Genomic DNA, 57,671 nt, shown 5'->3' with positions numbered 1-57,671 from the left:
GCCGTACCCGCCGGACGCTTCGCTGGAGGAGCTGTGGCGAGCGGTCCGCGCCCGCCTCGACGGCCCGGCCAAGGAACACCTCACGGAGCGACTCCGCGCCGGCTTCCCGCTGATGAGCCGGGTGATCCCGCACCTCGGCAGCCTCAACGACCACGAGTTCGGCTGCTACGTCAACAGGTTCCGCTCCGTCTTCCGGGCCGGGCGGGGCCACCGGCCCGAAGGAACCATCACCACGCCCCTCGACCTGCTGACGGCGACCGGATCACGCACCTACGACCCCCGCTGGGCCGCCCGCACCTCGGCGGCCTTCCGGCGCCTGCCGGTGGACGGCGACCACTTCTCCGTCCTCGACCGCCGCTCGGCCCCGGCGACCGCCCGAGCGATCCTCGCCCCGGACACCCGGAGCGCCCCGCCGGCCCGCCCGTCGGCCGGCGGGCAGACAGAAGGGGTGGGGCCGTGAGCGGCCCGGACGGGGCGGCCGGCGACCGGAGTGAGCGGACCGTGTCCACGACCGTCGCCCAGGGCACCGCGGGCCTCGCGGCGACCGTGCGCGACCTCGAAGAACTGGCCCAGGAACTCCGCGCCCCACGCGCACGCCGCGTCCCGCCGGCGATCAGCGCCGCTTCCGACGCGCTCACCTGCGCGGCCCTCCTGCTCCGCGCCCAGCAGGACACCCCCGGAACCGACGTCACCCGCGCGGATCTGCTGCACGACGCGCTGGCCCTGGCCCGCAGCACCGTCGAGACCGTGAAGATCGCGTGCCGCGAGCACCGGGGGACGAGCACGGAAGGAGCGGGGGCACGAGCCGGCGTACGGGGGTGACGGCCGCGGCACGCATTCCCGCCCACGCCGGCATCCCGGGCCCACGGCACCCCGGCCCACGTCACCCCGGCACCGGGCCGGGCCGCCGTCGAACGGCAACGGATTCGCGGACCCGGGCCGCCCCACTCCCGCCTAGTGTTGCTCCGCATGAGCGACTCCGAGACCGTCATCATCACCCCGGAACTCGTCCACGCCTTGCTGCGGGAGCAGCACCCCGACCTCGCCGGGGCGCCCGTCCGCGAGGTGCCGGGCGGCTGGGGCAACCAGATGTGGCGCCTCGGGGACGGACTGGCCGTGCGCGTGCCCCGGCTGGCACAGGCCGCCAAGGCCCAGCTCAAGGAGCGCGCATGGCTGCCGCTCCTCGCCCCGCGGCTTGCCGCTCCCGGTGCCCGTCCCCGTACGCGACGGCGCGCCCTCCGCCCGCTTCCCGCGGCTGTGGACCGTCATGACCTGGGTGCCGGGCGAGCCGCTGGACCGTCACCCGCTCACCCGCGGCGACCACGCGGCCGACACCCTGGCGGACTTCCTCCGCGCCCTGCACGTGGAGGCACCCGCCGCCGCGCCCGACAGCACGGACCGCGGCGGCCACCCCAAGGAGTGCGCGGACGGCTTCGACCACTTCCTCCGGGCGGTCGCCCCCGGCGCCGGCCTCGCCGACGGCATCAGGGCCGTCTGGGACGACGCCGTCGCGGCCCCGGGGTGGGAGGGACCGCGGCTGTGGGTCCACGGTGACCTGCACCCCGCGAACGTCGTCGGCACGGACGGGACGCTCAGCGGAGTGGTCGACTTCGACTCCCTGTTCGCCGGCGACCCGGCCTGGGATCTCGCCGCCGCGTGGGTGGTCCTGCCCCAGGGCACCGCCGCACGCTTCTTCGACGCGTACGGGAAGGCGGACGGGGCGACGGTCCGCCGCGCCCGCGGACTGGCCGTCCTGAAGAGCCTCTTCCTCATGCTCATGGGCCAGAACGGCGACCGCGGCCTCCCCGGCGGCAAACCTGCGTGGGGCCCGGCGGGCCGGGCGGCGCTCGACCGGATCCTCGCGGAAGCCTGAGCCGCCACGGCCCGGCCGTCCCGACGGGAAGGGCCCGTCAGGACCCGTCCCCGCCCCGGCGCGGCGCGGGGGCGGCCGTGCGCAGCAGGCCGAGCGTCGTGTCGAGCGCCGCCTCCAGGTGGGCGATGCTCCCGGTGGACATCAGGATCGTCACCCCGCCCTGCACGGCGGCGAGGAGCGCGGCGGCCGTCCGGTCGGCGTCCAGCTCCGCGTCCAGTTCGCCGCCGTCCTGCATCCGCCGGACGCCGGTGCGCAGGGCCGCCTGCCACTGCTCGATCAACCGGCCCGTGAGCGCCTGCGAGGCCGGAGTGGCCTGGCCCAGCTCGGTCATCAGCACGCCCAGCGGACAGTTGACGCCCTGCCGCTCGTACCGCCGCACGACCGCGTCGCGCCACTCCTGCCACGCCGACCAGGTGCCCAGGTCACTGAGGTGCGGCTCCTGGTCCTCCAGGACCCGGTCCGCCTCGCGGGCGGCGACCGCCAGCAGCAGTTCCTCCTTGCCCCCGGGGAAGTAGTGGAAGATCTGGCTCTTGCTGGTTCCGGTACGGGCACGGACGTCGTCGAGTGTCGTCCCCGCGGCGCCCTGCTCGCGGATCTGCTCGGCGGCCCCCTCCACGATGCGGCGCCGGGTGGCCAGGCCCTTGGGGGTCAGACGCGGCGTGGTCGTTCCTCCGGCGGTCACAGGCCCTCCTCGCCGAGCTGCGGGTGTGCGGAGCCGTACGGACTCACCGGTCCACATTACGCGGTCGATCGCATGCAACCCGCCGACCCGGCGGACCTCCGCCGACCCCGCCCCACCGGACCCCGCGCCTCCGCCAACTCGTCTCTGTGTCCGCGGTGTTGCCGCGACGCTGCCACCGCGACGCGGTCTTCCCAAGATCGTCCGGCCCGGCATAGATTCCCGTCGGCCCGTACCTCATCGAAGTCGAGGGAATCCTGTGAGACACCACTCGCCCCGAAGACGGCACCGCCTGTTCGTGACGGCGGCCGTCCTCCTGGTCACGGCGGCGACCCCGCACGTGACCGCCGTCGCGGACACCTCGCCGTTCCGTGCCCCGGCGGACACCGGCACTGCCCCTTCTGACAACGTTGCCGAAGCCGACCGCGCCGCCGGCTCCGTCGTCACCCTCGTCACCGGCGACAAGGTGACCGTCGCCCCGGGCGCCGGCGACGGCCCCGGCACCATCACCGTGCAGGGACCCGACGGCGAACCCGTCGGAGCCCGCGTACGGACCGTGGGCGGCGACACCTACGTCTACCCCGACTCCGCCCGCTCCTACCTGGCCTCCGGCGCGCTGGACGACCGCCTCTTCAACGTCACCCGCCTCATCGCCGACGGCTACGACGACGCGCACACCGAACAGCTCCCGCTCATCGTCACCTACGGCGGCAAGGACGCCGCCGCCTCCACCCTGCGGGGGCGCGCCGTCGCCCTGCCGGGCGAGGTGACCGGCGTACGCCCGCTCACCAGCGTCAACGGAGTGGCCCTGGCCACCGACCGGACCGCCACCGGCGCCTTCTGGAACGCCCTGACCGGCACGGGAACGGGCACGGGCACGGAGGCGGACACCGGGACGGTCACCGACGCCGCGTTCGAGGGCGGCGTGGCCGAGGTGTGGCTCGACGGCAGGGCCGAGGCCGCCCTCAGCGACTCCGTCGCCCAGATCGGCGCCCCCGAGGCATGGTCGGGCGGCAACACCGGCAGCGGCGTCGACGTCGCGGTCCTCGACACCGGCTACGACCCCGGCCACCCCGACCTGAAGGACACCGTCGAGGACAGCGCCAGCTTCGTACCCGGCCAGGAGATCACCGACCGCAACGGCCACGGCACCCACGTCGCCTCCACCATCGCGGGCAGCGGCGCCGCCTCCGACGGCAAGGAGAAGGGCGTCGCCCCCGGCGCCCACCTCCACGTCGGCAAGGTCCTCTCCGACGAGGGCGTCGGCTACGACTCCTGGATCCTGGCCGGCATGGAGTGGGCCGCCCGGGACGAGCACGCCCGGGTGATCAGCATGAGCCTCGGCAGCAGCACGTACGCGGACGGCGAGACCGTACTCGCCCGTGCCGTCGACGAACTCAGCGCGGAGACAGGCGCGCTGTTCACCATCGCCGCCGGCAACGACGGCCCCGGCCCGGCGACCGTCCGCTCGCCCGGCACAGCCGACGCCGCGCTCACCGTCGGCGCCGTCGACTCCTCGGACAACCTCGCCGACTTCTCCAGCCGCGGCCCCCGCTACGGCGACGACGCCCTCAAGCCGGAGATCACCGCGCCCGGCGTCGACATCCTGGCCGCGCGCTCGCAGTACCTCAGCGGCGGCTCCGGGTACTACACCACCGCCAGCGGCACCTCCATGGCCACCCCGCACGTCGCGGGCGCCGCCGCCCTGGTCGCCGCCGCGCACCCCGACTGGACCGGCGAGCAGATCAAGGACGCCCTGATCACCACCGCCGATCGGACCCCCGCCATCGGCGCCGACGACGGCGGCAACGGACGCGTGGACGCGGCCGCCGCGGCCACCGCGACGCTCACGGCGACCGGCAAGATCGACGCCGGCATCCACTCGCCCGGCACGGACACCGGCACCGTACGGTCCGAGGCCACCTGGACCAACACCGGCGACCGGCCCGTCACCGTGGACCTCGCGGTGACCGCGCCCGACGCGCCCGACGGCGTCTTCACCGTCTCACCCGCCCGGATCGAGGTCCCCGCGGGGGGCACCGCGAGCGCCACCGTCACCACCGACCTCGACAAGGCCGGCACCGCGCAGCGCCGCACCGGACAGCTGACGGCCACCGCCGACGGCGCCGTGGCCACCCGCACCCTGCTCGGCGTCAGCACCCGCCAACAGCTCTTCCACGTCCGCACCGAGGTCACCGGCCGCTCCGGCGAGGCCACCGACGGCACCCTCACCTTCTACCGCGACGGCGACGAGTACGCGGGCACCTACCTCTACGGCGACGGCAGCTCCGACCTGCTGCTCCCGCCCGGCCGCTACACCGTCTACGCCGACTTCCGCGTCGAGGGCACCCACGGCGCGGCCTCGGCCGGCTACGCCCGCATGGTGGTCCCGCAGGTCGAGGTGACCGGCGACACCGACCTCGCGCTCGACGGCCGGAAACTCAAGGAGGTACGGGCCGTCACCCCGCGCAGGACGGAGACCTCCGCCCGGCGCCTGGACTACTACCGAGCCTTCGACAGCGGCGCCTCCGTCCTGGACAGCGCACTGATCGGCGACGGCTTCGACAGCATGTGGACGGCGGCCACGGCCGCGCCCCGCGACGGCGAGCAGTACCTCACCGCCCGCTGGCGCGACCAGGAACCGCTGCTCTCCGTCACCTCCGCCGGGCAGACGTTCGACGACCTGTGGATCATGCCCGGCTCGGCCAAACTCCCCGAGGACGACTACGACTTCGACGTCGTCCACCCGGGCGACGGCTTCGCTGAGGACTACGAGGACACCGACGCCGCCGGCAAGGCCGCCGTGGTGCGCTGGGACTCCGACGACGAGGACACCGCCGACGACCAGATCAGGGCCGCGCAGGCCGCGGGCGTCGAACTGCTGCTGTTCGTCAACGACCTCGACGGACGGCTGCGCGAGCCGATCATCAGGTCCACCATCGAGGTCGTGGGCCTCTCCCGTACCGACGGCGAACGGCTGATCGCCGCCGTCGACGCGGCGGCCGACGGCAGTGTTCTCCTGAAGGCCGCGTCGCGGCCCGACACCGACTATCTGTACGACCTGGTCCGCACCTGGAAGGGCCGCATACCCACCGACCCCGTCTACGCGCCCCGGACCTCGCAACTGGCCCGCGTGGAGACGTCGTTCAGCAACCCCACGGGCCGTGAGGTGTACGAGAACCGCTACGACGTCCACCCCTGGACCACCTACCAGGTGGGCACCGACCGGCTGAGCACGGCCGGCGCCCACCGTACCGACTACGTCACCACCGACACCGCCTTCTCCTGGACGGAGCAGGCGGAACTGCAAGGACTGGCCGACAGCTCCTCCGGGTCGGTCACCTACCCGGCGGGCCGGACGACGGACGCGGACTGGTTCGGCCCCGTGGTCCGGCCGCGCATCAACGACAGCGTCCGGCTGCCGGTCCGCACCGGTGACGAGTTCGACATCACCGTCCCCGCCTTCGGCGACTCCGGCGGCACCCACACCAACCACGTGCCGTTCGGCTCCGACACCTCCCAGGAGATGTCGCTGTACCGGGGCCGGACACTCGTCGCCGAGGGCGGCAACAGTCTCGCCGCGACGGTACCCGCCCGGAGCAGCGCCTACCGCCTGGTGCACACGGCGTCCCGCACCGCCACGGAGGCGTTCCCCTACTCGACCGACACCCGCACCGAGTGGACCTTCACCTCCGCGGCACCCCGCGGGACGGGCACCAGCGCCCGGCTGCCGCTGATCCAGGTCGACTACACGCTGCCCGTGTCCGAGACCGGCGAGGCGGACGCCGACGCCACGCTGATCGTCACCCCCCGGCACCTGAAGGGCGGTCCGGCCGCGGCACCGCGCACCGGCAAGGTGGAGCTGTCCTACGACGACGGCGCCACCTGGACCACGGCCCGCACGAGTGGCCGGGGCGACGGCGAGGTCCGCGTGACCCTGCGCGCCCCCGCCTCGGCCGAGTACCTCACCCTTCGGGTACACGCCGAGGACAGCCGCGGCAACACGGTGACGCAGACCGTGGTGCGGGCGGCGGGCCTCACCCACTGAGCACCCCCTGTCCACAGCCTGCCCGGCGGTCGAACCGACCGCCGGGCAGGCTCGTGTCGGCCGGACCGTCAGCGGCCCATCAGCGCGAAGACCCCCCAGCCGAGGTACTCGCGCTGGTACCGCGTGTAGCGGACGGGCTCGGTGGTGAGCTCGGCCCGCACCTCGGCGGCCAGCTCGTCCTCCGGGTTCCCGTCCAGCCAGCGGCGTAGGTTCAGCCACTGCGCCGCCCGGTACCGGTCCCAGCTGTCCTGATCGGCCAGGACCATCTCCACGACGTCGTACCCGAGCGTGCCGAACCGCTCGACCAGCTCCGGCAGCGGCAGGAAGTCCGCTTTGGCGCCGGCGTGGCAGGCGACGGCGGTCTCCTCGTCCGGGGCCTCCCGACGCCAGTACGGCTCACCGACCAGCATCAGGCCGCCCGGCCTGAGACTGCGGCCGAGCAGTTCGACGGTGCCGGCCAGGCCGTCCCCGATCCAGGTGGCGCCGACACACGCGGCGAGGTCGACCGGCTCGTCGGCGACGTGGCCGGCGGCGTCGCCGTGCACGAAGGAGACCCGGTCGGCGACACCGAGTTCCACGGCGCGGGCCCGCGCCTGCTCGGTGAAGACCGTGCTGATGTCGACCCCGGTCCCGGTGACGCCGTGGTCCCGGGCCCAGGTGCACAGCATCTCGCCCGACCCGCTGGCGAGGTCGAGGACCCGCGTGCCGGGCTCCAGGCGCAGCGCCCTGCCGAGGGCCGCGAGCTTGCCCGGGGTGAACGGGTTGTGGATGCGGTGGCTACTTTCGCGAACGGTGAAGATGCGTGGAAGATCCACGAGAGGTGTTCCTTCGGTTCGATGAGGTCAGGGCATTCCAAGGGGACAGCCGGCCGGAACCGGCCGTCGTCGCGCGGACCGTCATCAAGCACACCTCGTTCGTCGTACAGGGACGTCAGGGACGTCGATCTCGGCCAACGTAAGCGCTCCCGGAGCGCACTTCCACCGAATTACCGTCCCCGCAGCAGCTCCGCACCGTCACCGTCGAGATCGTCGCAGCAGGCCCCGCGACCGGTCATGGCCATCACCAGCGCCATGGTGGGACCGGACACCCGCGCACCGGAACCGGTCCGGAACGGGCCGTCGTCCGCGACGAGCTCCAGCCCGCCGATACGCCCCTTGGCGACGACCACGAGGTCGGTCCCGCTGTAGTACTCGGCCACACGTGTGACGACCTCGACCGGGTACGCGCGGCGGATGCCCAGCGGACGCCGGACGTCCTCCGCGTGCACGACCGTCTCGCCCAGCATGGCGACGGCGGGCAGGGGGGGCTTCGTCCGGCTCGGGACGGCCCGCCGGAACCGTTCCAGGGTCTCGCCCGCGTCGGCGCCGAGCTGCTCGGCCAGCCGCACGGCCACCTGCCGGTCGAAGTCGAACCGGCAGCGGATCACCCCGGCCAGCCAGCGCGCGGGGTTCAGGTTCGCGCCGGCGGTGAGGTGTGCCACCACCTCGCGCACCGTCAGCTCGTCGCACAGCGACGGCGTCGCCCACTCCTCGTCCGTCAGGCCCGCGAGATCGGCCGCCAGCGCCGCCCGCTCGGCGTGGATCAGCGGCCAGATCCCGGCCCCGCGCCGACGGTCCGCTCCCGGTTCCGGATCAGTCATGTGGGTCTGTCTCCCGTCCGCCGCCGTGTCGCACGGCGGCTTGTCCAAGGGCGTGTCCGGGAGTGAGACTCCCGGACCGGCGTGAAGTCATCGCTGCCGGGCGGCCTTCCTGCCGCGTGCCAGCGCCCGCACCGCTCCCGGCACGGGCGGGCCGGCCGCGCCGCTCAGCAGCCCGGTGCCGCGCCGGCGGGCCGCGTCCGCCGTGAGCAGCTCGATGTCGATGAGCGCACGCACCAGCGGCCGGCCGGCCGGGGCGGCGAGGGAGACCAGGCCCCGGCTCTCCAGCAGCGTGGCACGGGCCAGACCGGTCTGTTCGTCCACCAGCCGCCGCAGCCCCTCGGACGGGCGCCCCGCGGCCAGGTCGTCGGCCGGGACCGAGAACCGTTCGAGTGTCGCCGCCGGAATGCCCGTCCGCCCCTCGCGCAGGTCCTCGGCGAGGTCGTTGACGAAGTCGAGCCGCTGACTGCCGTCGATGAACGTCCGGCACGCCGCCCGGTAGGATCCGTCGTCGTCCTCCGGTTCCAGCAACGCGGCGACCAGCATGAAGCCCGGCAGCGAGTACGCGTCCACGTAGTCCTGGTAGTCGGCCTCGGTGGCGAACCCGTCGAACTCCAACTCGGCGACGGCCGTACGCAGATAGTCCTCCACGGTCCGCCGCAGCCGCGGGTACGCGCCCACGGTGTGCAGCAGCGCCCGGATCAGGGGTTCGTCGCTCGCACCGGACTCCAGCCCGGCACGTACCCGCCGCTGCCAGGACGCCCACGCCGCCTCGCGCCGCGGCCTCGGCCCGGTGTCCAGGAGGTTGTCACCGTGGTGCATCACGGCGGTCATCACCACCACGTGCGGCACCACCTCGGACGGCAGCAGCAGCCGTACCGCCAGATAGGCGGTACGGCGGAACCGCGCCACCGTCCGCCGCTGCGCACCGTAGTCCCGGCGCAGCTCCGGATCGGTGATCCCCGCCGCGGCCAGGCTTCTGTTCCACGCGCTCATCCGGTGATCGTAGACGGGCCCCGCGCGAGGAGCCGCGCCGCCACGGGTCGCGACGTGCCGCCGCCGCCCGTCAACCGCCCTTCTCCGGGCCGGTGATGAGCCGTACGAACCGCGCGGGTGTGGAGTTGCGGTAGAACTGCCGCACCGACGCCGACGGCAGCCGGGCCTCGCGCATCTCCTCCAGCGCGCGCACCACCAGGAGCGAGTTGCCCCCCAGCTCGAAGAAGTTGTCGTCCGGACGCACCTCGGTGCCGAGCAGCCGGCTCCAGACGCGCAGGACGGTGCCGGTGACGTCGTCCGCCGGAGAGGACCCGCCGTCGGCCGGGGAGGACCCGTCGTCGGCCGCGGGCCGCGGCGGGGCGGGGAGCCGGGCGACGTCCACCTTGCCGTTGGCGGTCAGCGGGATCGAGGCCAGTGCCGTCAGGGTCGCCGGGACCATGTGGCCGGGCAGGAACCGCCCGGCGCCCGCGAGGACCCGGCCGGGATCGGCGGACGCGTCGAGCACCCCGTACGCGTCGATCCTGCCGCTCTCCGGCGCACCGGGACCGCCGCCGCGCACCACCACCGCCGCCTCGTGGACGGCGGGGTCCGCCAGCAGCACCGCGCGGATCTCCTCCGGTTCGACGCGGTGGCCCCTGAGCTGCACCTGCTCGTCGAGCCGTCCCAGGTGGTCCAGTTGCCCGTCGGGACGCAGCCGCCCCAGGTCCCCGCTGCGGTAGACCCGTTCACCGGTGAGCGGGTCCACGGCGAACCGTTCGGCCGTGAGGTCCGGGCGCCGCAGATAGCCGTCGGCCAGCCCCGCCCCGCCCACCCACACCTCGCCCGCCGGGCCCGGCGGGAGGAGCCGCCCCGACGGGTCACGGACCGACACGGACCAGCCGGGCAGCGCGCGCCCCACGGAACGGGAGCCCTCCGCGGCATCGCGCGGCGTCACCGTCCGCGCCGTCACGTGCACCGTGGTCTCGGTGATGCCGAACATGTTGACCACCCGGCACCGGCCCGGTGACCGGCGGGCGAACCAGGGCGCCAGCGCGGCCGTGGAGAGGGGTTCGCCGCCCAGCACCACGAGCCGCAGGGCCAGCCGGCCGGCGGAGCGGGCGTCGGCGCGGACCAGCGGCGCGAACGCCGACGGTGTCTGGCTCACCACGGTGACCTGCCGCGCGGCCAGCAGGGCACGGAACTCCTCGGGGTCCCGGGTGACCCAGTACGGCACGACCACCAGCGTGCCGCCGGTGAGCAGACAGCCCCAGATCTCCCACACGGAGAAGTCGAAGGCGCTGGAGTGGAAGAGCGTCCACACGTCGTCGGGGCAGAGCCCGAGGCCGGGGGCCGTCGCCCGCACCAGGGCGCCGACCGCGCGGTGCGGCACCACGGCACCCTTGGGCCGTCCGGTCGACCCCGACGTGTAGACGACATAGGCCGCCGCGTCCGCGTCCGCCGCCCCGGGCTCGGGCGGCGCACCGGCGGCCCCGCCGGCGGCGGACAGTTCCTCCGGGCTCACGGTCGTCACGCCGTCCACCGGCGGGAACGCCCCGGCGGAAGCGATGACGGCCGTCAGCCCCGCGTCCTCGGCGGTGCGGCGCAGGCGCTCCGGCGGATGGCGCACGTCCATCGGCACGTACGCGCACCCCGCCTTCAGCACCGCGAGGAGGGACGGCACGAGCGCGGCGCCGCGCTCCAGGCACACACCGACCCGGGTCCCGGGGGCGGCCCCGAGGGCGCGCAGGCCCGCGGCCAGCCGCCCGGCCCACGCGTCCAGCGCGCCGTACGACACCTCCCGTCCGTCGGCCACGAGTGCCGTGGCGTCCGGGCGGCGGCGGGCGACGTCCTCGAAGAGGCTCTCGATCCGCCCGGCCGGCCCGGGTGGTACGGGAATCCCGGCACCCCCCAGGCGCAGGACGTCCCGTGCCTCGCCGGGCGTCATGAGCTCCACACCCGCCAGGGGTTCCGCGAGGGACATCGTGGCGAACCGCGTCGCGGCGTGCGCGATGTGCGCGCAGAACCGCTCGGCGACCGCCGGGGCCACCGTCCCCTCGTCGAAGTGGCACTCGCCGACGACCGTGCCGTCGTCCGCCCCGGGCCACACGTGGAGAGTGAGCGGGAAGACCGGCGCCAGACAGGGGAGATAACGGGCCCCGCCGGTCGCGCGGCGCCCGGTGACGACGCCGACGACGGGTGTCTCCCGCGTCGGCACGGGAGGCGCCCCGAATGCCGTGAGGTGCACGGCCGTCGCGCGTTCCTCCTCGACCACGCCCCGGTGCGCCGACCGCCGGTCCCCGTCCCCGAGCCGGCCGACGGACACCGTGCCCCGGTGCCCGTAGCGGGACAGCACCAGGGCGACGGCGCCGACGAGCAGCCGGTCGTCCGTCCCCGCCGCGCGCGGCAGCGTGAACCGGACGCAGCCGGTCGTGCCGGCGCGTCCGGGAACACCCAGTCCCCACTCCACACCGGGCGGCCCGTCGGGAACCGCCGCCGTACCGGACACCGACACCTCCGGCGCCCCTCCCTCCGGCGCCGCCTCTTTTTCTGACCATGCTTCCTCCGACCAGGCTTCCCCCGGCCACGCCGCCTGCGGCCCGTCCAGCAGCAGTTCGGCCAGGCCGTGCAGGGCCGCGTACGGCACCACCGACCGGACGGCGACCAGCACCAGGTCGGCCACTCCGTCGGCGTACGACACCACGACGGCCCGCAGCGGAAGACGGCCGGGGGCGACGGGGCGCAGCGCCTCCGCCCGTACCCGGCCCCGGGACAGCGCGTCCGCGTGGCCCGCCGGGACGGCGCAGTGCCACAGGCGCAGCCCCGCGAGGCCGGCCCGGTGGACGGCACCCTCCGCGAGGTGACGGTCCATCCGTGCCGGGTCGAGCGGGCCGCGTACCCGCGTGACCAGGCTGTGGCAGGCCGCCGCCGGTCCGTCGGTGCCGGTGACGGTCGTCGTGTCGGGCATGGGCACCTCCCGGTGCGTGCGCGGGCCGGCGGTCAGCGGGCGGTGTAACCGCCGTCCACGGTGAGGACGCTGCCCGTGACGTGCCGCGAGTCGTCACCGGCCAGCCATACGGCGGCCCCGGCGACCGCGGCGGGCTCGACCAGCGCGTTGTCCGGCTGTCCCTGGAGGAAGACGTCGGTGTGTTCCTCCGGCGCGACACCGAGGGAGCGGGCGATCTCGGCGAGCATGCGGCCCTCGCCGACGGGGTCGTCGCGGACGGACCCCGGGCACAGCGCGTTGACCCGTACCCGGAACGGCGCGTAGTCCAGGGCCGCGGCCCTGGTGAGTCCGATCAGGCCGTGCTTGGCGGTGACGTAGGCGGCGAAGTGGCGGTAGCCGACCAGGCCCGCGGTCGACGACACGTTGATGACGCTGCCCCGCCGCCGTCGCACCATCGACGGCGCCACCGCACGGATCATGCGCCAGGCCCCGCTCAGGTCGATGTCCAGCATCAGCGCCCACTCCGCCTCCTCGACCTCGTGCACCGGCCGGCCCGAGGGCGCGGCGATGCCCGCGTTGTTGAGGAGCACGTCCACCGTGCCGAACCGGTCGAGTGCCCCGTCCACCACGGCCCGGATCCGTGCGGTGTCCCGCACGTCGACGGCCTCGCTCACGACGGCGGCCCCGCCGGCCCGGCACAGGTCGGCTGTGTGCTCCAGCTGGGCGCCGGAACCGAGCGGGTACGGAACCCCCGCCACGTCCCCGGCGACGTCGAGGAGCACCAGGTCGGCGCCCTCCTCGGCGAACCGGACGGCGCACGCCCGCCCCAGCCCCCGGGCCGCGCCCGTCACCAGGACCGTCCTGCCCTTGAGACTCATGCCGTGCTCCCCTCCCGGCACGCGTCGGCGACGCCGCGCAGCACCGGCACGGGCGAGTCGGCCAGGTACATGTGACCACCGGGCAACTCGGTGTACCCGAAGGGACCCGTGGTGGCCGCCCGCCAGGCCCGAGCCTCCTCCCGGCCCACGAGCGTGTCGCGGTCCCCGCGCAGCGAGGTGACCGGCACCGTCAACGGCACCTCGCGGGACGGCCGGTACCCCTCGTGCATCGCGACATCGGCGCGCAACTGCGGCAGGAGCAGCTCACGCAGCTCCGGATCGTCGAACGCCTCGTGCCGGTACCCGGCGAACCCCTCCACCCGGCGCAGGAACGCGTCGTCGCCGAGCCCGGTGATCCGCTCCCGGCGGGCGACCCACGGCGGCGGCGAGCCGCTGACGAAGAGATGACACAGCCCGGAGTGGCCCTCCTCCTCCAGCCGCCCCGCCACCTCGTAGGCCAGCACCGCGCCGAGACTGTGGCCGAACAGCGCGATCCGCCCCCCGGACCGGGCGGCCCCGGCGGCCCGGGGGACGAGCGCGCGCACGGCGTCGGCGGCGTCGGTGAACGGGTCGAGGTGGAACTGCTCCTCACGGCCGGGCAGTTGCAGCGCGACGACCTCGACGGCGGGCGACGGCGCGGTCCGCCAGGCACGGAAGAAGCCGGCGCCGCCCCCGGCGAAGGGCAGACAGACGAGGGAGACCGGGTCGGGAGACATACGTCCTCACACTCCACGGTGGTGGTCGGCAGGGGATCAGCGCAGGACACCGCAGAGCATCGCGGCGTCCGTGACCAGATGGGCGACCCGCGCGCCGCTGGTGTCGCAGAAGAGGTGCCCGCCGGGCACGGCGGCCGAGGTGAAGGCACCGGTGGTGAACCGGTTCCAGGACTCCATGCCGGCCGCGTCGGCCTTCGGGTCCCCGGTGCCGTGCAGCGCCAGCACCGGACCGGTGAGGGCCCCTTCGCGCAGGTACTGCCGGTCCGCCGCGAGCAGCGCGTCGGCGCGCAGGCACGGCATGACCAGCTCCAGCAGTTCCGGTTCCGCCAGCAGCAGGGCCTCGTCGACGCCCCCGGTCCAGCGGAACGCCGCGAGCACCTCCTCGTCGGACGACGCCCCGGTCAGGGCGGGCGCCGAGGGATCGGTCACCGGATCGCTCCATTCCGGTGTGCGCGCGGCCACGACCAGCAGCGACGGCGCGGACATCGCGGGGAACACCTCCTGGGCCACGTGCGCGGCCAGGGTCGCGCCCAGACTGTGCCCGTAGAAGGCCAGCGGACCCCCGGTCAACGGCCGTACCGCCTCCACCAGTTCGTCGACCTGCTGCTTGAGTTCCGTCCCGGGGGACACCTCGAAGCGGCCCTCCCGGCCGCCGAGGTGCGCGGCCCACACGCCCGCGCGGCCCGACAGCGTGCCGGGCCAGGTGCGGAAGACACTCGGCCCGCCGCCCGCGTACGGGAAGCAGACGACGTTGCCGCCCGCCGGGGGCGGACCGGACAGCCGCTTGAGAGGCGGGGCGTTCACATCGACTCCCGGCGTTCGGTACGGGACCGCGGAGCGCACCCGGTCAGCTCCGCGAGGGCCGCGTCCAGCACGTTGAGGTGGGCGGCGATCCAGGGCAGCCGGAGCGGATCGGGGGCGGCGAGCGCCGCGGCCTGCTCCTCCTCGCTCTCGCCGTACAGCAGACTCGTGGCGGCCCGGAACCGCAGACCGCCGTCGGTGTCCCCGAAGTGGTGCCCGCCGAGCACGGCCACCCCCGTCCGTTCGAGCAGGAACCGCTGGAGGGACGCCGAGTCCCGCACCCCGTGCCGCGCGATCCGCGCCCGCAGCGGCTCGAAGTCCGGGTACACGTAGAACCCGGCACTGGGCGGGCGGCACACCGCCCCGTGGGACACCACGACGCGGTGCGCCTCGGCGGCGACGGCGCCGTGCAGCCGGGCGGAGGCCGCCAGCCGCTCGCGCACCGGCGCCGGTTCGGCCAGCGCGTAGGCCGCCACCTCCTGCATCGGACCGGCCGGTGTCGACCACACCTCGCTCGCCACCGACAGCACCCGGCCGTGCAGCCGGCGCCCCCACACACTGTCCGGGAACCGGGCGAACCCGATCCGCCAGCCGCCCAGCGCCAGGCTCTTGCTGAGCCCGGTGAGGACCACCGTGCGCTCCGGCGCCACCGCGGCGGGGCTGAGGAAGGGCACATCCGGGCGGTGCGGAAGGTCGCGGTAGATCTCGTCGGAGAGGATCGTCACCCCCTCGTCACGGGCCAGCGCGCACACCTCCCGCACCAGCTCCGGCGGGGCCGTGGTGCCCGTCGGGTTGTCCGGCAGGGTCAGCACCAGCGTGCCCGCCCGGCGGCCCCGGCGACGTGCCTTGCGCAGCGCGGTGCGCAGCGCCTCGGGCTCCGGCACACCGCCCCACCGGTCGGGGACCGGCAGCCGGTGCACGCGCCGCCGGAACAGCTCGGCCTGCGGCGCGTACGTCACCCAGCTCGGGTTCGGCAGCAGCACATCGCCGTCGAGGGCCGCGAAGAGCGCCGCGAGCAGCGGCTTCGAGCCCGGCGCCAGCACCGTCTGTCCGGGCCGGGTCTCAAGCCCCCGGCGGGTGAAGTAACCGGCCGCGCTGCGGCGGACCGCCCCGTCACCGCCGACCGCGCCGTACGCGGTGCGCCGCGCGCCGTACGTCAGCCGCCGCACCAGCTCGGGCAGGACCGGCAGCCGCGCCTCACCGAAACCCAGGTGCAGCACCGACTGCCCGGCCGACCGCCGCTCGGCGACCGTCCGGTCCAGCGCCAGATTGGGGGAGACCCGCCAGGAACGGGCCGCGCGCCCGTCGTCCACTCCGTCCTCCCGCTCGCTCATCGGTCCTCCCCGGGGCCGGCCGCGGTGTCGCCGCGCAGGGCGGCGGCGATGTCCGGCGGGACCGTCGCCCCGTCCAGGGCCAGTCCGTCGACCCACGCCGCGCTGTCGCTGTACGGCACGAGGAACGGGCGGCCCGTCAGCGCCGGATCACGCGCCTGCACCAGCCGGCACTGGAAGAACCGGCCCTGGGGCAGCTCCAGTTCACCGTCGATCATGATCTTCCCGGCGGCGGCCGACAGCACGGGCCCCCGGACCGTCCTGGCCAGCCCGGGGGACTGCCGGTACGCCTCCCGGAAGAGACGCGCGGCACGCGCCAGCGGAACCTCGAAGTAGCGGTGCGGACCGGTGTCGCGCGCCACGAACATGTAGTACGGCACCGCGCCCGCCGCGCTCTCCGCCCGCCACAGGTCCCGCCACGCGGCGACGCTGTCGTTGACGTGCGCGATGAGCGGCGCCTGGCAGTAGACCACCGCCCCGGTGGACCGGACGCGCGCGAGGGCACGGCGGGCGGTGTCGGTGGACAGCTCCCGGGCGTGGCTGAAGTGCGCCATCACGGCCAGCGTCCGGCCGGTCGCCGTCACCCGCTCGAAGAACCTGAGCACCTCGTCGCCGTCCCGGTCGGTGACGAAACGCCCCGGCCAGTACGCCACCGCCTTGGTGCCCAGGCGCAGGGTGCGCACCGACTCGACGCCGAGGAACGGCTCCAGATGCCGGCGCAGCAGCGCGGCCGACATCATCAGCGGGTCGCCGCCCGTCACCAGCACGTCGCTGACCTCCGGCCGGCCCCGCAGATAGGCGACGAGCCGGTCTGGGCCCCGGGCGGCGAAGCGCAGGTCCTCCTCGTCGACGAACTGCGCCCACCGGAAGCAGTACGTGCAGTACGCGTGACAGCTCTGCCCCTGCGCGGGGAAGTACAGCACCGTCTCGCGGTACTTGTGCTGGACGCCCGCCAGCGCGGTGCCGTCCAGACGGGGGACGTTGAGTTCCCGCTGGCCGCCGGGGTGGGGGTTGAGGCTCTCCCGGACGCGGCGGACCGTCTCCCGGCGCACGGGGTCCGACGCCGCGCGCCCGACGACACGGTCCAGGGCGCGTTCCCCGGCCGCGGGCAGCATCCCGCGCTGCGGGAAGACCAGTTGGAAGACCGGGTCGTCGGGGATGTCGGACCAGTCGATCAGCTCGGACAGGACGTACTCGTTGACCCGGAAGGGCAGCACCATGGAGAACCGCTCGACGGTCGCCCGGACGCTCTCGGGCAGGCCGTGGCGGGCGGCGATCCGGTCCAGCTGTCCGGGCCCGTACGCACGGTAGGGCGCGGCCCGGTCCGGGCGGGCGGTGACGGTCTCCACGGGGCTCAGCCCCCGGCCGGCCGGCGCGCGCTGCGGGGAGTCAGATCCGTCCACACCTCGTCGATGTGGTGCAGGCACTCCCGGCTGCTGCCCTCGAACCCGTCCGGCGTCCACCCCGCGGGCAGGCTTTTGGAGACCGGCCAGAGGGAGTACTGCTCCTCGTCGTTGACCACCACGGCGTACCGGTCGAACGGCTCCTGACCGGCACCGTCGTCCGTGCGTACTTCCGTGCCCGCGTCCGTGCGCGCGTCCATGTGTGGCTCCATCGGTGTTCACGTCTCCTCCGGTGTGGTCGCGGCACCCGGTGCGCCGCCGTCCCGCCCGCCGTGTGCCGCCGCGATCCGGGCGGCGGTCCCGGCGACGGTGGGTTCCTCGAACAGCAGCCGCAGCGGCACGTCGGTGTCCAGCTCCTCCCGCAGGGCCGCCGTCACCCGGGGGACCAGCAGGGAGTGGCCGCCGAGCTGGAAGAAGTCGTCGTGCGCCCCCACGTCCCGGACACCCAGCGCGGTCTCCCAGACCCGGGCGACCGTCTCCTCCACCCGGCCGCGCGGCGCCACCCGCACGGTGTCCGGCGCCGTACCGGCCTCCGGCTCGGGCAGCGCGGACCGGTCGAGCTTGCCGTTGGCGTTCACCGGCAGCGCGTCGGCCGTCCGGAACACCGACGGGACCGAGTGGTCCGGCAGCAGCGTCCGCAGGTGTGCCCGTAGCCGGGCCGGGTCCGGCGGCGAGCCGGTCACCGCCGCCGTGACATGGGCGACGAGCCGGGCCGCGGCGCCCTGCCCGCTCGACAGCACCACCGCCTCCCGCACCGCCGGGTGGGACCGCAGCGCGGCCTCCACCTCCCCGCACTCGACCCGCACCCCGCGGATCTTGACCTGGTGGTCGCGGCGGCCGGTGAACTCCAGCACACCCTCGGACGTCCAGCGGGCCCGGTCCCCGGTGCGGTACATGCGGTCGCCGGGCGCGCCGAACGGATCGGGCACGAACCGTTCGGCGGTGAGCGCCGGGCGCCCCAGATAGCCGAGGGCCACGCCGGTGCCCGCCAGGTACAGGTCGCCCTCCGCGCCCGGGGGCAGCGGACGCAGCAGGCCGTCCAGTACGTGGACCCGGGTGTTGTCCATCGGACGGCCGATGGGGACGGTACGGGCGTACGGGCCGGTGACCGAGTGGTACACGCTGTCGCCGCTCACCTCGGTCGCCCCGTAGAAGTTGACCAGCCGGGCACCCGGCAGGGCACGGGCGAACCGCGCGGCCAGGGACGGGGTGAGCACCTCCCCGTCGGCGATCCACAGCGTGCACCGGGCGAGGGAGCCGGCCGGCGGCCCGGCGTCGAGCAGCGCGCCGAGCATGCTCGGCACCATCATGATCCGCTGCACGCCCCGCTCCGCGACGAGTCCCGCCAGCCGTACGACGTCCCCGGCCTGTTCCGCGTCGGCCAGCACCACACCGCCGCCGTGCGCCAGCATGCACAGGATCTCCGTGGAGCCGTCGACGAAGTTCATCGACGACTTCGCGCACATCAGGTCGCCCGGCCGGACGGGGAAGGCCCGACCGAACCAGAGCAGCCGGTTGACCATGCCGAGGTGGGTGCCGACGACACCCTTGGGCGTGCCCGTCGAACCCGAGGTGTACAGGACGTAGGCCGCGTCCGCCGGGCCGAGCCCGGCGGGGTCGGGGTCGCTCGCCGGTCCGGCGGCGATCAGGGCGGCCTCCCCGGGATCGTCCAGCACCACGGTGACGGGCCCGGCGGGTGAGGTGCCCGGCGGGAGGGCGTCGAGCTGGGCGCGCCGGGTGAGCAGCAGGGACGGCCGGGCGTCGCCGAGCATGTGCGCGAGACGGGCCGGCGGGTAGTCCGGATCGAGCGGGAGGTAGGCGGCGCCGGACTTCAGTACGGCGAGCAGCGCGACGACCGTGTCCGGCGAGCGGGGCAGGGCGAGCCCCACGACATGCCCGGGTCCCGCGCCGAGCGCGCGCAGCCGGTGGGCGAGCCGGTTGGCCGACGCGTTGAGCGCCGAGTAGCTCAGGGTCGAGCCGTGGAAGGTGACGGCCGGGGCGTCGGGGGTGCGGGCCGCCCGCCGCTCGAACAGCCGCGGCAGTGTCGTGCGGGGCAGCGGGGCGCCGGTGTCGTTCCAGTGCCGCAACAGCGCGTGCTCGGCCGGGAGCAGCAGGTCGAGGTCGGCGACACGGCGCTGAGGAGCGGCGGCCACCTCGGCGAGGAGCCGCACGAAGCGGTGGGCCGTCGCCTCGACGCGGTCCGGCGCGAACAGATCCGTGCGGTAGACGAGATGACCGGTGAGCCCGCCGTCCCGCTCGACCATGTGGCACTCCAGGTCGAACCGGGTGGTGGCCGTCGTCAGCAGCATCTCCTCCGCACGCGCCCCGGCCAGGCGCACCGCCTCCTTGGGGGTGTTCAGCAACTGGAACATCACCTGCACGACCGGGTTGTGGCCGAGGTCGCGCGGCGGCGCCAGCTCCTCCACCAGCCGCGCGAACGGCAGGTCCTGGTGGGCGAAGGCGTCCAGCGCGCCCTCCCGGGTCCGGCGCAGCACCTCCGCGAACGTGGGGTTGCCCGAGCAGTCGGCCCGCAGCACCAGGGTGTTGACGAAGAAGCCGATGAGCGGCTCGACGTCCGGGGAGGTCCGTCCGGCGACGGGCGTGCCGATGGGGACGACGTCGCTCCGGGCGGCGCCCGACAGCAGGACGCCCATGGCGGCCAGCAGCGTCATGAACAGCGTGGCGTCGTGGGCGCGGCCGAGGTCGCGCAGCCGGTCCGTCAGCTCGGCGGGCACCTCGAAGACGACCGTGGCACCGTGCTGCCCGGCGAGGGCGGGGCGCGGGTGGTCGGCCGGCAGGTCCACGGTGCCGGGCAGGTCCGCCAGTACGGACCGCCAGTAGGCGGCCTGGTCCCGCAGCGGGCCGCTCGCGAGCCACCGGTGCTGGCGCAGGGCGAAGTCGGCGTACTGCAGCGGCAGCGGCTCCAGGGCGGCCGGGCGGCCGGTGGTGGACTCCTCGTAGAACGCGTTGACCTCGCTCCACAGGACACTGCTGGACCAGGCGTCGAAGACGATGTGGTGCACCACCAGCGCCAGTACGTGGTCGTCCGGTCCGAGCCGCAGCACCGACGCCCGCAGCAACGGCCCCTCGCGCAGGTCGAACGGCCGCTCGCCGCCCTCGGCGAGCGCCAGGCGGGCGGCGCGCGGCGGATCGGGCGCCGCCGACACGTCGACCACCGGCAGCTCCACGGGGCCGGGCGGGCGGATCTCCTGCCGGGGCCGCCCGCGCTCGGCGGGGAAGACCGTGCGCAGCGCCTCGTGCCGGGCGACCACCGCGCCCAGCGCCCGGCGCAGCGCCGTCAGGTCCACGGCGCCGCGCAGGCGCACCGCGTACGGGATGTTGTACGTGGCCCGGCCCGGGGTGAGCTGGTCGAGGAACCAGAGCCGCTGCTGGGCGGGGGAGAGGGGCAGCTCCTCGGGCCGGGACACCGGCGCGGCGGTGTCCGGGGCGGCGGGGACGGGAGCCGCCCGGTCCACCACGCCCGCGAGGGCGGCCACGGTGGGGTGGGCGAAGAGCGCCCGCAGCGGCAGGCGGACGCCGAGGGTCCGCTCGACCCGGGCCATCACCTGCGCCGCCAGCAGGGAGTGCCCGCCGAGGGCGAAGAAGTCGTCGTCGGCACCGACCGCGGACACCCCGAGCACGGTGGCGAACAGGCCGGCCAGCGCGTGCTCGGAGGCGGTGCGCGGCGCGCGCGCCTCCGCCGCACCCCGCCCGCTGCTGTCCTGGTCCACCGGCGTCCCCTGGCCCGCGGCGGCCCGCCCGCCGCCGTCCCGGCGCGGTCGAGGCAGAGCACGCGCCGCGCCGTCGTCCGCCGCGAGGTCCTCCAGTCGTCGCTCGGGATCGGCGGCGGCCGCCGTCAGGAACCGCTGCCAGCGCTCCGCGAGGGAGGTCGCGGTCGCCCGGTCGAAGAGGTCCGCCGCGTACTGGAGCGTGCCCTCCATACCCGCCGGAGCCCCGTCGGCATCCCGTTCCCGCACGTACAGCGACAGGTCGAACTTGGCCTCCGCCAGCCGCACCGGTTCCGGCTCGTCGCGCAGCCCCGGCAGCCCGAGACCCTCCTCCAGCCCGTCGTTGAGCGTCAGCAGCGTCTGGAACAGCGGATGCCGGCCCAGCGCCCGGCGCGGGTTCAGGGCCTCCACCAGACGCTCGAACGGCACCTCCTGATGGTCCAGGGCGTCCATGAACACCTCGTGCACACGCCCGACCGACTCCCGGAAGGAGGGGTCCCCGGAGGCGTCCGTGCGCAGGACCAGGGTGTTGACGAAAAAGCCCACGACCTCGTCGAGCGCCGGGTCGTTCCGGCCGGTCACCGGCGTCCCGACCGGCACGTCGACGCCCGCGCCCAGCCCGCTCAGCGTCCCCGTCCAGGCCGCCAGGACGACGACGAGGACGCTGGTGCGGCACTGCCGCGCCAGCTCCGTGACCCGCCGGTGCGTCGCCGTGTCCACCGTGACGGGCACCTCGTCGCACCGCGCGGGCGTCCCGCCCGACCGCGGCCGGTCCAGCGGCAGCGGGATCTCCTCCGGGAGGCCGTGCAGCGTCTTGGTCCAGAAGGCCAGTTCGCGGGCGGCGGTGCTCGCCGGGTCGGACTCCTCGCCGAGCGACGCGGACTGCCAGCGGGCGTAGTCCCGGTAGCGGACCGGCGGCGGGGCCCAGCCCGGCTCCCCGCCGTCGCACCGGGCCCGGTAGGCGCGGCGCAGATCCCGCAGCAGCGGCGTCAGGGACCACCGGTCCATCGCGATGTGGTGGAAGGAGAACACCAGCACGCTCTCCGCGGGCCCGACCCGGAACAGCCTCACCCGCACCGGAGGATCGGCCGAGAGGTCGAACGGCTCCAGGGTGAACAGCCGCACGGCGGCGGCGAGTCCGGCCTCCGTGGTGTCGGCCGCGGTGAACACGTCCCCGGCCGCCACCACCTCCTGCCGCGGTACGCCGTCCACCGCGGGGAAGACCGTCCGCAGACTCTCGTGCCGTCCCACCACGTCCCGCACGGCGGCGGCCAGCGCCGGCACGTCCACCGCACCGCGCAGCCGCCAGGCGAACGGGGCATGGTAGGCACCGCCCTCGCCCAGCTCACCGGCGAACCACAGGCGCCGCTGCTGGAAGGAGAGCGGCACGGCGTCCGGCCGCGGCCGGCCCGCGAAGTCGGCGAGCGAGGGCGGCAGAGGTGCGTGCGTCATGGGTGGTCCCCGCTCTCAGCCGACGGGCTTGTGGTAGACGGACACGTGGAAACCCGCACCTGTGAACGGCTCGCCCCGCCAGCCGCCCCACCGCCGGGACAGCGGCAGCCCGGCCAGCGCGCCCATCAGGTCCAGCTCCGCGTGGAACACGTACCGGTAGGCCAGCGGGTACAGCCGGTTGCCCGCCTCGGTCATCACCACCTGCTGGCGGTCGACCCGCTGGGACACCGGATCGTGGGTGGCCGCGAGCAGCACCGTCCGGTCCAGACCGACGTCCAGGGTGTGCACGGACTGCCGCTCCGACAGCAGGTAGGCGCGGGGCGCCGACACCTGCAGCACGAACACCCCGCCGGGGGCCAGCACCTCGGCGACACCCCGGAAGCACCGCACCTGCTCCTCCTGCGTGAGGAGCAGCAGGAAGGTGTTGTGGACGCAGTAGACCAGGTCGAACGGCGCCTGCGACCGCGCGACGGCCGCCACGTCCGCGAAGTCGCCGAGAACCGCGCGGACCTCGTCGCCGCCGCCGAGTTTGCGCTCCAGCTGCCCGACCATCGCCGCCGACGCCTCGATGCCCGTGGTGCGGACACCGCGCCGCGCCAGCGGGATGGCCACACGGCCCGTCCCCACGCCGAGTTCCAGGGCCCGGCCGCCCTTGGCGAACCCGGCCAGGAAGTCGGTCGCCTCCGCCTCGTCCGTCGCGACCGCCCAGTCCTGGTGGTCGTAGTCCGGCATCGTGTCGCCGAATGTCGCCGCGTTCCAGCCCTTCACCGCGAACTCCCCTTGTCGTGAAACATCGCGAACGTCGTGAACCGCCATGGAAGGTGACTCATGGCTTCGGTGGCGGCACGGCCGCGCGCTCACGCAGCCGTGCCCCGGCCAGCGGCACCAGCGCCGCCGTGAGCAGCGCCGACACCACCAGACCGCCTCTCGCCCCGGCCGCCGCCACCAGCGGCCCGGCCAGCAGCAGCCCCACCGGGGCCGCCAGCACCGAACCCGCCGCCCACAGCGTCAGCACGGGCTGCTGCTCGTCCGCTTCGAGCACGGACTGCACGAACGTGTAGACCACCGGCACGAAGGGCGCGTAGACGAGTCCCCCGACGAGGAAGACACCGGCCGCGAACGGCACGGACGGCGCGCACGCCAGCGCCGCCGGGATCAACGACCACCCGGCGACGATCCCGACCAGCAGCCGCCGCTGCGGACACGCCCGCAGCGCGTTGACGGCGAGGGCACCCGCCAGCGCACCGACACCGAAAGCCGCCCAGATCAGGCCGAGTTCGGTGCCCCCGCCGCCCAGCGGACCGTCCACCAGCAGTGGCAGCGCCACCTCCACCGGCATGTAGAACAGGTTGAAGCAGAACACCACGGCGAACAGCCGGGCCGCGACCGGCACCCGGCGCAGGATCGCCCACCCGGACGCCGGGACCGCCGTGCCCTCGACGGCCCCCGCCCCAGGGCGCACGGTCAGGCACACCGCGGCCAGCAGGACGAGGAGACCCGCCCCGTCCAGGACGAGCGCCCACCCCGGATGGGTGAGGGCGGCGACGACCCCGCCGAGGACCGGACCCACGGCGTACAGCGCGAGGCCGTTGGTCGTGCCCAGCAGACCGTTGACCGCCAGCCGCCCCGCCGGCGGCACCTGCCCCGTCGCGATCAGCCGCCGGCTGCTGAGCGCCGCCATCCGCAGCACCGAACCGGACAGCAGGGCCAGGACCAGCACGACCAGCGTGAGCCGGTCCGCGAGGGCCAGCGCCCCGAGGCCCGTGAAGAGCGCACCGCGCAGCACGCAGTCGCAGACCACCAGAGCCCTCGGCGGGATCCGCACCCGGCCGAGACCGATGACGAAGGCCAGCACCGTGCCCAGCACGTACGGAGCGCACTCGACGAACGAGACGGCGAAGGCCGGCGACACCGAACCGTGCAGGCTCAGCGCCAGCAGGGGAAGCGCCGTCAGCAGCATCCCGTCACCGACGGTCGCCACCAGGTCCCCGGCGAGGAACGCGGCCAGCCGGGTGCGGCGCAGCACCCGCCAGTACGTCCACACCTCCTGCGGCTCCCGCACCGTCCCCGTCTCCGGCATCGTCACACCTCGGCCGTGTGCGCGTCGCGGGAGACCGGCCGGCCGGCCGCCGGACGGAAGGACTGGTCGTTCACGATCAGCCGGTCCGGGGTGAGCCGCGCCCAGCGGACACCGCGCGCGTGCGGGGCGCCGGCCATGCTGAAACGCGGGTCCCAGGAGGCCTCGTCCGGACCGAGGTAGCGGACGAGTTTGCGCCGCCCCCGCGCGGTGTCGAAGGGCAGCACCTCACCGGTGCCGTACCCGATGACCTGCCGGACCGTACCGCTACGGAGGTCGCAGGTGTCCACGACGAGACCGAACGCCGGGTCGGCCGCCAGCTGCCTGCCCAGCCCGGACCAGGTGCCGGTCAGTACCCAGAACGCCTCCTCCTCCCAGAGGAACCACACCGGGCGGATCACCGGACCGGCGGTGGCCAGCCGGGCCACCAGCGGCATGGCCAGGAACGCCGCCACGTCGAAGGGCGCCTCGTCGAGCGGCTGGAGCGCGCCGCCGCGCCGCGTCGCCCTCACGGCCGGGTCCTCTCCAGGGCCCGTGCCAGCCGCACCCCCGCTGTCGCCATCCGCTCCGGTTCGGCGCACGAGAACGACAGACGCAGCGCGGCGGTGTCCGGGTCCCGGGCGAAGAAGGCCGCCCCGGGCACGAACGACACCTTCTCGGCGAGCGCCTCGCGCAGCAGCGCGGTGGCGTCCGTACCGTCGTCGAGCCGCGCCCACAGGAAGAACCCGCCGTCCGGCACGGAGAAGCGCAGCCGCTCACCGAGCCCCCGGCGCAGCGCGTCGACGAGGACGTCGCGCCGCTCCCGGTAGACACCCCGGGTGACGGCCAGCCGGTCCGCCGGCGCCCCCGGCGGCCGCACCAGTTCGTACACGATCCGTTCCAGGAAGGTGGAGTTGCCGAGGTCGGCGGCCTGCTTCAGCCGGTTCAGCGTCGCGGCCAGCGGCCGGGGCGCCGTCAGGAAACCGAGCCGCGCGGCCGGGAAGAGCGTCTTGGAGAAGCTGCCGATCCGCACCGCCTCCGGCGACAGCGCCGCCAGCGCCGGCGGACCGGAGGGGTCCGCGCGGTAGGACAGTTCACCGTACGGATCGTCCTCGACCAGCAGGAACCCGTACCGCGCCGCCAGCGCCACGAGAAGCCGCCGCTGGTGCGCGGTCAGGCTCCGCCCCGACGGGTTGGCGAAGTTCGGCACGACGTACAGCGCCTTCGGCCGCAACCCGTCGCGCAGCGCGGCCGCCAGCGCGCCCAGGTCGTCGTCGGCCGCGAGCGGCACCGGGACGACCTCGGCCTCGAACAGCCGGAACACCTGCAACGCGCCCACATAGCTGGGCCGGTCCACGACCACCACGTCACCGGGGTCCAGGACGGCCTTGCACAGCAGGTCCAGCGCCTGCTGCGCCCCGTGGGCGAGGACGGTCGCCGCCGGGTCGACCACCCGGCCCAGCAGCCGCCCCTGCTCCCCGGCGATCCACTCCCGCAGCGGCCACAGCCCCTCGGTGTCCCCGTACTGCAGGGAGCCGGGGCGCGCCATGATCCGGCCCACGGCCTCCGCGACCTCGGCCGCCGGGAAGGTCTCCGGCGCGGGACTGCCCGCGGCGAGCGCGGTCATGTCCGCACCGTCCGACAGCCGCAGGACGGTGCCGACCGCCGAGGCCGCGAGACCGCCGGTACGCCGCGCGAGCGGCGCGGTCACGAGTTCCAGCACGGAATGCTCCTCACTCTCGCGGGGACGTGACGCCGGTGTGGTCGCGCCGCAGACGCGAGACGAACGCGGCGAAGGTGTCGGTGTCGAAGACCAGCCGCACCGGTACGCGCACCCCGAGCCGCGACCGCAGCAGCACGACCAGCCGGGCCGCCGCCACCGAACTGCCGCCCCGCTCGAAGAAGTTGTCGTCCGCGGCCACGGTGTCGACACCGAGCACCGCCGCCCAGGCGTCGGCGGTCCGCCGCTCCAGAGCGGTGTCCGGCGAGGTGTCCAGCGCGGTGTCGGGCCCGGTGTCCGGCGCGGGCGGCGGGCCGGGAGTCGCGGCCGGCGCCAGCGGTGCGGTCGGAGCCGGTGATGTGACCGGAGCCGGTGACATGACCCGGTCCGGCAGGGTCACCAGCGGGGCGTCCGGGTCCTCGGCCACGGCGCGCAGGGTGCCGAGCACGCGGTCGGAGAGGCGGGCGGCCGACGCCGGGTCCAGACGCGCCGTGTCGTACTCGACGCGCTGCGTCCAGCCGCCCGCATCCTCGATCCAGTACACCAGCGTGTCGCACTTGGGGGCACGGCTCGGCAGATGACCGATCCGCCAGCGCACCCCGTCCGCCGACGACACCTCGCCGGGCAGCCGGTTGTGCAGGAACATCGCCTGGCTGTACGGCGGCTGCGGCGAGCGGCGGGCCCCGTGCGCCGTCCGCCCGACGATGTCCTGGAAGGGCACCGACCGGTGGCGCCAGGTCTCCAGCGCCGTGTCACGCACCGAGGACAGCAGCGCGCGTCCGGTGGTCGCGGCGTGCAACGGCACCCGCAGCGGAAGGAGGTTGACGAAGAACCCGATCTCGTCGGTGTCCCGCTCCGTACGGACCGACACCGGCGCGGCGAGGGTGAGTTCGTCACCCGAGTGGAACGGGCGCAGGGCCGCGGTGAGACAGGCCGTGCCGATGACGAAGGGAGTGACGCCCAGTGCCCCGGCGAGCCCGCGCATCCCGGCGACGAGCGGTCCGTCCAGCCGCCGCTCCACGACACCGAGCCGGTCCGCGCCACCGGGTGCCAGTACCGGGTCGGCCCAGATGTGCGGGCGGGCCCCCGCCAGCCGGCCGAGCCAGTCCCGTGTCGCGGGGTCCCGGCCGGCGACTCCACCGTCGCGCCGCGGCAGTGCCTCGGGCGGCGGAACCGGGGCGGCGGGGGAGGCGTCCGGTGTGTCGTACAGCCGGACGAGGTCGCGCAGACAGACCTCGGCGGACCGGCCGTCCCACACGATGTGGTGCACCACCAGCGCCAGGACGGCCGGCACGTCCGGCCCCCGGCCCGGGTAGAACCGCCAGCGCGCCAGCGGCGCCCGCTCCAGGTCGAAGGGGTCCAGCAGACCGTGCGAGGCCAGGTCGGCCACCACCTCGTCATCGGACCCGACGGAGACGCCGGCCTCCTGGAAGACGGCTTCCGCGTCCGGCGACACGACGCGTACGGGCCCGCTCTCCCCGGTGAGGAACGCCGTCCGCAGCCCCTCGGAGCGACGGACGAGCAGTCCCGCGGCGGCCCGTAACCGCTCCACGTCGACGACCGCCCCACCCAGCCGAACGGTCACCACCTCCAGATACCGAGTGCTCCCGGGACTCAACTGCTCCAGGAACCACATGCGCTCCTGCGTGCCGGTCAGCGCTCCGGAGCGGGCGGCCGTGCCACCGGGGGCGACAGGGGTCCCTCCGCTCGCGCCGAGCCGAGGGTGGGGGAGGGCGGGCGCGGCGGCACCTCGCGACGCCGAGCGGTGGGCATGTTCCCCCGGCCCATCAGGACGCCGTCCGCCCCCCGCCGCCTCGCTGCCGACCCGTTCCTCGGTGATCGCCGCCGCGATCGCCACCGGCGTCCGCCGCTCGAAGAGCACCCGCATGGGCAGCGCGACACCGAACCCGCGCAGCAGGATCGCCCGCACCCGGGTGAGTGCCTGCGAGTCACCCCCGAGGGCGAGGAAGTCGTCGTGCCCGGCCACCGCGGTGTCCCCGTCGAGGACCTCGGTGAACGCCCGCACCACCGCCCGCTCCGTCGCGTCCAGCGCGCGGGGCGACCCCTCGGCCAGCCGGTTGCCGGGACCGGGCGCGGGCAGCCGGGCCCGGTCCAGCTTCCCGCTGGGCAGCAGCGGCAGCCGCTCCGCCCGGAGATACACGGTCGGCACCATGGCCCGGGGCAGCCGCTCCGCCAGCCGGGACCGCAGTTCGTGCGGGAACACCTCCGCGCCCTCGCGGACCACCACGTGACAGACGAGCCGGGCGCGCCCGGAGTCGTCCCGCCACATCGACGCGGCGGTGGCGGCCACCGCGGGATGACCCAGTACGGCCGCCTCGACCTCGGACGCGTCGACCCGGGCGCCGTCGATCTTCATCTCCGCGTCCCGCCGCGCCAGCCACTGGAGGTGGCCGTCCGGGCCGAGGCGGACCAGGTCGCCGGTCCGGTACATCCGGCCGCCGGACCCGTCGAACGGGTCGGGCACGAAACGCTCGGCCGTGAGGGCGGCCCGCCCGAGGTAGCCGTGCGCGAGGCCGAACCCGGCCACGTACAGCTCGCCCGGGGTGCCCGGTTCGACGGGGGACAGGCCGTCGTCCAGTACGTGCAGCCGCGTCCGCGCGATGGGCGTGCCGAACGACGGCAGCCCCGACGGGGGAGGGGTCCGGGGCAGCCAGGCCACCGAGCGGACCCCGGTGGTCTCGGTGACGCCGTAGGAGTTGACGACGTCGAAGGGGAGGTCACGGGGCCAGGTCCGCAGCTGTTCGCCGCCGGTCACCAGCAGCCGCAGCGCACCCGTGGCGGGCCACCGCAGGCCGAACAGGCGCTCGCCCAGCGAGGTCACGACGATGCTCCAGTCGACCCGCTGGTCCAGCAGCCAGTCCCGGACCGATCCGGCGCTCCACTCGGTGCCCTCCGGTGCCACCCGCACCGAGGCGCCGGCCGCCAGGGTCGACCACAGTTCCCACCGGGACAGCGCGAAACCCGGTGAGGTGAGCCAGCTGCCCCGGTCGCGTCCGGTCAGCCGGAAGGCCCCCGCCGTCCACCGCGCCTCGTTGACGATCCCGGAGTGCGGCATGCCGACGGCCTTGGGCTCGCCGCTGGAGCCGGAGGTGAAGAACACGTACGCGAGTCCGGGCAGCCCCTCGGCGGGTCCGCCGTCGAGTTCCTCGATCCGGCCACCGGGATCGGCCACCGCGCGGCAGCCGGACGTCCCGATCACGGAGTCGGCCCGCAGCCGCGGCAGGGAGGGATCGACGGGTACGGCGACGCCGCCGGCCTTCCAGCAGGCCAGCACGGTCACCACCTGCTCCACCGAGCGGGGCATCCGTACCGCCACGCGATGGCCCCCCGCGGCGTACGGCCGCAGCCGCGCGGCGAGGGCGGTGGCCCGCCGGTCCAGCTCCGCGAAGTCGAGTCCGCCGTCGGGGCCGGAGAGCGCGGGCCGGTCCGGCCAGCGGGCGCACACCCGGCCGACCAGCTCGTCGACACGCTCCCCCATGTACTCCTTGACCGGGCCGCTCACCGCACGGCCTCCCGTGCCGGTGCGAGGCGGGGCAGGACCTCGTTGCCCAGCAGCGTCACCGTGCGCATCGCCTCGGCGTGCCCGACGTCGCCGAAGCGGACGTGGAGACTGGCCTCGGCCTCCGGGAACAGCTTCTCGACGTGACGCAGGGCGTCCGTCACCTCGGCGACGTCCCCCGCGATCGTCGTGCCCGCCGCCAGCAGATCGGCGAACCGGGTGCCGCGCGCGGACTCCGCCATCAGCTCGTACCCGGGGTACTGATCGGAGGTGAGACCCCGCCACGCCTCGTAGGCGTCGACCTGTTTGACCTTGTAGTGCTCGAAGTGTTCCTCCGCGCGCTGCCGGGCCTCCGTCGCGTCCTCGGCGACGTAGCAGTGGTAACTGACGTACATGCGGGGCGTCCGAGGATGACCCGCGTCCTCCCACGCCGCCCGGTAGACCTCCAGCAGCCCGGCCAGGCGCTCGTGGCCGGCGACGACCGGGATCACCATCAGGTGGTAGCCACGCTCGCCCGCCCACCGGAACGACTCCGGCGCGACGGTCGCCGCCACGAAGACCGGCGGGGCGGGCCGCTGACAGGGCGGGGGCAGCAGCCGCGGCAGCGGGCCGAACCGGTGGAAGGTGCCCTCCCAGCGGAACCCCTCGTCCCGCCACAGCCGTTCGACCGCCGCCACGCCCTCCTCCATACGTGCCCGGCTCTCGGACATCGGCACGCCGAACGCCTCGAACTCCGAGGGCAGGAACGCCCGGCCGAAACCGGCGTCCAGCCGTCCGCCGGAGAGGTTGTCCAGCAGCGACAGCGCGGCCGCGAGCTTGACCGGGTGCTGGAAGGCGGGCACCACGGCCCCGGTGACCAGCCGGATCCGGCTGGTCCGCGCGGCGACCGCGGTGAGGAACACCACCGGGTCAGGGCTGTAGCCGCCCCACTCGTGGAAGTAGTGCTCGACGGCCCGGACATGGCTGAGGCCCAGCGCGTCGGCCGCCTCGCACATCTCAAGCACGGACGCGTAGTACCGGTCCGCCGGCTCCTCCCGCGGGCCCACGGTCGGCAGCAGAGTCAGTCCCAGCTTCATGGCCGGTCCCTCCGGATCGACGACTCGTAGAGGTTGCGGTACTGAACTTCGGCGTACTCCAGCCCGGCCAGCACCTCGGAGGTGGGGGCCGCGACGTCGTGCGGGACGACGACGGGCGTGCCCGCGGCCTCCGCCAGCAACTGCACCTCCGCCGCCCGCTCCATCACCACGAACAGCCAGACGGCCTCCGCCACGGAACGCCCGCCGGTGAGGAAGCCGTGGTTCCGCAGGATGACCGCGCTGCCGGAACCGAGCGCGGCGGCGACGGCCTTGCCCTCCTGCCGGTCGTTGACCAGGCCGTCGTACTGCTCGTACACGTGGTGGCGGCCGTAGAGCGCGCAGGCGTCCTGGGTGATCGGGTCGAGCGGCCGGCCCAGCGCCGACCACGCCTTGCCGCAGCGGGAGTGGGTGTGCGCGAAGGCCGTGAGGTCCGGCCGGGCCCGGTGCAGTTCGCCGTGGAGCGGGTCCACGGAGGGGTTGAGCGCGCCGCGTCCGGACCGCACCCGGCCGTCGGGCCCCACCAGGAGCAGGTCCCTGGGCCTGACCCGCTGGAAGTCCGGCCCGAAGGGGTTGACCCAGTAGTGGTCCGGCCGGACCGGGTCGCTGACGCTGACGTGCCCGGCGATCCCCTCGCTGTAGCCGAGTACGGCGAACAGGGCCAGCGCCTCGACGAGTTCCTGCTTGCGCTCCTCGCGCCGTACGGCGGTCTCGTCCGCCCGACTCTCATCCACGGCCGCGCGCCTCCTCCCCGGTGGCGTCGTACACGCACCGGAATCCGACTTCGTTGTGGCGGTCGGTCAGCAGGTCCTTGCCGCGGTAGAACGTCGTGAGACACACGGGCGGCGACGTCCAGGTCCCGCCGCGCAGTACGTGGAACGCCTCCGGGCGGTTCATGAACTCGCTGCTGCGGCGGCCCCGGAAGAACGGCGCCATGTCCGACCCGCTGAAGAAATTGGTGCGGGTCATCTCCCAGACGTTGCCCGCCATGTTCAGGGTGCCGTACGGTCCGGCGCCCGCGGGCAGCGCGTCCGCGGCGACCACCGGACGGCGCGGCCGGTCCAGGGTGGTGGTGACCAGGAGGTCCTCCAGCGCCCTGAGGTCCGGCGGATCGCCGCACCCGTAGGCCGAGGAGACGTACCGGGCCCGTGCCGGGTCCCAGGTGTCGCCCCAGGGGTAACGGCGGCCGTCGGTGCCCCGTGCGGCCTTCTCCCATTCGTCCTCGGACGGCAGTCGCCCGCCCGCCCATTTCGCGAAGGACCAGGCGTCGTACCAGTCGATTCCGACCACGGGGAAAGACGGTTCGTTGAAGCGCGGGTCGCGCCGGTGTGCGGGCGTGTGATCCTTGTCCACCGGCTGGTCCGGATGCGCGAATTCCCGCGTTCCGCGCGTGTCCGCCAAGAATTCGTTGTAGCGTGCATTCGTCACCGCAGTACGGTCGATCCAGAACGATGAAAGTTTTACGACCCGCAGTGGATTGTCACTGCTGTCCATCTGGAAAGGACCTACCTCGGTGGCGTCGGAACCCGCGATGAACGGTCCGGCCGGCACGAGTACGGCGTCCCGTAGATCCCTTTTCCGGGCGGCCGCCGCGACACTCGCGCGCTTGTCGGCGAAATGCGCGTCCTCCAGTTCGCGGAGCCGGACGGGATCGTTCGAGTCGAAGAACGCGAGCAGGGCCCGCTTGGTGAAGGCCGCACCGCAGCCCACCGGCTTGCGGGCATATCCAGGACGCGTGAAATTGCTTGGCCAGCCGGAAATGCGGATCATGTGCTCCACGGCCTCGGGGAACCGATTGCGTCCGGCGGCCCGTATCGCCGTGAACGCCACCCAGTCGACGTCGTCGTGGGTGGCGGAGCAGATCGCCTCGCGTGCCGGTGCCGACTGCGCGAAGCGCGCGGAGAGGGTCTCCACCGCGATCCTGCGGATGGTCCAGTCACTGTGGCCGGTGGCCCATTCCACCAGGTCACGCAGGAGATCGTCGGAGTCGGGCTGCTCGCCCAGCGCCTTCTCCAGGTCGCGCAGCCTGGCCGCGTGGGCGTGGTCGTCGAGGTCGTGCAGATCCGTCTCGCGCACCAGTTCCTCGAACACGCGGGTCCCTTTCTGTCGTGTTCCGCCGTGCGGGCGATACCGATACCGGGTGGCCGCGTGCATGCCACCCGGTATCGGAATATCAGGTGGGTCTGATCACCACTTGGTCGCGGACTCGCCCGCCTCGCGGGAACCGAGGAAGTCTTCGTTCGTCATGGCCGTACCTCCCTTCGAAAGCGCAGTGATATCCGACCGCTGATTGCGGTGGCTCATGAGGAGATGCGGAAGCGAGTGGTCAGCTCCGGGCACCCCGGTCAGAAGAATGCGAGCCCGTGGCTCGAAGGAGAACGTCTGGGGTCGATCAACCCGCGCATTGACATAGGAGCAGCCCCCGTAGGCCACAGTGGCACCGAGCGACGGTCGCGAACGCGTGAGCCCTGTCGGTCGTCATGAGGCGGAGAGTTCACGCGGAAAAGCGGAATCGGCGAGTCATCATTGACTTGATCGCCCGATTTGTATTCCGTGTGTGCCGCATAGATCCACTGCGGACTTTTCAGGATCGTTGAGGATCCAATAACGAGGGACCTTACCGGGCGAGAAGTGCGACTGTCAATGAATTCTTTCGCGCTGTCGGCGGGTCAGGTATTGCGCCGGGCGATCGAGGCGTTCAACGCGGTGGCGAACGTGCACCAGGCCGCGTAGGGAATCATGCCCAGCGCGGCGGTCCGGTCGACGCGGGCCGTGCGGCGAACGAGGTCCCAGCCGGAGACGGCGGTCGCCGCGGTGACCACCAGCCCGGCGTACGGCGTGCGCGCCCGGAAGAAGGCCCATCCGAAGGTTCCGTTCAGGGCCAGGTTCACGGCCAGGGCACGGACCAGGCCGCGCCGCCGGTGCCCCCCGGTCCGGTTCAGGGCGCGGCCCTGCGCCCCGACGACCGAGACGTACAGCGGGGTCCACACCGCGGGGAAGGCGCGCGGCGGCGGCTGCCAGGCCGGCTTGTCCAGGGACCGGTACCAGGCGCTGTCCGGGTCGATCCCGGCCGCGCCGCCCACGGCCGCGGCGACCACTCCGGCCGCCACGGCGGCGTAGGGGCGCGGGCTCTCCCGGCCGGACACGGGACGCTCCGGCCCACTCGTCGACTTCCTCAGCGGCGTCATCATGAACCCCGGGTACCCCGCGGTGCTCCGACGTTCCGCACACGGCCGGCACCGGCACCGGCCACGGCGTTCGGTGGCACGTGACCTGGGCGACATCAGGTGTGACCGGTGCGCAGCGGGGCACTGGGAGCCGCGTCGACGAAGAGGCACCTGGAGCGCGACGGCCGCGCGGCGGCCCAGTACTGCCAGCAGAGCGAGGGACGGTACCGATGCGAGAAACGATGATGCCGCTGCCCGGCTCCGCACCCACCGGCACCCTCGACGAGGACGGCACCGGCATGCGAGGCGACGCCTCGGCCGACGACAGTCCGGCGACCGCTCCCGCCGGACGCGCGGCCGTCGCCGCGGACCGCTTCAGACGGTTCGCCGACTCCTTGGCCGCGGGCACGGTCACCTGCCCGCTGCCCGGTTCGGGCCACACGGTCGAGCGGTTCAGGACACTGGCGGCCGTGGCCCGGGAGGACCTCAGCGCCGCCCGGCTGGCGGAGGGACACCTCGACGCCGTGGCGATCCTCGACGAACTCGGCGGCGCACCGGTCCGGCCGGGCGAGTACTGGGCGGTGTGGGCCGCCGAGCCACCGGGAGCGGGCCTGACGGCGACACGCACCGCCGACGGCTGGGTGCTCGACGGCCTCAAACGGTACTGCTCCGGCGCCCACAGCTGCACCCACGCCCTGGTCACCGCCACGGCCGACGACGGGCGGCGCCTGTTCGCCGTCCGCACCGGCATCCCCGGCGCCGCACCGGACGGCGACGGGCCCGAGCACGGCGACCGGGCGGGCCGGTCCGGCTGCCGGCCCGTGCCCGGCACCTGGCAGGCGGTCGGCATGGGAGGCAGCGACAGCCCCGACGTCCGCTTCACCGAGGTGCCCGCCGTCGAGGTCGGCGGGGTGGAGGCATACCTGCGCCGCCCCGGTTTCGACCACGGAGGTGTCGGTGTGGCCGCCTGCTGGTACGGCGGGGCCGAGGCACTGGCCCGCGTCCTGTTCGAACGGGCCGGCGGCCGTGCCGACCCCCTCACCGACGCGCACGCCGGCGCCGTGGACCTGGAACTGCACACGGCGGGCACGGTACTGCGCCGGGCGGCGGACGAGATCGACGCCGACCCCCTGGACGAGGGCGGCGGTGCCGCACTGCGGGCACTGCGCGTACGGGCGGTGGTGGCGCAGGCCTGCGCCGAGGTACTGGACCATGTGGGACGCGCGACCGGAGCGGGCCCGCTGTGCCATGACGGTCGCCATGCCCACCAGGCCGCCGACCTGGCCGTGTACATCCGCCAGCACCACGCCGAACGCGACCTGGCCGCGCTCGGCGAGCGGGTGACCCGAGGCACCGGAGCCGACCGATGACAGCCCACCCCTCTGACGCGACCGCCCCCTCCGACACGATTGCCGCCCGTGCCGTCGTGACCGGCGCTCGTGCCGAGGTGACCGGCGCTCGTGCTGACGTGACCGCCGTTCGTGCCGAAGCGACGGCCGCCCCTTCCGACACGACCGCTGCCCCTTCTGACACGACCGCCGCCTGTGCCGACGTGACCGCCGCCCGTGCCGACGTGACCCCCGCCCCCTCCGACACGACCGCCGCCCGCGCGGACCTGACCGGCACCCGTGCCGACATGACCGGCCCCCGCGCCGACGCGACCGACACCCCCACCCCGTCAGCCGACACCTACGCCGACCCCATCCAGGCCCCCGGCACCGACGAGGCCCGCTGGCGGGCATGGGACGGCTGGGCCCGGATGCCCCCGTTCGCCCTGCCGGAGGCGGGCAGGGCGGTCGTCGTGGCGGCCCACCCCGACGACGAGGTCCTCGGCGTCGGTGGCACCCTCGCCCTGCTGGCCGAGACCGGCCTGGAGGTGACCGTGGTGTCCGTCTCCGACGGCGAGGCGTCCCACCCGGGCAGCACCCGCGTCACCCCCGGCCGGCTGGCCGGGATACGGGCCCGCGAACTGCGCGCGGCACTGGACGAACTCGGCCTGCGCGACACCGAGGTCGTACGGCTGCGGCTGCCCGACACCGAGGTGGCCGGGCAGGAGGACAGCCTCGCGGCCCGGCTCACGGACCTGCTGCCGGGTGCCGCGCTGTGCCTGGCACCCTGGACCGGCGACGTGCACGGCGACCACGAGGCAGCCGGCCGCGCCGCCCGTACGGCCGCCCGAGCCGCCTCGGTACCCTGCCGCTTCTACCCCGTGTGGACATGGCACTGGGCCGAACCCGGCGACCCGTGCGTGCCGTGGGACCGCGCCGCCCGTATCGCGTTGCCACCGGCCGTCCAGGCACGCAAACGGGCCGCGGTGGACCGCTTCGTCAGCCAGATCCACCCGCTCGGCCCGGAAGAGGGCGACGCCGCGGTGCTCCCTCCCGCCGAACTCGCCCACCACCTGCGCGCGTTCGAGGTGGTGTTCGCATGACCCGGACCCGCCCGCCCGGCACACCGGGGGAGTACTTCGACGACATGTACCGCCGCGCCGAGGACCCGTGGAGCCTGACGGACCGGTGGTACGAGCGCCGCAAGTACGACCTGACCCTGGCGGCGCTGCCGCAGCCGCGCTACCGCAGCGCCCTCGAACCCGGCTGCTCGGTCGGCGAACTGACGCGCAGGCTGGCCGGTCGCTGCGACACCGTGCTCGCCTGTGACCGGGTCGCGGCGGCGGCCGGGACGGCCCGCCGCCGCACCGCGGACCTCCCGAACGTGGAAGTCCGGCACCTGCTGGTGCCCGAACAGTGGCCGACGGACCGGTCCTTCGACCTCGTCGTCCTCTCCGAACTGCTCTACTACCTCGACGACGCCGGACTGACCCGGCTGCTGCGGCAGACAGCCGACGTCCTCGAACCCGGCGGCACCCTGGTCACCGTCCACTGGAACCACCCGGTGCCCGAGCACCTGACCACCGGCACCGGTATCGCACACCGTCTCGCCGACATGCCCGGCCTGGCACTCGTCGCCGATCACCGCGAGGAGGACTTCGTCCTCCAGGTCCACCGGCGCACCGTTCCCGGCGGTCCGCCGCCGCTGTCGGTGGCAGCCGCGGAGGGCCTGGTGTGAGGGCTCACCGCACCGTGGCCGTGGTCATCCCGGCCCATGACGAGGAGGCCCTTCTGCCCGGCGCCCTCACCGCTGTCGGCGCCGCGGCCCGCCACTCCGCCCTCGGCCGTGTCCGCACGGTGACCGTGGTGGTGGCCGACGCGTGCCGGGACCGTACGGCCGCGATCGCCCGGGAGGCCGGAGCCGTGCTGGTCACCACCGACTGCCGCAACCCCGGTGTCGCCCGGCACACGGGCGTGCGCCACGCACTGGACCGGTACGCCGGGGACGGCGGCACCTGGATCGCCACCACGGACGCCGACAGCACCGTCCCGCGCGGCTGGCTCGCCCACCAGCTGGCCAGGGCGGCGGAGGGCTGGCAGGCGGTGGTCGGCACGGTCGTCCTGCCGTCCACGTCCCCGCTCGCCGCGCCCCACCGCCTGCTCTACGAGGCGTCCCGGCCCGGCGGTTCAGCGGTGTGGCACCACCCGCACGTGCACGGCGCCAACCTGGGGATCGACGCCGCCGCCTACGTCGACGCGGGAGGTTTCCCGCCCCTGGCCGCAGGCGAGGACGCGGCACTGGTCGAGGCCCTTGAGCGCGGGGGACACCGGGTACTGCGCACCGCCCGGTGCCCCGTCCTCACCTCACCCCGCCTGACGGCACGGGCCCGCGGCGGGTTCGGCGACTACCTCGCCGCGATGCCGCGCTCGGGAGGTCAGAAGGTCAGCGACCAGCGGTCGAGGTATCCGGGGTCGACCAGGTAGATGCCCGGGGTGTTGTCGGTGACACGCAGGGTCCACGTGCCGTCGGCGGGCAGCGCCGAGGCATCCACCGTGAAGGTGGTGTGGAGTTCGTCGCCGGTGTCCCAGACGAAGTCCTTCACCATCAGCACGGTGCCGTCCTCGGCGACGAGTTCGATGATCTGCCCGCCGATGAACTCGTGGACGAGGTCCACGCTCACCTTCAGGTCGGCCGGCGCCGCTCCGCCCCGCCCGGTGACCGTCAGGGGTGACTCGACGGTCTTCCAGTTCGGAATGTCGTACCGGTCCGGATTGACGAAGTGGTCACCGCCCGAGGCCAGTACCGTCCACGTGTAGGCCAGTGTGCGTGTCTCGGCGGCCGAGTTGGTGATGGACACCTCGACGGCGAAATCCCCCGCACGGGTCGGTGTGCCGGTGATGCGGCCGTCGGTGGCACCGATGGCGAGCCCGTCCGGGAGCCCCGTGGCCGAGTACCTGAGGGCGCCCGGCCGGGTGGAGGTGGCCGTGACGGTCCGGTCGACCGGCTGTCCCACGGCGGCGTCGCGGGCCGGCGGCGCGTCGGCGGCGATGTGGTGGACGAAGCGTGCGCCGACGTTGACGGCCGCCCACGCGTTGCCGACCGCCTCGTAGGCGTCGCTGGTGGTGCCGAAGAGGTCGGCGGCGGCGCGCAGGGTGGCCTCGCGTGCTCCGGCGTAGTCGGTGGTGCTGGTCATGTAGCGGGTGAGGGCCCGGTACCAGACGTCGGTGGCGTTGTGCAGGCCGATGCCCGCCACCGGCAGCCCGTCGTAGGTGGGGCTGCTGTAGGCGATGCCATTGACACTCCTGTCGCCGCTGCCCTCGGCCAGCAGGTAGAAGAAGTGGTTGCCGACGCCGGAGCTGAAGTGCGGATCGAGTTTCCGTGTCCCGTCCGTCCAGTAGTCCTGCGAGGTGCCCTTGGCGGAGGCGTCCTTGGACGGCTCGTCCATGTACCGCAGCGGCTTGCCGGTGCCGCGGACGTCGGCGAGTTCACCGATGGTGTAGTCGGGCACGTCCCGCGCACCGGCGGCGAAGAACTCCACCGCGGTTCCCATGATGTCGCTGGTGGCCTCGTTCAGCCCGCCGGACTCCCCGGTGTAGATCAGACCGGCGGTGTATGAGGTAACCCCGTGAGTCATCTCGTGCGCGGCGATGTCCAGTTCGGTCAGCGGGTGCTGGTCACCGATGCCGTCGCCGTAGGTCATGCAGAAGCACAGATCGTCCCAGAAGGCGTTGGCGTAGGCGTCGCCGTAGTGCACGCGGGAGGTCGCGCCCACCCCGTCGTCGGCTATGCCGTTCCGACCGTAGCGGTCGTGGTAGAAGTCCCAGGTGCGCTGCGCACCGTAGGCGGCGTCGACGGCCGCGGTCTGCGGGTGCGCGGGGGTGCCGTCGCCCCATACGTCGTCGGCGTCGGTCAGCAGGGTGCGGCCGCCGTCACCGACGTCGTAGGTGCGGTGGTTGCCGTGCTGCGGATCGGTGAGTTCGTAGAGGTCGCCGTTGCGGGTCGTCGCCAGCGACACCGGCCCGCTGTACTGGCTGATGCCCTCGCCCGCCTGGATGTCGTCCCAGGAGGCGAGCTGTCCGCCGCTCGACGCGTCGGTCAGGACGTGCAGCCGGCTCGGTGTGCCGTCCTCACGAGTCCCTTCGACAACGTTGTCCCAGGCGAGTCGAGGTGTGCCCGAGGCCGCCCACACGACGCGGCGCGACCGGGTCTCCCCGGTCTCGCGCACGTCGTGGCGCGAGGCGGCCAGGGAGCGCGCCCGCCGGCCGGCGTCGGCCGAGGTGATCTCGGCCCGGGTCGACGGGGAGCCGAGATCGCGCCGGGCGTTCCAGGTGACCGAGGTGTCCGAGGTGTCCGTGGCACCGTCGTGGACGACGAGGTCACCGCCGATCACGGGCAGCCCGTCGTAGGTGCGTTCGTAGCGGGTGTGGACCGTGCCGTCGGCGTCCTCGACGACGTCCTTGGGCACGAGTTCCTCGCCGTCGCCCAGGCCGGCCACGCGGGCCGTCTCCTCGCTCCGGTCACCGGCCCGCTCCAGCAGGCGCCGCCGCTGCGGCCCGGTCAGCGGCACGGAGTCCGCGCCGCGGTCGGCAACCGCGTGGATGAGCCGCGGCGCCGTCGCCGGGCCGGGCGGGCCGTCACCGGCCGCGCGGGCCGGGACGGCCGCGGAGACCAGGGCCAGGCAGGCCGAGGTCACGACCCACAGGTATGTGGCCGTCCGTCTGCGGCCCCGCGTGAGAGTGGCGGGTGTTGCGTGCGGTGCGGTGGGTCTTCCGTGCGATGTGGCAGGTCTTCCGTGCGGTGCGGTGGGCGACAGCTTCGCCATGGTGACAGCTCCTCTCACCGGACACGTCGAGGCCACGCTGCGCGGCGGGCCCCACAGCGTCGGGGGAAAAGGTCGGGTGATCGCGCCGGAGATCGACGCGCACCGATGATCGCAGCGCCGTCGTCCCACTGTCATCACTGCGGAGATCACTGTCCGGAAAGCGGTCGCCCGACCGGCACCGCACAGCTCCCGCCCGGACGGGCACCACATGCGCCTTTACACAGCCGCAACAGCCCGCTAACCAGCGTCTTTGGCCATAAGTAGCCCTCTCTTCCCGGCACGCGGCAGCGTGTTGGAGGACCGCTTGCGCGGACCGGTGAGTCGTGTTTGGCTCGCCCGATGAACTTTCTGCTGACGGCGGGTGGCCTGCGTAACGACACGCAGCGGGACGCGCTGCGGGACATGCTGGGCAAGCCGTTCGGAGCGGCGAACGCCGTGTACATCCCCACGGCGTCGGTCGCCGAGCCCGGGGACCACGGATGGCTCGTCGCGGACCTGAACCGCCTGCACGGCCTCGGCTGGCAGGAGTTCGACGTCCTGGAACTGAACGGACTGCCCCCGGCGACGGTGCTCGACCGGCTGCTCCACGCCGACGTCGTCTACGTCGGTGGCGGCAACCACTACCACCTCGCGCGCAGCATCACCGGCAACGGCCTCGCCGACGGCTTCCTGAAGGCGCTGGAGAGCCGCGTCTACGTGGGGTTCAGCGCCGGATCAATGATCTTCAGCCGCCATCTCACCGCACACTCCGCCGACGTCATCGGCGACACCGCGGACCTCCACGCGCTGGGCGCGACGACCCTGGAGCCACCGTTCGGCCTCTTCGACTGGTATCTCAAGCCCCACCTGTACTCACCGGACTTCCCCGAGCGGGACGACGCCTGGGCCGATCGCATCACCGCGCGGGCCGACTTCCCGCTCTACTTCATCGACGACGAGACGGCCGTCCGCGTCCGGGACGGCGAGATGGACGTGGTCTCCGAAGGCCGGTGGCGGTTCCAGCCCGGCCCCGGCCGGTAGTTCCGCGGGCGTCAGGCCTCGGGAACGGCCCGGCCGTACTCCGCGAGGGTGACGGCCTCCGGCTCGGGTCCGCCGCGGTGGCCGGTCTCCAGCCCGTCCAGGGCGGCCATGTCGTCGGGGCCGAGTTCGAAGTCGAAGACGTCGATGTTCTCGGCGATGCGATGGCGCTTGGTGGACTTGGGGATGACCGAGCGGCCCTGCTGGAGCCCCCAGCGCAGCAGCACCTGGGCCGGGCTCTTGCCGTGGGCCTCGGCGATGCCGGTGACGACCGGGTCCTGAAGGACACTCCTGCGGTGCTCGCCGTAGCCCGGGTAGAAGGTGATGCCGCCGATCGGGGACCACGCCTGGCTGCGGATGCCGTGGGCGTCGTCGAAGTCGAGGACGGCGCGCTGCTGGAAGTAGGGGTGGACCTCCAGCTGGTTGACGGCCGGCACGACACCGGTCGCGTCGAGCAGGGCGGTCAGGTGGTCGACCATGAAGTTGCTGACGCCGATGGCGCGGACCTTGCCGTCGGCCAGGAGCTTCTCCAGGGCGCGGTAGGCGGCGAGTGTCCTGTCGAAGTCGGACGGCAGCGCCTGGTGGAGGATGAGCAGGTCGATGCGGTCCAGGCCCAGCTTCGCGGCGCTCTTGTCGAAGCCGTGCAGGGTCTCGTCGTAGCCGTAGTCGCTGATCCAGATTTTCGTCTCGACGAAGATGTCGTCCCGGGGAACCGCGGACTCGCGGATCGCCCGGCCGACCTCGCGCTCGTTGCCGTAGGCGGCGGCGGTGTCGATGTGCCGGTAACCCAGGTCGAGGGCGGCGGTGACGGCGGCGATGGTCTCGTCGGGCGGGGTCTGGAAGACACCGAGCCCCAGGGCGGGCATCCCGACGCCGTTGTTGAGAACGAGGGTCTGCATCACAGGGTCCTTTTCCTTGACGGGTACGTTGCCGGTGAACGCCCGGGTGACGGACGGGCCGCTGTCCACGCGGGCACGGGCGCGGGCACCCGTCGCGCTGATCACAGAGTGCCTGCGCACGGCCGCTCCAGCACCTTGGGAGCCTCACGGGTGTCCATGGCCCGGCGGCTCCGGGGGCTCCGGGGGCCCGGCCGGGCAGTGACAGCCCCGTCCCCGTCCCCGGCCCCGGTCGCGTCCCCGGTCGCGTTCCCGGTCCGCTCCAGGAGACCTCGCACGGCCGCGCGGGTGGGAGTCACCGCTCTTCCGGGTACTGGCAGTACCTCGCAGGCCCGCGCCGGCCGACCTACGGTGAAGGAGCCGGCACAAGAACCACGCCGATCCGAGGAGTCCCCCCGTGCCACCGCCGCCCGCCGAAGCCACTGTCCCACCCGCTCCCTGCCGTACGGTCCCCTGCCCGGAGAGCGACCATGGCCGGCCCTGAACGGAAGAACCTGGCCGCCGAGGTGCGGGAGTTCCTCAGCACCCGGCGGGCCAGGATCACCCCCGAGCAGGCCGGGCTGCCGGTCTACGGCGGAAACCGCCGTGTCCCAGGGCTGCGGCGCGAAGAGGTCGCCCTGCTGGCCGGCATGAGCGTGGACTACTACGTCCGCCTGGAGCGCGGCAACCTCGCCGGCGCCTCGGACTCAGTCCTCGAAGCCCTCGCGCACGCCCTGCAGCTGAACGAGGCCGAACGCACCCACCTCTACGACCTCGCCCGCGCGTCGACTCCCGCCGGGCGGCGGCCCACCGCGACCTCCTCCCGGGTACGGCCCACGATCCTGCGGATACTCGACTCGATGACCGGCGTACCGGCGTTCGTCCGCAACGCCCGCTTCGACGTCGTGGCCGCCAACGCCCTGGGCCGGGCACTGTACGCGCCGCTGTTCGACTCCCCGCTGTTCGCCCGGCGCGGCCCGGTCAACAGCGCCCGCTTCCTGTTCCTGGACCCCGCGGCCCAGGAGTTCTGGGCCGACTGGGACAGGAGTGCCGACGACGCGGTCGCCTTCCTGCGCACCGAGACGGGCCGCGCGCCGCACGACAAAGCGCTGACGGACCTGATCGGCGAGCTGACGGCCAAGAGCGACGAGTTCGCCCGCCGCTGGGCCCGCCACGATGTGAAGTTCCACCGGTCCGGAGTGAAGAGGTTCCGTCATCCGCTGGTCGGCACCCTCGACCTGCCCTACGAAGCCATGGACCTGCCGTCCGACCCCGGCCTGCGCCTCAACTTCTACACACCCGAGCCGGACTCACCAGAACAGCAGGCCCTGAACCTGCTCGCGAGCTGGACGACCACCGGCACGGTCGTGTCCTCCGCAAACGACTGACCCCCCCCACCAAAGAGGAGAACCACTCCATGCAGTACCGACCGCTGGGCCGTACCGGCGTCCAGGTCAGCCCCCTCTGCCTGGGCGCGATGATGTTCGGCCCCTGGGGCAACGAGGACGAGGCCGACTCCATCCGGATCATCCACCGCGCCCTCGACGCCGGGATCAACTTCGTCGACACCGCCGACGTCTACTCCGCCGGGGTCTCCGAGGAGATCGTCGGCAAGGCGCTGCGGGGCCGTCGCGAGGACGTCTTCCTGGCCACCAAGTTCTTCATGCCCATGGATCAGAACGACCCCAACCAGCGGGGTGGCTCGCGCCGCTGGATCTTCCGCGCGGTCGAGCACTCGCTGCGGCGGCTCGGCACCGACCACATCGACCTCTACCAGGTGCACCGCCCCAGCCCCGACACGGACGTCGCCGAGACCCTCGGCGCTCTCACCGACCTCGTCCGCCAGGGCAAAATCCGCTACATCGGCTCCTCCTCCTACTCCGGTTCGCAGATCGTCGAGGCCCAGTGGACCTCGCGCGAGCGGAACCTGGAGCGGTTCGTGACCGAGCAGCCGCCGTACTCGCTCCTCGTCCGGGGCATCGAGGAGGACGTACTGCCCACCGCGCGCCGCCACGGCATGGGCACCCTCACCTACAGCCCGCTCTCCGGCGGCTGGCTCTCGGGCCGCTACCGCAAGCACGCCACCGAGGGCCCGGCCTCCGCCGCCCGCCCGCAGGCCCGCTTCGACATGAGCACCCCCGCCAACCAGCGCAAACTCGACGCCGTCGAACAACTCGCCGTCCTGGCGGAGAAGACCGGCCTCACCCTGATCGAGCTGGCCGTCGCCTTCGTCGTCCACCACCCCGGCGTCACCTCGGCGATCATCGGCCCGCGCACCATGGAACAGCTGGAGGCGTTCCTGCCCGCCGCCGACGTCACCCTGTCCACCGACGTCCTTGACGCCATCGACGAGATCGTCGCCCCCGGCGTCACCGTCAACCCGGTCGACAACAGCTACGGCGACTTCGAGCTGCGGACCGACCAGCGACGCCGCTGACGTGAGCCGGCCGGACCGAACCGAACCGGACCGAACCGGACCGAACCGGGCCGGGCCGGGCCGGACCGAACCGGACCGAACCGGGCCGAACCGGGCCGGGCCGGTCGCCGCCGCCCGGCCCGGCCTGCGCCGCGAATCCCGGCGCATTCGCCCGCCCGCCCGCCCGCCCACTCGGCGAGACGAGACGTATCGTCTTGCCAAACAGCCGAGTACGGCGTACTGTCTTGCCCCATGGGTTCCCTGTGACATCACCGGCGCCGACCGCGTAGAGCACCGCTCCGCCGTCGCCGCGCCCCTCCGTGCATCCCTCACCCCGCCGACCCGGGCGCGGCGCGCCGCGCCCAGGAAGGACCTGATCTTGCACACCTCACAGTTCACCCTCTGCCGCGTCGGCAAGCGCTACCCCGGCCGCACCGTCCTCGACCAGGTCTCCCTCTCGCTGAGGCCGGGCGAGAAGGCCGGACTGATCGGCGACAACGGAGCCGGCAAGTCCACCCTGCTGCGGATCGCCGCCGGCCGGGAACGCCCGGACAGCGGCGAGGTCACCGTGATCGCCGACGGCGGCATCGGCTACCTCCCGCAGAGCCTCCCGCTGCCCCCGACCGCGACCGTCCAGGACGCCGTCGACCTCGCCCTGGCCGACCTGCGCGTCCTGGAAGCGGAACTGCGCCGCGCCGAACGGGCCCTCGGCGCGGCGGAGGACCCGGCGGCGCTCGCCGCCTACGGCGTCCTCCTCGGACGCTACGAGGCGCGGGGCGGCTACGACGCAGACCACCGCGCCGACGTGGCGATGCACCACCTCGGTCTGCCCGTCCTGCGCCGTGAGCGTCTCCTCGGCACGCTCTCCGGCGGTGAGCGTGCCCGGCTCGCCCTGGCCGGTGTCCTGGCCGGACGGCCCGAGCTGCTGCTGCTGGACGAGCCGACCAACGACCTCGACGACCGGGCCGTCGAGTGGCTGGAGACACAACTGCGCGCCCACCGCGGCACGGTGCTGGCCGTCACCCACGACCGCGTCTTCCTGGAGCGCCTGACGGCGACGGTCTTCGAGGCCGAGGAGGGAAAGGTGACCCGCTACGGCAACGGCTACGCCGGCTACCGCACGGCCAAGGCGGCCGAGCGCCGTCGCCGGACTGAGGAACACGAGCAGTGGCGCTCCGAGCTGGCCCGCAACGAGCGGCTGGCCGCCGGCCACGCCGTCCGCCTGAGCACCATCCCGCGCAAGGCGGCACTGGCCAACTTCGGCCACGGCGGCTTCCGCGCCCGGGGGCGGGCACACGGCACGATGGCCCGCGTCCGCAACGCCCGTGAACGGGCCGAGCGGCTGGCGGCCCACCCGGTGGCGCCGCCACCAACACCCCTGGCCTTCACACCTCCCACGGCGGCGGCTGCCGGCTCCCCGGCGGGCACCGCGACCGCGTACGCGGAGCCTGACGCCCTGCACCTGGCGGACGTGCGCGTGGGGGACCGCCTGCGGCTGGGGTCGCTCACCCTCCACCACGGCGGCCGGCTGCTCGTCACCGGACCCAACGGCTCCGGCAAGACGACACTGCTGAAACTACTCGCCGGGGAAGTACGGCCGGACGAGGGCGTGGTGCGGGTGCCGGGCCGGGTGGGCCATCTGCGCCAGGAGGAGACGCCGTGGCCGCCCGGCCTGACGGTGGTCGAGGCGTTCGGCCGGGGTCGCGCGGGCACGGCCGACGAGCAGGCCGACGCTCTGCTCGCCCTCGGGCTCTTCCGCCCGTCCGAACTGGGCACGCGCATGGGCGAGCTCTCCTACGGCCAGCGCCGCCGCGTGGACGTGGCCCGGCTCGTGTCGGAACCCGCCGATCTGCTCCTCCTGGACGAGCCGACCAACCACCTGTCACCGGCGCTGGTCGAGGAAGTGGAGGAGGCACTGTCCGGATCGTCCCAGACGATCGTGCTGGTCACCCACGACCGTGCGCTGCGGGCCCGGTTCACGGGCCGACACCTGCGGCTGCCGGACACCGCGGGGGTCCCGGTGGACTGAGGACCGGGCCGAGGCGAAGACCTCGGCGGCACCGGGCCGCGCGGGCACGGACACCGGCGCCCCGGCCGCGCGGCCGGGGCGACCGGGGCGCTGTTCAGGGACGCAGGACGGGGAAGTCCGCCTTCGCCCACAGGGCCCGCAGCGCGACCGCGGGCAGCTCGTCGGCGCCGTCCGGGGGGCTGGTGGCCCACCTGTGGATCTCGGTGGCGGCCCCGCCGACAGGGGCCCAGCCGGGGTTGCCGGTGGCGGCGAAGTCGGCCCACGCACGCACCATCCGACGGGACAGATCCTGGTCCGCGGCGGTGGGAGCGCCACCGATCAGGAACGCCAGACGCTCGTCGTCGAGGTTGCCGAAGGCGAAGGGCACGTCCGCGCAGTGCCAGGCGCGGACCACCGTGTCCGGGCCGGTGCGCCGCCGGTCGAAGCGGGACAGGAACGCCCGGCCGCCGGCCAGGGTGTGCGCTTCGGCGAGCCGGTCGCCGTACTCGCCGAACAGCAGGTCGCCGAAGACGGAGAGATAGACGTCGAGCACCGGGGCCTGCGGCAGCGCGGCGCGGTAGCCGGCCACCAGGCCCTCGGGAAGGCCGAAGTCCCGGGCGAAGCGGTCGAGCTGACGCTCGGTCGTGACCTTCGCGCTGCTGCCGACCGCGTCGAGCAGCCAGTACTCCTGCGTGGTGGAGCAGACCAGCAGATCCACGTCCCGCGCCGCGCCGTCCGCCAGGGCCGTGAGCGGGTCGGCGGGCAGGACGTCGCCGTCGAGGACGGGGGCGTAGAGCGAGGGATCGTAGTGACGCGAGCCGGAGGCGGGGTCGCTCCGGTACCGGTCGACCACCCGGTCGGAAGCGGCCACGAGGGCCTGCGGGGTCGCGGCGGCCAGCCCCTCGGACGTGGCCGGACAGCCCGCGGCGGCGGCGACCTCACGCGTGGTGGCGGCGGCGATGTCATGCGTGTAGCAGGGGCTGGCGGGGCTGTGCGCGACGGCCCGGCGGAAGAGGCCGCGAGCACGGTCCATCGCCATCAGGCACGCGACCGAGGCGGCCCCGGAGGACTGCCCGGCCACGGTGACGCGGTCCGGGTCACCGCCGAAGACGGCGATGTTCTCGCGCACCCAGCGCAGGGCGGCGACCTGGTCGAGCAGACCCCGGTTGTCCGGGTGGGCCGGCCCCCCGCCCGGCGGAACATGGCCGAAGCCCTCGAACCCGATCCGGTGGTTGAAGGTGACCACGACCAGCCCGGCCCGCGCCAGGACGGTGCCGTCGAAGTCGGGCTGGGCCGAGGAGCCGAAGGTGTAGGCACCGCCGTGGATCCAGACGAGGACCGGCAGCCGGCTCGCGCCGGGCTCCGGTGTCCACACGTTGACGGTGAGGATGTCCTCGTCGCCGGGGGACCACACGGGCGCGCCGGGCAGCCGCGCCGACTGCGGGGAGATCGGACCGAATCGCCCCCCGTCCCGGATCCCGTCCCACGGGGACACCGGACGGGGCTCCCGGAACCGGCCGGCGCCGAACGGTGCGGCGGCGTAGGGGATGCCGAGGACGGCGACGACGTCGGCGGAGGCCCGGAACCCTCGCACCGAACCGTTCTTCGTCTCGAAGATGTCCATGGGAACTACCTCTCGCCGTACGCGGGCCGGTCGGTCACGGTGCACAGACGCTTGGTGGCCCGGGTCAGGGCCACGTACAGATCCCGTTCCCCACCGGGGCGGGCCGCGACGATCTCATCGGGGGCCATGACGACGACCCCGTCGAACTCCAGGCCGCGCGCCTCGGACGCCGGCACGACCCGTGCGTGGTGACCGACGCCGCGGGCCGTCAGCTCGCTCACCCGGTCGTCAGCGCAGATCACGGCCAGCAGCTCACCCGGGTGTGCGGCGCTCTGGGCGCTCAGTTCCCGGGCGACGGCGGCGACCAGCCCCTCCGGCGGTGCGGTCACCGTGCGGGGATTCTCACCACCGCGCAGCGACCGCGTGGGCTTCTGGTCGGGAGCGATCCGCGTGAGCAGGTCCCGGACGCTCTGGAGGATCTCCCGCGTGGTGCGGTAGCTGACGGTCAGGTGGTGCAGCGCGAACCGCGGTCCGAGGTGGGGGCCGAGCGCTTCCTTCCAGTCGCGTGCCGTCGTGACCGGACCCGCCTGGGCGAAGTCGCCCACCAGTGTCATCGCCCTCGCCGGGCAGCGACGGACGATCATCCGCCACTGCATGGCGGTCAGTTCCTGCGCCTCGTCGACGACGACGTGCCCGTACGTCCGCCGGGGCGGTCCGTCGACCAGGTTCGCCGCCTCGTCCAGCAACGGCACATCGGCATCGGTCCACGCGTCGTCCGGACCGCGCAGCAGCAGGGACCGCTCCCGCTCGGTCAGGCGGGGCAGGTGCTCGGCGAGGGCGCCGGCGTCCGTCAGGAGCGCGTCGAGGAGGTCATCGGGTGCCAGCCGCGGCCACAGCGCCTCGACCGCCCGGTCGACGCCGGCGTCGCCGAGGAGGTCGGCCCGCACGGCGTCCACGTCCAGTCCGTGGACCGGGTCCGAGGCGGCCGCGCCCTCGGCACGGCGCCCGGCGGCTCCCGTGAACCGGTCGAGATCGAGGCCCGTCAGCCGTTCGGTATCGGCGTCGATCTGCTCCAGAAGGTCGCCCATGTCCCGCCGCATCGCGTCGGTGACGGCGTCCACGAGGAGTTCCTTGAACACCTGGCGCGCGGGATTGTGCCCCGGTACGGCCGCCACGGCGGCGTCGCGTGCCGCGGCGACCTCCTCACCGGACAGAGACACCGGCTCCCGCCCGACCCGCACGGTGAAGTCACCGGCGGGGGCCTGGCGGACGCGCAGCAGACGGGCCAACGCGTCGGCGAGGTCGCCGCTGCCCTTGAGACGCGCCGTGTCGAACGGGTCCACCGCGTCCGTGGACACCCCGGCCAGTTCCCGGCAGGTCGCCAGGTCGACGTCGTTCTCGCCGAGCGAGGGCAGGACCTGGCAGATGTAGTCGAGGAACCGGGCGTTGGGGCCCACCACGAGGACACCTTCCTCGGCGGCACGCGGGAACGCGTACAGGACGTACGCCGCCCGGTGCAGGGCGACCACCGTCTTGCCGGTGCCGGGCCCGCCCTGCACCACGGTCACCCCGCGGTGCGCGGAGCGGACGATCTCGTCCTGCTCGGCCTGCAGCGTCGCGACGGCCGCGTGCATCCTGCCCGTACGCCGTGCCGACAGAGCCTCGGTCAACGGGCCGTCGCCCACGACGTCCTCGCCGGTCGGGGCGGTGCCGTCCAGCAGTTCGTCGCTCACCGAGACGACCGTGCGCTCCTCGACACGCAGGTGCCGGCGCCGCCGCAGGTCCATCGGGTGGACCGGCGTCGCCTCGTAGAAGGCCCGCGCCGCGTTCGCGCGCCAGTCCACGAGCAGCGGCAGATCGTCCTCCTCCGTGTGCAGGCCGATCCGTCCGATACGCAGGGCCGTGCCGTCCGTCCAGTCGACGCGCCCGAAGACCAGCCCCTTTTCCGCGCCCTCCAGCCTGCCGATCTCCTTGGCCAGACGCTCGGCGGTGATGTCTCTCTCGTAGACCTCACCGGCACTCTCCGCCGAGGCCTTCAACACCTCGGCCCGGCGAACCCGCGCCTCGGAAAGCCGCTCGGTGAGCAACTCGTACAGGGAGGACACATAAGCCTGCTCCGCCGCAACCGCACGCGCGGCGGAATCAATAATCTCCGACAACAGGGAACTCCTTCGATTCGACCCGTACCCTACGGTCGAACTCCCGGAAAGGTAAGTCTTGACTTACCTGCCGGAGCCGTGTCCTTTCGGATTCTCATCCACCTGCCGGCCTGACGTGTGCCGGTGAATACGGAATTCCCGCCCTGCCGGAGCGCCGCTGAATTCAACCGGCATTCAGCGACCGGCTCGCTCATGAGGCACAGGAACGGAGGAATCGCAATAGAGATGCACGGATGACGGAATGCATGATTCGACATAAGGCGGCGACGTAATAGGAGCGGAGGTGGCAAGCGGACGGGGACGACGCGGATGGTGGGGGAGTGGCAAGGGCGCCTCCACTACTTCACGCCACGCGCCGTACCCTCATCCACGCCGTCGGTGCACCGAGGTGCGGGCCGGGCACGTGCCGATCGCACGCCGTACCGTCGGCACCGTCACGAGTGAGACGCAGCGCGAGAGCCACACGGTCGGCGGCACCGGCCCCGTCCAGCAGGCCGTACGCGAAGTTGAGGGCGCCAAGTCGTCCATCGCCGACTGCGGCGCGGAGGCACCCGCTGTCACGGGAGGCGTGACGATCAACCCCCCTGAGGCGTATCCGCGCCTGGAGCGAGCACCGCCACCACCTGCTGTGCCCGGCCGCTGTCGGTCTGCTGCTTGAGCGGCTCGCTCGTCATGACCGCAGCGTACGACATCGACACTTCGACCTACGGCGAAGTGTCCGCCTTCGATGATCTCTCCATGAGAGCAACGCACCTCGCCGCCCGCAGAAGGCCGACCACGGGACCGACCACGGATCCGACCACGAGGCTGAGTAGGAGGCCGACCACGAGGTTGCCCCCAGAGCGGGTCACGGACCCGACAACCGGACTGAGCGCCGCCGCGCCTCAACCCGCCCTCGCCATGGCTCCACTGATCGCCCTCAGCCTCGGCTACTTCCTGGTCATGCTCGACGTCACCGTCGTCAACGTGGCCATCCCCGACATCCGCACCTCGCTCGGCACCGGCGCCACCGCCCTGCAGTGGATCGTCGACGGTTACAGCGCCCTGTTCGCGGGTCTGCTGCTGTTCGGTGGCGCGCTCGCCGACCGAGTCGGCCACCGCCGGACGTTCCTGACCGGACTCGGCGTCTTCACCGTCGCCTCGCTGGTCTGCGCCCTCGCCGGATCACCGGCGCCGCTGATCGCCGGCCGGCTGGGACAGGGTGCGGGCGCGGCACTGCTGGTGCCCGCGTCGCTCGGCCTGCTCGGGGCCACCTACCCCGACCGCGCGGTACGCGCCCGCGCCGTCACCGTCTGGGGCGCGGTCGCCTCGGTCGCCTTCGGTACCGGTCCGGTGGCCGGCGGACTGCTGGTCGCGGGCAGCGGCTGGCGCGCGGTGTTCTGGCTGAACCTCCCCGTCGCCCTCCTCGCGATCGCTCTGACGCTGCGGCACTTCCCGGTCGCCTCCCGGCCGCGAGGCAAGGCGGCGAAACCGGACCCGTTCGGTCAACTCCTGGGAGCCGTCGGCCTCATCGCGCTGGCCGGCGGACTCAACGAGGCGGGCACGCGCGGCTGGACCTCACCGCTGGTGCTCTTCGCGCTCGGCCTCGGCGCCGCCGCTCTGGCCGCCTTCGCCGCCGTGGAACGTGTCCTCGAAGCACACCTCCACGCAGGCGGCCGGCGCGCACCGCTGCTCCCGCCCTCCCTGTTCCGCGCCCCGTCCTTCACTCCGACCGCGGCCATCGGCCTGCTGATCAGCCTCGGCTATTACGGCATGCTGTTCCTGACCACCCTGTACTTCCAGCAGGAGCGCGGCTTCAGCGCCCTGGCCACGGGGTTCGCCCTGCTGCCGTCGGTGTGCATGGGGCTGGTCGCCGCCCCGCTGTTCAGCCGGATCACGGCTCGCACCGGCCCGTACCCGCCCATGGCCGTCGGCCTCGCGCTGGGCGCACTCGGCTTCCTCGGCTGGCTGCCGGCCGGGCCGCACACCCCCTATCCCGTGCTGCTGTTCGCCCTGATCGCCACCGGCCTCGGCCAGACGCTGACGGCCCTCGCCGCCACCGCCGCGATCGTGGACACCGCACCGGCCGAGGGCGCCGGCACAGCCTCTGCCGTCTTCAACGTCGCCCGGCAGGTCGGCAGCGCTGTCGGGGTGGCCTTGTTCGGCACCCTCGCCACCACGGCGTCGGGCTTCGCGGAGGGCCTGCGGCTGTCGGCCTGCCTCGCCGCGGCGGCCTTCGCGACCGGATTCCTGCTCGCACTGCCCGCCGGCCGCAGAGCCGCCACCGCCATCGCCCCAGCCCCCGCCCCCGCCTCCGCAGGGGGAAACTGACCACGGTGTCACCCGACAGAGGACCCCAAGCACCCCAGCACGCAATTACGCAAGAAGCCCCTCAGAGAGGACGATCGACCATGTCGAACCCCCCGAAGACCACCGTGACAGACCCGGCTGCCCCCCTGACCGACGAGGTGCTGCACTACACCGCCTTCACCACCAGCCCGGTCGGCGGCAACAAAGCCGGCGTCGTCCTCGACGCCTCTTCTCTCCACGACACCGACATGGTGGCGATCGCCGCCGAACTCGGCTACTCGGAAACCGCCTTCGTCACTCCCGGCCCCGCCTCGGACAGCGGCCGGTCGTTCACGCTGCGGTTCTTCAGCCCCAAGGCGGAGGTGGGCTTCTGCGGCCACGCCACCGTGGCCACCGCGGTGGCGCTGGGCGAGCGCGTGGGCGAAGGCGACTTCGACTTCCACACGGCCGCGGGTCACGTGCCCGTCGCCGTCCGCGAGGAGAACGGCGTACTGAAGGCCACCCTCACCAGCGTCGAGCCCCGGGTGCACGACACCGACCCGGCCGACGTGACGGAGACTCTGGCGGGGCTCGGCTGGCAGGCCGGCGATCTCGATGCCGCCCTGCCTCCGAGGATCGCCTTCGCGGGCGTGCGCCACCTGGTCCTCGCGGCCGCGACCCGTGAGCGGCTGGCCGACCTCGACTACGACTTCGACCGTCTGCTGAAGCTGATGCGACGGCTCGACCTGACGACCGTACAACTGGTGTGGCGCGAATCAGCGACCGTCTTCCACGTCCGTGACCCGTTCCCGGTCGGCGGGGTGGTGGAGGACGCCGCGACGGGCGCCGCGGCCGCGGCGTTCGGAGCCTACGCCCGCGACCTGGCCCTCGTCCCGGCAGACGCGGAACTCACCCTCCACCAGGGCCACGACATGGGCCGCCCGTCACTGCTGGAGGTCGGCCTGGTCCCCGGCGATCCCCGCGTACGCGTCACCGGAGCAGCGATCGGCATCCGACCGACACCGGCCCCACAGCAGTAGCACACCCCACCGCCGCCCCGACCCGTGCCCCGCGCGCCCGCGCCCGCACGGAAGGAGGCCAGCTCGTCCACGACCGGCGGCTGACGGTCCGCCGGCGAACGACAGCGCGAGACCGCACGGCTGCGACGCCACGACGCGATCACCAGGTACTCCTGTACTCCTGACCCCCGCTCGCCTCGGAGCGCTGTAGCGCTGATGACGTCACCTCGTCATGGCATACGTTCTACTGTGGTCGTGTACCGAAGGGGGCGGCGGATGGCCAACGTCGTGGATCTGATCTGCTATCCTGTCAAGGGATGTGCAGGCACGTCGATGAGCGATGCGCTCCTGACGCCGGCGGGCCTTGCCCACGACCGCAGCTTCATGGTGATCAGCGAGGACGGGATCTTCCGTACGCAACGCCGGCACCCCCGCCTCGCCCTGATCCGGCCCGCCGTCAGCACCGACGGGACTCGGCTCACCCTCGACGCGGCCGACGGCACGGGCCGCTCCGGCACACTGTGCCTCGACGTGACGACGTCCGCGCCGCGCCGCGACATCGACCTGTTCGGCGCCGCCTTCCAGGGCATCGACCAGGGTGACGGAGCCGCCGCCTGGCTGTCGGAGTTCCTCGGCACCCCCAGCCGTCTGGTCCGCGTGCCGCCGGAGCACGACCGGATCGCCGACGGCCTGACCTCCGGCCCGTCCGGCTATGCCGACAGCAGTGCGGTGCACCTGCTGTCCCGCGCCTCCCTCGCCCTTCTCAACCAGCGGATGTCCGAGCGCGGTGCCCCGATCCTGTCGATGAACAGGTTCCGCCCGAACATCGTCATCGACAGGCACGACAGCCACGATATCGAAAGCCCCGAAAGCCCCGAAAGCCCCGAAGGTCACGATCACGACAACGGCGACTGGGCCGCCCGACCGCACGCCGAGGATCGCGTACGCCGCATCACCATCGGAGCCGCCGAGTTGGGCTATGCCAAGCTCGCGGTGCGCTGTGCCGTCACTCTGGTCGAGCAGGAGGCCGGGGCGAGGCAAGGCCCGGAGCCCCTGCGCACACTCGCGAGTTACCGGCGTGCGGCGGGCGGCGGCGTAGTGTTCGGTGCGAAGTTCTCCGTGATCACGCCGGGGAAGCTGTCGGTCGGCGACGAGGTGGTCGTCCGGGAGTGGGGCGACGCCGCTCTGTGAGAATCCCTCACGAACTTCGGCTCGGACGTACCTGCCAGCATCGCCCGACGGCGAGACGAAGCCCAGCGGTCCATCGAGGACGAACGTTACCGGGAGCACGAGCCGAGGTCGCATGCCGTCGGAGACCGGCTGCCCGGGACTCAGCGCCAAGAATCTGGGCCGGCGGCGCAGGGGAGGGAGAGCCAGGTGGACGGTGCCGTCCCAGCGGTGTCGAGGGCCGTGGTAGCGGGGCGCCCGCAGATGCCACGCCAGGTTGCCGCCCAGCAGGGACGCCCGGCCGGCGAGGCAGGCGCTCAGGTGGGGAACGCCGGTGTGCCGGCGCAGAAGCCGTGCGGATCTCCACTAGTCGGCCTCGGCGAGGAGGATACGGTCGCAGACGACGGTGACGGCCTCCTGCAGGCCGTATCCGCCGTGGACGAGGGCGATGACGGCGTTGGCCTGGCCCCCGGCGAGGTATTCCCTGCGGTAGGAGAACAGGTCGTTGACCAGGGCCAAATACTCACAGCAGGCGGTGTGCAGACGCTCCGCCTCGTCCGTGCCCGCCAGGCCAGGTAGTCGGCCAGGCCGGCGAAGTGCCCTGCCGGAACGTCGCCGAGGACGCAGAAGGTCCACGCCGTGAACCCGTCGGCGACCCGCGTCCACAGCCGCGGGGGCAGGGCGAGCCGGGCGCGCCGTGTGATGCGGTCCCACAGGAGGATCTCACCGCTGGGAGCGGTGACGTGCCGGCCGTGGGTGACAGCGGTGAAGGCGGCCAGGGGCGCGGCCCGGGAGGGCAGCGTCCGGACGTAATCGTCGATCCAGGTGGCCGCCGAGTCGAGGATCGCACTCTCCACGAGGGCCTGGGCCGGACAGGCGGGCAGCACGTGGAAGGTGAAGTCCGAGTCCGGGCACGAGAGAACCTCTCACCGTAAGCGCCGATAGGGACGGTCTTGATGTCGTTAAGCCCGCGCTGGCCCGTGATCCGAACACGCCGGCCGAGGTGCCGGAGGCTCGATCTCCCCGCATGAGCGTTCTCGCGCGTTTCGTCGATATATGGCGTTCCGTCCTGTCCGCACCGGGGGGAGAGAGCTCGACCGCCCCCAGCTCCTACTCGAAAGAGTGAACGTGCCGGTGGCGCGGCGCGTCACCCGCGCGACACCCCGCACGCTTCGGTACGCGGGGCCGTTTCAGGAACGAAGGCGGAGGTGCGGCGGTTGCAGGACCAGGCTTCCTTACGCGATCGGGTGCGCTACATGTTCGACCGGACGTTGGCGCGCAGCACGGGGGCCCTGCTCGGCTGGCTCGCCCTGTGCTGCCTGGCCGTCGTCGTCCCGGTCAGCGCACTGCTGGTGTGGACCGACCCCGGCGCACCGCGCTCGCTGTCCGGTCGTCTCCTCGCCGTGTGGCGCACCAGCGCGGAGACCATGCGGCTGGGCGGGGTGACGGGCGCGCCGGTGCGGATGCTGCTGTCCGTGCTGCTCGGGCTGATCGCCCTGCTGTGCGTGTCGACGGTCGTCGGCGTCGTCACCACCGGCCTCGGCGACCGGCTCACCGAGCTGAGACGCGGCCGCTCCACGGTCCTGGAGCGTGGGCACGCGGTGGTGCTGGGCTGGTCCGAGCATGTGTTCACCGTGGTCGGTGAGCTGATCGCCGGTGCCGGTGCCGGCACCGGCACCGGTGGCGGTGGGCGGGGCGTGGTCGCCGTACTCGCCGACCTGGACTCGACCGACATGGAGCGGGCCCTGCGGAGTGCCCTGGGACTCACCGACGGCGTACGGCTGGTGTGCCGCACCGGGGCACCGACCGACCCCGAGGCGCTGGCGCTGGTGGCTCCGCAGGCGGCGGGCACGGTGGTGGTCCTGCCCGACGAGGGGCCCGACGGCGACCTGGCCGTCGTCCGCGTGCTCCTCGCGCTGCGCGCGTCGCTCGGCGCCCGGACCGGGCCGCCGGTGGTCGCCGCCGTCCGAGCGGAGCGCTACCGGTACGCCGCCGAGGCTGCCGCGGGACCGCGGGGCACCGTGCTGGAGACCGACCGCGTCACCACGCAACTGCTGGTCCAGGCGGCACGGCGGCCAGGACTCTCGGCCGCGCTGCGCGACCTGCTGGACTTCTCCGGCGCCGAGTTCCACCTGTTCGACGTCCCCGAGGCGGCCGGGCTGCCCTTCGAGGAACTGGCACTGCGTCGGCCAGAGGTGTGCGCGGTCGGTCTGGTACGGCCGGACGGCCGCGCCGTGCTCACCCCGGCACCCGGCACGCTCGTACAGCCCGGCGACCGGCTGGTGGCCGTGGCCCACGACGGCCGGTCCGCGCCGCTCGACGCCCGCCGTGCACCCGTGGACGACTCGGCCATGGCGCCCGCCCGCGCCTGGCCGGAGCCTCCCGCACGGATGCTGCTCCTGGGCTGGAACCGACGGGCACCGCTCGTCGTGGAGACCCTGCGCCGCACGCTCCGGCCGGGCTCGCTCCTCGACATCGTCGCCGGCCCGGGCACCGGCACGGCCGAGACCCACGTGCCGCGCTCGCGGGGGACCGCTGGGCTCCGCGTCGAGCACCACCTCTTCGACCTCGACCGTCCGGACTCCCTGACCGGCTTGGACGTGGCCGGCTACGACAGTGTCATCGTGCTCGGCGCCGACCACGACGGCGGCCCGGTCCGGCCCGACGACCGCACCTTGCTGACTCTGCTGATACTGCGCTCCGTTGCCGAGGCCACCGGCCGCGTGCCCGCGGTGGTGGCCGAACTGTGCGACATCCGCAGCCGGGCCGTGGTGCCCGCGGGCCCGGACACCGACGTCGTCGTGCGCGGCGAGCTGACCGCGCTGCTCCTGGCACAGATCGCCCACCGCCCCGGCCTGACCGCGGTGTTCGAGGAGCTCTTCGACACCCGGGGCGGGGCACTGGCGCTGCACCCGGCCGAGCGGTACGTGCGGCCCGGCCGTGAGGCGTCGTTCTCGACCGTCATTGCGGCGGCGCTGCGGCGCGGCGAGTGCGCGATCGGCTACCGCGCCGCCCCGGCCGCCGGTG

Annotated in this window: 41 protein-coding genes and 1 pseudogene (1 of these 42 running past the window's edge); 16 read left to right on the top strand and 26 right to left on the bottom strand. The window is 73.8% G+C overall.

The window, feature by feature from the left end:
* The 3 genes and pseudogenes from UW392_RS15750 to UW392_RS15740 all read left to right on the top strand — a co-directional run.
* Nucleotides 1–460, top strand: partial view of a thioesterase domain-containing protein gene (locus UW392_RS15750; protein ID WP_320775620.1) — the 3' portion only. It extends 707 nt beyond the left edge of the window; the window shows 460 of its 1,167 coding nt (coding positions 708–1,167); its start codon lies beyond the left edge, outside the window; the stop codon is at nucleotides 458–460.
* Nucleotides 457–822 carry a hypothetical protein gene (locus UW392_RS15745; protein WP_320775619.1) on the top strand — a complete coding sequence of 122 codons (366 nt, stop codon included), beginning with the start codon at nucleotides 457–459 and terminating at the stop codon, nucleotides 820–822. Before UW392_RS15750 ends, UW392_RS15745 begins: the two co-directional genes overlap by 4 nt.
* A 147-nt stretch (nucleotides 823–969) precedes the next feature.
* Nucleotides 970–1,873, top strand: a pseudogene (locus UW392_RS15740) (phosphotransferase).
* Between the two features lie 37 nt (nucleotides 1,874–1,910).
* On the opposite strand, the gene UW392_RS15735 reads toward UW392_RS15740, so the two are convergent.
* Complete coding sequence (locus UW392_RS15735) at nucleotides 1,911–2,555, bottom strand: TetR/AcrR family transcriptional regulator (RefSeq protein WP_320775618.1); 645 nt, start codon at nucleotides 2,553–2,555, stop codon at nucleotides 1,911–1,913.
* A gap of 295 nt (nucleotides 2,556–2,850) precedes the next feature.
* On the opposite strand from UW392_RS15735, the gene UW392_RS15730 reads away from it, so the two are divergent.
* Nucleotides 2,851–6,600, top strand: coding sequence for a S8 family serine peptidase (locus UW392_RS15730; RefSeq protein ID WP_320775617.1), 3,750 nt, complete (start codon nucleotides 2,851–2,853; stop codon nucleotides 6,598–6,600).
* A gap of 68 nt (nucleotides 6,601–6,668) precedes the next feature.
* Here the strand turns inward: UW392_RS15730 and UW392_RS15725 are convergent, their stop codons facing one another.
* The 20 genes from UW392_RS15725 to UW392_RS15630 all read right to left on the bottom strand — a co-directional run bounded on the left by UW392_RS15725 (nucleotide 6,669) and on the right by UW392_RS15630 (nucleotide 34,024).
* Nucleotides 6,669–7,415 carry a methyltransferase domain-containing protein gene (locus tag UW392_RS15725; RefSeq protein WP_320775616.1) on the bottom strand — a complete coding sequence of 249 codons (747 nt, stop codon included), beginning with the start codon at nucleotides 7,413–7,415 and terminating at the stop codon, nucleotides 6,669–6,671.
* A 170-nt stretch (nucleotides 7,416–7,585) separates the two neighbouring features.
* Nucleotides 7,586–8,239 (bottom strand): maleylpyruvate isomerase family mycothiol-dependent enzyme, encoded by a 654-nt coding sequence (locus UW392_RS15720; protein WP_320775615.1) that lies wholly within the window; start codon nucleotides 8,237–8,239, stop codon nucleotides 7,586–7,588.
* Between the two features lie 87 nt (nucleotides 8,240–8,326).
* Entirely contained in the window at nucleotides 8,327–9,232 is a 906-nt protein-coding gene (locus UW392_RS15715) for a squalene/phytoene synthase family protein (RefSeq protein WP_320775614.1), read from the bottom strand.
* A 70-nt stretch (nucleotides 9,233–9,302) separates the two neighbouring features.
* The gene (locus tag UW392_RS15710) at nucleotides 9,303–12,176 is read right to left on the bottom strand and encodes a non-ribosomal peptide synthetase (RefSeq protein WP_320775613.1); all 2,874 of its coding nucleotides are present in this window, start codon (nucleotides 12,174–12,176) and stop codon (nucleotides 9,303–9,305) included.
* Between the two features lie 32 nt (nucleotides 12,177–12,208).
* A complete protein-coding gene (locus UW392_RS15705) occupies nucleotides 12,209–13,033 on the bottom strand; it encodes an SDR family oxidoreductase (RefSeq protein ID WP_320775612.1) in 825 nt (274 codons plus the stop codon).
* Nucleotides 13,030–13,749 carry a thioesterase II family protein gene (locus UW392_RS15700; RefSeq protein WP_320775611.1) on the bottom strand — a complete coding sequence of 240 codons (720 nt, stop codon included), beginning with the start codon at nucleotides 13,747–13,749 and terminating at the stop codon, nucleotides 13,030–13,032. Before UW392_RS15700 ends, UW392_RS15705 begins: the two co-directional genes overlap by 4 nt.
* A gap of 36 nt (nucleotides 13,750–13,785) precedes the next feature.
* Nucleotides 13,786–14,553, bottom strand: coding sequence for a thioesterase II family protein (locus UW392_RS15695; protein ID WP_320775610.1), 768 nt, complete (start codon nucleotides 14,551–14,553; stop codon nucleotides 13,786–13,788).
* Nucleotides 14,550–15,884: a pyridoxal phosphate-dependent aminotransferase gene (locus UW392_RS15690; protein ID WP_320775609.1), complete on the bottom strand. Its 1,335-nt coding sequence runs from the start codon at nucleotides 15,882–15,884 to the stop codon at nucleotides 14,550–14,552. The genes UW392_RS15695 and UW392_RS15690 overlap by 4 nt, the downstream gene beginning before the upstream one ends.
* Nucleotides 15,881–17,230, bottom strand: a complete 1,350-nt coding sequence (locus tag UW392_RS15685; RefSeq protein ID WP_320775674.1) for a lysine 2,3-aminomutase — start codon at nucleotides 17,228–17,230, stop codon at nucleotides 15,881–15,883. The genes UW392_RS15690 and UW392_RS15685 overlap by 4 nt, the downstream gene beginning before the upstream one ends.
* Nucleotides 17,231–17,235: 5 nt before the next feature.
* Nucleotides 17,236–17,484 (bottom strand): MbtH family protein, encoded by a 249-nt coding sequence (locus tag UW392_RS15680; RefSeq protein ID WP_320775608.1) that lies wholly within the window; start codon nucleotides 17,482–17,484, stop codon nucleotides 17,236–17,238.
* 18 nt (nucleotides 17,485–17,502) lie between these two features.
* The gene (locus UW392_RS15675; protein WP_320775607.1) at nucleotides 17,503–22,464 is read right to left on the bottom strand and encodes a non-ribosomal peptide synthetase; all 4,962 of its coding nucleotides are present in this window, start codon (nucleotides 22,462–22,464) and stop codon (nucleotides 17,503–17,505) included.
* A gap of 15 nt (nucleotides 22,465–22,479) precedes the next feature.
* Nucleotides 22,480–23,232 (bottom strand): class I SAM-dependent methyltransferase, encoded by a 753-nt coding sequence (locus UW392_RS15670; protein ID WP_320775606.1) that lies wholly within the window; start codon nucleotides 23,230–23,232, stop codon nucleotides 22,480–22,482.
* Nucleotides 23,233–23,290: 58 nt separating this feature from the next.
* On the bottom strand, nucleotides 23,291–24,544 hold the full coding sequence (locus tag UW392_RS15665; protein ID WP_320775605.1) for an MFS transporter: 1,254 nt from the start codon (nucleotides 24,542–24,544) through the stop codon (nucleotides 23,291–23,293).
* A 2-nt stretch (nucleotides 24,545–24,546) separates the two neighbouring features.
* Nucleotides 24,547–25,053 (bottom strand): pyridoxamine 5'-phosphate oxidase family protein, encoded by a 507-nt coding sequence (locus UW392_RS15660; RefSeq protein WP_320775604.1) that lies wholly within the window; start codon nucleotides 25,051–25,053, stop codon nucleotides 24,547–24,549.
* Complete coding sequence (locus UW392_RS15655) at nucleotides 25,050–26,243, bottom strand: PLP-dependent aminotransferase family protein (RefSeq protein ID WP_320775603.1); 1,194 nt, start codon at nucleotides 26,241–26,243, stop codon at nucleotides 25,050–25,052. Before UW392_RS15655 ends, UW392_RS15660 begins: the two co-directional genes overlap by 4 nt.
* A gap of 10 nt (nucleotides 26,244–26,253) precedes the next feature.
* On the bottom strand, nucleotides 26,254–29,739 hold the full coding sequence (locus tag UW392_RS15650) for an AMP-binding protein (protein ID WP_320775602.1): 3,486 nt from the start codon (nucleotides 29,737–29,739) through the stop codon (nucleotides 26,254–26,256).
* 20 nt (nucleotides 29,740–29,759) lie between these two features.
* Nucleotides 29,760–30,836 (bottom strand): LLM class flavin-dependent oxidoreductase, encoded by a 1,077-nt coding sequence (locus tag UW392_RS15645; protein ID WP_320775601.1) that lies wholly within the window; start codon nucleotides 30,834–30,836, stop codon nucleotides 29,760–29,762.
* Nucleotides 30,833–31,567, bottom strand: coding sequence for a class II aldolase/adducin family protein (locus UW392_RS15640; protein ID WP_320775600.1), 735 nt, complete (start codon nucleotides 31,565–31,567; stop codon nucleotides 30,833–30,835). The genes UW392_RS15645 and UW392_RS15640 overlap by 4 nt, the downstream gene beginning before the upstream one ends.
* Nucleotides 31,560–32,924, bottom strand: a complete 1,365-nt coding sequence (locus tag UW392_RS15635) for an SUMF1/EgtB/PvdO family nonheme iron enzyme (protein ID WP_320775599.1) — start codon at nucleotides 32,922–32,924, stop codon at nucleotides 31,560–31,562. Before UW392_RS15635 ends, UW392_RS15640 begins: the two co-directional genes overlap by 8 nt.
* 578 nt (nucleotides 32,925–33,502) lie before the next feature.
* Nucleotides 33,503–34,024, bottom strand: coding sequence for a TspO/MBR family protein (locus UW392_RS15630; protein WP_320775598.1), 522 nt, complete (start codon nucleotides 34,022–34,024; stop codon nucleotides 33,503–33,505).
* A gap of 275 nt (nucleotides 34,025–34,299) precedes the next feature.
* Here UW392_RS15630 and UW392_RS15625 point away from each other — a divergent pair, with 275 nt between their 5' ends.
* The 4 genes from UW392_RS15625 (at nucleotide 34,300) to UW392_RS15610 (ending at nucleotide 37,812) form a co-directional block, all read left to right on the top strand.
* On the top strand, nucleotides 34,300–35,370 hold the full coding sequence (locus tag UW392_RS15625) for an acyl-CoA dehydrogenase (RefSeq protein ID WP_320775673.1): 1,071 nt from the start codon (nucleotides 34,300–34,302) through the stop codon (nucleotides 35,368–35,370).
* A 266-nt stretch (nucleotides 35,371–35,636) separates the two neighbouring features.
* Nucleotides 35,637–36,431 (top strand): PIG-L family deacetylase, encoded by a 795-nt coding sequence (locus UW392_RS15620; protein WP_320775672.1) that lies wholly within the window; start codon nucleotides 35,637–35,639, stop codon nucleotides 36,429–36,431.
* Nucleotides 36,428–37,066, top strand: a complete 639-nt coding sequence (locus tag UW392_RS15615; RefSeq protein WP_320775597.1) for a class I SAM-dependent methyltransferase — start codon at nucleotides 36,428–36,430, stop codon at nucleotides 37,064–37,066. Before UW392_RS15620 ends, UW392_RS15615 begins: the two co-directional genes overlap by 4 nt.
* Complete coding sequence (locus UW392_RS15610) at nucleotides 37,063–37,812, top strand: glycosyltransferase (RefSeq protein ID WP_320775596.1); 750 nt, start codon at nucleotides 37,063–37,065, stop codon at nucleotides 37,810–37,812. The genes UW392_RS15615 and UW392_RS15610 overlap by 4 nt, the downstream gene beginning before the upstream one ends.
* On the opposite strand, the gene UW392_RS15605 is transcribed toward UW392_RS15610, so the two are convergent.
* Complete coding sequence (locus UW392_RS15605) at nucleotides 37,764–40,151, bottom strand: M4 family metallopeptidase (protein WP_414496194.1); 2,388 nt, start codon at nucleotides 40,149–40,151, stop codon at nucleotides 37,764–37,766. The two genes, UW392_RS15610 and UW392_RS15605, sit on opposite strands and share 49 nt — an antisense overlap.
* 339 nt (nucleotides 40,152–40,490) lie before the next feature.
* Here UW392_RS15605 and UW392_RS15600 point away from each other — a divergent pair, with 339 nt between their 5' ends.
* Nucleotides 40,491–41,171, top strand: coding sequence for a Type 1 glutamine amidotransferase-like domain-containing protein (locus tag UW392_RS15600; protein ID WP_320775594.1), 681 nt, complete (start codon nucleotides 40,491–40,493; stop codon nucleotides 41,169–41,171).
* Between the two features lie 11 nt (nucleotides 41,172–41,182).
* Here the strand turns inward: UW392_RS15600 and UW392_RS15595 are convergent, their stop codons facing one another.
* Entirely contained in the window at nucleotides 41,183–42,067 is an 885-nt protein-coding gene (locus UW392_RS15595; protein WP_320775671.1) for an aldo/keto reductase, read from the bottom strand.
* Between the two features lie 467 nt (nucleotides 42,068–42,534).
* Between UW392_RS15595 and UW392_RS15590 the strand changes: the two genes are divergently transcribed.
* From UW392_RS15590 to abc-f, 3 genes are all read left to right on the top strand, one after another.
* Nucleotides 42,535–43,431, top strand: coding sequence for a helix-turn-helix transcriptional regulator (locus tag UW392_RS15590; protein WP_320775593.1), 897 nt, complete (start codon nucleotides 42,535–42,537; stop codon nucleotides 43,429–43,431).
* 29 nt (nucleotides 43,432–43,460) lie between these two features.
* A complete protein-coding gene (locus UW392_RS15585; RefSeq protein WP_320775592.1) occupies nucleotides 43,461–44,480 on the top strand; it encodes an aldo/keto reductase in 1,020 nt (339 codons plus the stop codon).
* 358 nt (nucleotides 44,481–44,838) lie between these two features.
* Nucleotides 44,839–46,488 (top strand): ribosomal protection-like ABC-F family protein, encoded by a 1,650-nt coding sequence (abc-f, locus tag UW392_RS15580; protein WP_320775591.1) that lies wholly within the window; start codon nucleotides 44,839–44,841, stop codon nucleotides 46,486–46,488.
* Between the two features lie 94 nt (nucleotides 46,489–46,582).
* Here abc-f and UW392_RS15575 read toward each other — a convergent pair whose 3' ends face one another.
* Nucleotides 46,583–48,091 (bottom strand): carboxylesterase/lipase family protein, encoded by a 1,509-nt coding sequence (locus UW392_RS15575; RefSeq protein WP_320775590.1) that lies wholly within the window; start codon nucleotides 48,089–48,091, stop codon nucleotides 46,583–46,585.
* Between the two features lie 5 nt (nucleotides 48,092–48,096).
* Complete coding sequence (locus UW392_RS15570) at nucleotides 48,097–50,136, bottom strand: AAA family ATPase (protein WP_320775589.1); 2,040 nt, start codon at nucleotides 50,134–50,136, stop codon at nucleotides 48,097–48,099.
* A gap of 954 nt (nucleotides 50,137–51,090) precedes the next feature.
* Between UW392_RS15570 and UW392_RS15565 the strand changes: the two genes are divergently transcribed.
* The 3 genes from UW392_RS15565 (at nucleotide 51,091) to UW392_RS15555 (ending at nucleotide 54,668) form a co-directional block, all read left to right on the top strand.
* Nucleotides 51,091–52,500 carry an MFS transporter gene (locus UW392_RS15565; RefSeq protein WP_320775588.1) on the top strand — a complete coding sequence of 470 codons (1,410 nt, stop codon included), beginning with the start codon at nucleotides 51,091–51,093 and terminating at the stop codon, nucleotides 52,498–52,500.
* 80 nt (nucleotides 52,501–52,580) lie between these two features.
* Complete coding sequence (locus tag UW392_RS15560) at nucleotides 52,581–53,498, top strand: PhzF family phenazine biosynthesis isomerase (RefSeq protein WP_320775587.1); 918 nt, start codon at nucleotides 52,581–52,583, stop codon at nucleotides 53,496–53,498.
* A 255-nt stretch (nucleotides 53,499–53,753) separates the two neighbouring features.
* Nucleotides 53,754–54,668: an MOSC domain-containing protein gene (locus UW392_RS15555; RefSeq protein ID WP_320775586.1), complete on the top strand. Its 915-nt coding sequence runs from the start codon at nucleotides 53,754–53,756 to the stop codon at nucleotides 54,666–54,668.
* A 342-nt stretch (nucleotides 54,669–55,010) separates the two neighbouring features.
* Here UW392_RS15555 and UW392_RS15550 read toward each other — a convergent pair whose 3' ends face one another.
* Nucleotides 55,011–55,280, bottom strand: a complete 270-nt coding sequence (locus UW392_RS15550; protein WP_320775585.1) for a terpene synthase family protein — start codon at nucleotides 55,278–55,280, stop codon at nucleotides 55,011–55,013.
* Nucleotides 55,281–55,900: 620 nt separating this feature from the next.
* On the opposite strand from UW392_RS15550, the gene UW392_RS15545 reads away from it, so the two are divergent.
* Nucleotides 55,901–57,671, top strand: a 1,771-nt coding sequence (locus tag UW392_RS15545) for a CASTOR/POLLUX-related putative ion channel (RefSeq protein ID WP_320775584.1), incomplete at its 3' end; no start/stop codon positions are given.

It is taken from the genome of Streptomyces sp. CRN 30, assembly GCF_034105845.1.
This window is presented reverse-complemented; position numbering and strand designations above follow the sequence as displayed.

Bases quoted from the DNA above. Each gene is read 5' to 3' on its own strand.
- UW392_RS15720 (WP_320775615.1), bottom strand. From the start codon at position 8,239: ATGACTGATCCGGAACCGGGAGCGGACCGTCGGCGCGGGGCCGGGATC.
- UW392_RS15715 (WP_320775614.1), bottom strand. From the start codon at position 9,232: ATGAGCGCGTGGAACAGAAGCCTGGCCGCGGCGGGGATCACCGATCCG.
- UW392_RS15710 (WP_320775613.1), bottom strand. From the start codon at position 12,176: ATGCCCGACACGACGACCGTCACCGGCACCGACGGACCGGCGGCGGCC.
- UW392_RS15705 (WP_320775612.1), bottom strand. From the start codon at position 13,033: ATGAGTCTCAAGGGCAGGACGGTCCTGGTGACGGGCGCGGCCCGGGGG.
- UW392_RS15700 (WP_320775611.1), bottom strand. From the start codon at position 13,749: ATGTCTCCCGACCCGGTCTCCCTCGTCTGTCTGCCCTTCGCCGGGGGC.
- UW392_RS15690 (WP_320775609.1), bottom strand. From the start codon at position 15,884: ATGAGCGAGCGGGAGGACGGAGTGGACGACGGGCGCGCGGCCCGTTCC.
- UW392_RS15680 (WP_320775608.1), bottom strand. From the start codon at position 17,484: ATGGACGCGCGCACGGACGCGGGCACGGAAGTACGCACGGACGACGGT.
- UW392_RS15675 (WP_320775607.1), bottom strand. From the start codon at position 22,464: ATGACGCACGCACCTCTGCCGCCCTCGCTCGCCGACTTCGCGGGCCGG.
- UW392_RS15665 (WP_320775605.1), bottom strand. From the start codon at position 24,544: ATGCCGGAGACGGGGACGGTGCGGGAGCCGCAGGAGGTGTGGACGTAC.
- UW392_RS15650 (WP_320775602.1), bottom strand. From the start codon at position 29,739: ATGGGGGAGCGTGTCGACGAGCTGGTCGGCCGGGTGTGCGCCCGCTGG.
- UW392_RS15645 (WP_320775601.1), bottom strand. From the start codon at position 30,836: ATGAAGCTGGGACTGACTCTGCTGCCGACCGTGGGCCCGCGGGAGGAG.
- UW392_RS15630 (WP_320775598.1), bottom strand. From the start codon at position 34,024: ATGATGACGCCGCTGAGGAAGTCGACGAGTGGGCCGGAGCGTCCCGTG.
- UW392_RS15625 (WP_320775673.1), top strand. From the start codon at position 34,300: ATGCGAGGCGACGCCTCGGCCGACGACAGTCCGGCGACCGCTCCCGCC.
- UW392_RS15620 (WP_320775672.1), top strand. From the start codon at position 35,637: ATGACCGGCCCCCGCGCCGACGCGACCGACACCCCCACCCCGTCAGCC.
- UW392_RS15615 (WP_320775597.1), top strand. From the start codon at position 36,428: ATGACCCGGACCCGCCCGCCCGGCACACCGGGGGAGTACTTCGACGAC.
- UW392_RS15605 (WP_414496194.1), bottom strand. From the start codon at position 40,151: ATGGCGAAGCTGTCGCCCACCGCACCGCACGGAAGACCTGCCACATCG.
- UW392_RS15600 (WP_320775594.1), top strand. From the start codon at position 40,491: ATGAACTTTCTGCTGACGGCGGGTGGCCTGCGTAACGACACGCAGCGG.
- UW392_RS15595 (WP_320775671.1), bottom strand. From the start codon at position 42,067: ATGCAGACCCTCGTTCTCAACAACGGCGTCGGGATGCCCGCCCTGGGG.
- UW392_RS15590 (WP_320775593.1), top strand. From the start codon at position 42,535: ATGGCCGGCCCTGAACGGAAGAACCTGGCCGCCGAGGTGCGGGAGTTC.
- UW392_RS15585 (WP_320775592.1), top strand. From the start codon at position 43,461: ATGCAGTACCGACCGCTGGGCCGTACCGGCGTCCAGGTCAGCCCCCTC.
- UW392_RS15575 (WP_320775590.1), bottom strand. From the start codon at position 48,091: ATGGACATCTTCGAGACGAAGAACGGTTCGGTGCGAGGGTTCCGGGCC.
- UW392_RS15565 (WP_320775588.1), top strand. From the start codon at position 51,091: ATGGCTCCACTGATCGCCCTCAGCCTCGGCTACTTCCTGGTCATGCTC.
- UW392_RS15560 (WP_320775587.1), top strand. From the start codon at position 52,581: ATGTCGAACCCCCCGAAGACCACCGTGACAGACCCGGCTGCCCCCCTG.
- UW392_RS15555 (WP_320775586.1), top strand. From the start codon at position 53,754: ATGGCCAACGTCGTGGATCTGATCTGCTATCCTGTCAAGGGATGTGCA.